Origin of the sequence: Frankia sp. R43 (assembly GCF_001306465.1) — a bacterium.
Lineage (GTDB): Bacteria > Actinomycetota > Actinomycetes > Frankiales > Frankiaceae > Parafrankia > Parafrankia irregularis.
On record NZ_LFCW01000005.1, the window covers coordinates 692,060 to 748,157 of the forward strand.

The 56,098-nt window shown below is 68.2% G+C and carries 57 protein-coding genes and 2 pseudogenes (2 of these 59 cut by a window edge); 34 read left to right on the top strand and 25 right to left on the bottom strand.

Annotated elements, in window-relative coordinates; genetic code table 11:
* Positions 1-447, bottom strand: the start of a protein-coding gene (locus ACG83_RS23730; RefSeq protein ID WP_054568395.1) for a hypothetical protein. It extends 669 nt beyond the left edge of the window; only the first 447 of its 1,116 coding nucleotides appear in the window; its start codon is at positions 445-447; its stop codon lies off the left edge, out of view.
* A 1,078-nt stretch (positions 448-1,525) separates the two neighbouring features.
* Between ACG83_RS23730 and ACG83_RS23735 the strand changes: the two genes are divergently transcribed.
* The 8 genes from ACG83_RS23735 (at position 1,526) to ACG83_RS23770 (ending at position 8,670) form a co-directional block, all read left to right on the top strand.
* Positions 1,526-2,566: an ABC transporter ATP-binding protein gene (locus ACG83_RS23735; RefSeq protein WP_054568396.1), complete on the top strand. Its 1,041-nt coding sequence runs from the start codon at positions 1,526-1,528 to the stop codon at positions 2,564-2,566.
* Positions 2,563-3,540, top strand: a complete 978-nt coding sequence (locus ACG83_RS23740; RefSeq protein WP_054568397.1) for an ABC transporter permease subunit — start codon at positions 2,563-2,565, stop codon at positions 3,538-3,540. Before ACG83_RS23735 ends, ACG83_RS23740 begins: the two co-directional genes overlap by 4 nt.
* A gap of 125 nt (positions 3,541-3,665) precedes the next feature.
* Positions 3,666-5,210 (top strand): sensor histidine kinase, encoded by a 1,545-nt coding sequence (locus ACG83_RS23745; protein ID WP_054568398.1) that lies wholly within the window; start codon positions 3,666-3,668, stop codon positions 5,208-5,210.
* A complete protein-coding gene (locus ACG83_RS23750) occupies positions 5,207-5,938 on the top strand; it encodes a response regulator transcription factor (protein WP_076834114.1) in 732 nt (243 codons plus the stop codon). The genes ACG83_RS23745 and ACG83_RS23750 overlap by 4 nt, the downstream gene beginning before the upstream one ends.
* 53 nt (positions 5,939-5,991) lie before the next feature.
* Complete coding sequence (locus tag ACG83_RS23755; RefSeq protein ID WP_054568399.1) at positions 5,992-6,783, top strand: exodeoxyribonuclease III; 792 nt, start codon at positions 5,992-5,994, stop codon at positions 6,781-6,783.
* Between the two features lie 444 nt (positions 6,784-7,227).
* Positions 7,228-7,407 carry a CopG family transcriptional regulator gene (locus tag ACG83_RS23760; protein WP_054568400.1) on the top strand — a complete coding sequence of 60 codons (180 nt, stop codon included), beginning with the start codon at positions 7,228-7,230 and terminating at the stop codon, positions 7,405-7,407.
* Position 7,408: 1 nt separating this feature from the next.
* On the top strand, positions 7,409-7,777 hold the full coding sequence (locus tag ACG83_RS23765) for a glyoxalase/bleomycin resistance/extradiol dioxygenase family protein (RefSeq protein WP_054568401.1): 369 nt from the start codon (positions 7,409-7,411) through the stop codon (positions 7,775-7,777).
* 95 nt (positions 7,778-7,872) lie between these two features.
* The gene (locus ACG83_RS23770) at positions 7,873-8,670 is read left to right on the top strand and encodes a class I SAM-dependent methyltransferase (RefSeq protein WP_054568616.1); all 798 of its coding nucleotides are present in this window, start codon (positions 7,873-7,875) and stop codon (positions 8,668-8,670) included.
* Between the two features lie 69 nt (positions 8,671-8,739).
* Here ACG83_RS23770 and ACG83_RS23775 read toward each other — a convergent pair whose 3' ends face one another.
* A complete protein-coding gene (locus ACG83_RS23775) occupies positions 8,740-9,324 on the bottom strand; it encodes a TetR/AcrR family transcriptional regulator (RefSeq protein ID WP_054568402.1) in 585 nt (194 codons plus the stop codon).
* Between the two features lie 74 nt (positions 9,325-9,398).
* Between ACG83_RS23775 and ACG83_RS23780 the strand changes: the two genes are divergently transcribed.
* Positions 9,399-9,980 (top strand): dihydrofolate reductase family protein, encoded by a 582-nt coding sequence (locus tag ACG83_RS23780; RefSeq protein WP_054568403.1) that lies wholly within the window; start codon positions 9,399-9,401, stop codon positions 9,978-9,980.
* 344 nt (positions 9,981-10,324) lie between these two features.
* On the opposite strand, the pseudogene ACG83_RS46890 reads toward ACG83_RS23780, so the two are convergent.
* Positions 10,325-10,792, bottom strand: a pseudogene (locus tag ACG83_RS46890) (SDR family oxidoreductase); the annotation flags it as partial.
* A 347-nt stretch (positions 10,793-11,139) separates the two neighbouring features.
* On the opposite strand from ACG83_RS46890, the gene ACG83_RS23795 reads away from it, so the two are divergent.
* The 3 genes from ACG83_RS23795 (at position 11,140) to ACG83_RS23805 (ending at position 14,401) form a co-directional block, all read left to right on the top strand.
* The gene (locus ACG83_RS23795; RefSeq protein ID WP_161934790.1) at positions 11,140-12,090 is read left to right on the top strand and encodes a DUF4232 domain-containing protein; all 951 of its coding nucleotides are present in this window, start codon (positions 11,140-11,142) and stop codon (positions 12,088-12,090) included.
* A 279-nt stretch (positions 12,091-12,369) separates the two neighbouring features.
* Entirely contained in the window at positions 12,370-12,894 is a 525-nt protein-coding gene (locus ACG83_RS23800; RefSeq protein WP_054568407.1) for a cupredoxin family copper-binding protein, read from the top strand.
* A gap of 166 nt (positions 12,895-13,060) precedes the next feature.
* Entirely contained in the window at positions 13,061-14,401 is a 1,341-nt protein-coding gene (locus tag ACG83_RS23805; protein ID WP_054568617.1) for an acyltransferase, read from the top strand.
* An 84-nt stretch (positions 14,402-14,485) separates the two neighbouring features.
* Here the strand turns inward: ACG83_RS23805 and ACG83_RS23810 are convergent, their stop codons facing one another.
* The 3 genes from ACG83_RS23810 to ACG83_RS23820 all read right to left on the bottom strand — a co-directional run bounded on the left by ACG83_RS23810 (position 14,486) and on the right by ACG83_RS23820 (position 17,625).
* Complete coding sequence (locus ACG83_RS23810; protein WP_152991497.1) at positions 14,486-16,456, bottom strand: hypothetical protein; 1,971 nt, start codon at positions 16,454-16,456, stop codon at positions 14,486-14,488.
* A 315-nt stretch (positions 16,457-16,771) separates the two neighbouring features.
* Positions 16,772-17,146, bottom strand: a complete 375-nt coding sequence (locus tag ACG83_RS23815) for a ribbon-helix-helix protein, CopG family (RefSeq protein WP_235498124.1) — start codon at positions 17,144-17,146, stop codon at positions 16,772-16,774.
* Positions 17,143-17,625 carry a MarR family winged helix-turn-helix transcriptional regulator gene (locus tag ACG83_RS23820; RefSeq protein ID WP_054568410.1) on the bottom strand — a complete coding sequence of 161 codons (483 nt, stop codon included), beginning with the start codon at positions 17,623-17,625 and terminating at the stop codon, positions 17,143-17,145. Before ACG83_RS23820 ends, ACG83_RS23815 begins: the two co-directional genes overlap by 4 nt.
* A gap of 179 nt (positions 17,626-17,804) precedes the next feature.
* On the opposite strand from ACG83_RS23820, the gene wrbA reads away from it, so the two are divergent.
* A complete protein-coding gene (gene wrbA / locus ACG83_RS23825) occupies positions 17,805-18,443 on the top strand; it encodes an NAD(P)H:quinone oxidoreductase (RefSeq protein WP_054568411.1) in 639 nt (212 codons plus the stop codon).
* 106 nt (positions 18,444-18,549) lie between these two features.
* Positions 18,550-19,701 carry a serine hydrolase gene (locus ACG83_RS23830; protein WP_054568412.1) on the top strand — a complete coding sequence of 384 codons (1,152 nt, stop codon included), beginning with the start codon at positions 18,550-18,552 and terminating at the stop codon, positions 19,699-19,701.
* A gap of 537 nt (positions 19,702-20,238) precedes the next feature.
* Here ACG83_RS23830 and ACG83_RS23835 read toward each other — a convergent pair.
* The 6 genes from ACG83_RS23835 to ACG83_RS46150 form a co-directional block, all read right to left on the bottom strand.
* A complete protein-coding gene (locus ACG83_RS23835; protein WP_054568413.1) occupies positions 20,239-20,781 on the bottom strand; it encodes a hypothetical protein in 543 nt (180 codons plus the stop codon).
* 921 nt (positions 20,782-21,702) lie between these two features.
* Entirely contained in the window at positions 21,703-22,314 is a 612-nt protein-coding gene (locus ACG83_RS44475; RefSeq protein WP_131831284.1) for a hypothetical protein, read from the bottom strand.
* 689 nt (positions 22,315-23,003) lie between these two features.
* The gene (locus tag ACG83_RS45480) at positions 23,004-23,240 is read right to left on the bottom strand and encodes a hypothetical protein (protein ID WP_158230749.1); all 237 of its coding nucleotides are present in this window, start codon (positions 23,238-23,240) and stop codon (positions 23,004-23,006) included.
* A 173-nt stretch (positions 23,241-23,413) separates the two neighbouring features.
* On the bottom strand, positions 23,414-24,001 hold the full coding sequence (locus ACG83_RS23840) for an HhH-GPD-type base excision DNA repair protein (RefSeq protein WP_054568414.1): 588 nt from the start codon (positions 23,999-24,001) through the stop codon (positions 23,414-23,416).
* 46 nt (positions 24,002-24,047) lie between these two features.
* Complete coding sequence (locus tag ACG83_RS23845) at positions 24,048-24,521, bottom strand: NYN domain-containing protein (protein ID WP_235498125.1); 474 nt, start codon at positions 24,519-24,521, stop codon at positions 24,048-24,050.
* 280 nt (positions 24,522-24,801) lie between these two features.
* Complete coding sequence (locus ACG83_RS46150; protein ID WP_200931361.1) at positions 24,802-24,939, bottom strand: hypothetical protein; 138 nt, start codon at positions 24,937-24,939, stop codon at positions 24,802-24,804.
* A 362-nt stretch (positions 24,940-25,301) separates the two neighbouring features.
* Between ACG83_RS46150 and ACG83_RS23850 the strand changes: the two genes are divergently transcribed.
* A complete protein-coding gene (locus tag ACG83_RS23850; protein ID WP_054568415.1) occupies positions 25,302-25,721 on the top strand; it encodes a nuclear transport factor 2 family protein in 420 nt (139 codons plus the stop codon).
* Positions 25,722-25,901: 180 nt separating this feature from the next.
* On the opposite strand, the gene ACG83_RS23855 is transcribed toward ACG83_RS23850, so the two are convergent.
* The 3 genes and pseudogenes from ACG83_RS23855 to ACG83_RS48050 form a co-directional block, all read right to left on the bottom strand.
* A complete protein-coding gene (locus tag ACG83_RS23855; protein WP_054568416.1) occupies positions 25,902-26,285 on the bottom strand; it encodes a hypothetical protein in 384 nt (127 codons plus the stop codon).
* Complete coding sequence (locus ACG83_RS23860; RefSeq protein WP_054568417.1) at positions 26,282-26,512, bottom strand: hypothetical protein; 231 nt, start codon at positions 26,510-26,512, stop codon at positions 26,282-26,284. The genes ACG83_RS23855 and ACG83_RS23860 overlap by 4 nt, the downstream gene beginning before the upstream one ends.
* 190 nt (positions 26,513-26,702) lie before the next feature.
* Positions 26,703-26,795 (bottom strand): annotated as a pseudogene (locus ACG83_RS48050) (Fe-S cluster assembly protein HesB); the annotation flags it as partial.
* A 136-nt stretch (positions 26,796-26,931) separates the two neighbouring features.
* On the opposite strand from ACG83_RS48050, the gene ACG83_RS23870 reads away from it, so the two are divergent.
* The 4 genes from ACG83_RS23870 (at position 26,932) to ACG83_RS23885 (ending at position 31,371) form a co-directional block, all read left to right on the top strand.
* Positions 26,932-27,912 (top strand): GlxA family transcriptional regulator, encoded by a 981-nt coding sequence (locus ACG83_RS23870; protein WP_054568419.1) that lies wholly within the window; start codon positions 26,932-26,934, stop codon positions 27,910-27,912.
* Positions 27,912-28,547: a DJ-1/PfpI family protein gene (locus ACG83_RS23875; protein ID WP_054568420.1), complete on the top strand. Its 636-nt coding sequence runs from the start codon at positions 27,912-27,914 to the stop codon at positions 28,545-28,547. The genes ACG83_RS23870 and ACG83_RS23875 overlap by 1 nt, the downstream gene beginning before the upstream one ends.
* A gap of 187 nt (positions 28,548-28,734) precedes the next feature.
* Positions 28,735-29,373: a DUF2867 domain-containing protein gene (locus tag ACG83_RS23880; RefSeq protein ID WP_054568421.1), complete on the top strand. Its 639-nt coding sequence runs from the start codon at positions 28,735-28,737 to the stop codon at positions 29,371-29,373.
* A 435-nt stretch (positions 29,374-29,808) separates the two neighbouring features.
* On the top strand, positions 29,809-31,371 hold the full coding sequence (locus ACG83_RS23885) for an FAD-dependent monooxygenase (RefSeq protein ID WP_054568422.1): 1,563 nt from the start codon (positions 29,809-29,811) through the stop codon (positions 31,369-31,371).
* Between the two features lie 49 nt (positions 31,372-31,420).
* Here the strand turns inward: ACG83_RS23885 and ACG83_RS23890 are convergent, their stop codons facing one another.
* Positions 31,421-33,277: a penicillin-binding transpeptidase domain-containing protein gene (locus tag ACG83_RS23890; protein ID WP_054568423.1), complete on the bottom strand. Its 1,857-nt coding sequence runs from the start codon at positions 33,275-33,277 to the stop codon at positions 31,421-31,423.
* A 54-nt stretch (positions 33,278-33,331) separates the two neighbouring features.
* Here ACG83_RS23890 and ACG83_RS46895 point away from each other — a divergent pair, with 54 nt between their 5' ends.
* Entirely contained in the window at positions 33,332-33,625 is a 294-nt protein-coding gene (locus ACG83_RS46895; protein WP_054568424.1) for a hypothetical protein, read from the top strand.
* Here the strand turns inward: ACG83_RS46895 and ACG83_RS23900 are convergent.
* A complete protein-coding gene (locus ACG83_RS23900; RefSeq protein WP_054568425.1) occupies positions 33,588-34,934 on the bottom strand; it encodes an MFS transporter in 1,347 nt (448 codons plus the stop codon). The genes ACG83_RS46895 and ACG83_RS23900 overlap by 38 nt on opposite strands.
* A gap of 138 nt (positions 34,935-35,072) precedes the next feature.
* On the opposite strand from ACG83_RS23900, the gene ACG83_RS23905 reads away from it, so the two are divergent.
* From ACG83_RS23905 to ACG83_RS23915, 3 genes are all read left to right on the top strand, one after another.
* Complete coding sequence (locus tag ACG83_RS23905) at positions 35,073-35,528, top strand: MerR family transcriptional regulator (protein ID WP_158230747.1); 456 nt, start codon at positions 35,073-35,075, stop codon at positions 35,526-35,528.
* Between the two features lie 121 nt (positions 35,529-35,649).
* Complete coding sequence (locus ACG83_RS23910) at positions 35,650-36,273, top strand: hypothetical protein (RefSeq protein WP_054568427.1); 624 nt, start codon at positions 35,650-35,652, stop codon at positions 36,271-36,273.
* A gap of 24 nt (positions 36,274-36,297) precedes the next feature.
* A complete protein-coding gene (locus ACG83_RS23915; RefSeq protein WP_200931362.1) occupies positions 36,298-36,558 on the top strand; it encodes a hypothetical protein in 261 nt (86 codons plus the stop codon).
* 10 nt (positions 36,559-36,568) lie between these two features.
* On the opposite strand, the gene ACG83_RS23920 is transcribed toward ACG83_RS23915, so the two are convergent.
* A complete protein-coding gene (locus ACG83_RS23920) occupies positions 36,569-37,348 on the bottom strand; it encodes an ABC transporter permease (RefSeq protein ID WP_054568429.1) in 780 nt (259 codons plus the stop codon).
* Positions 37,345-38,334 (bottom strand): ATP-binding cassette domain-containing protein, encoded by a 990-nt coding sequence (locus tag ACG83_RS23925; protein WP_054568430.1) that lies wholly within the window; start codon positions 38,332-38,334, stop codon positions 37,345-37,347. The genes ACG83_RS23920 and ACG83_RS23925 overlap by 4 nt, the downstream gene beginning before the upstream one ends.
* 67 nt (positions 38,335-38,401) lie before the next feature.
* Here ACG83_RS23925 and ACG83_RS23930 point away from each other — a divergent pair, with 67 nt between their 5' ends.
* Positions 38,402-39,322, top strand: a complete 921-nt coding sequence (locus ACG83_RS23930; protein ID WP_054568431.1) for a TetR/AcrR family transcriptional regulator — start codon at positions 38,402-38,404, stop codon at positions 39,320-39,322.
* Between the two features lie 141 nt (positions 39,323-39,463).
* The gene (rox, locus tag ACG83_RS23935) at positions 39,464-40,918 is read left to right on the top strand and encodes a rifampin monooxygenase (protein ID WP_054568619.1); all 1,455 of its coding nucleotides are present in this window, start codon (positions 39,464-39,466) and stop codon (positions 40,916-40,918) included.
* A gap of 61 nt (positions 40,919-40,979) precedes the next feature.
* On the opposite strand, the gene ACG83_RS23940 is transcribed toward rox, so the two are convergent.
* The gene (locus ACG83_RS23940) at positions 40,980-41,417 is read right to left on the bottom strand and encodes a MarR family transcriptional regulator (RefSeq protein WP_054568432.1); all 438 of its coding nucleotides are present in this window, start codon (positions 41,415-41,417) and stop codon (positions 40,980-40,982) included.
* Between the two features lie 96 nt (positions 41,418-41,513).
* Between ACG83_RS23940 and ACG83_RS23945 the strand changes: the two genes are divergently transcribed.
* Positions 41,514-42,071: a hypothetical protein gene (locus ACG83_RS23945; RefSeq protein WP_054568433.1), complete on the top strand. Its 558-nt coding sequence runs from the start codon at positions 41,514-41,516 to the stop codon at positions 42,069-42,071.
* A gap of 30 nt (positions 42,072-42,101) precedes the next feature.
* Positions 42,102-42,797 carry a class I SAM-dependent methyltransferase gene (locus ACG83_RS23950; protein WP_054568434.1) on the top strand — a complete coding sequence of 232 codons (696 nt, stop codon included), beginning with the start codon at positions 42,102-42,104 and terminating at the stop codon, positions 42,795-42,797.
* 248 nt (positions 42,798-43,045) lie between these two features.
* Here ACG83_RS23950 and ACG83_RS23955 read toward each other — a convergent pair whose 3' ends face one another.
* Complete coding sequence (locus ACG83_RS23955; RefSeq protein WP_152991499.1) at positions 43,046-44,356, bottom strand: hypothetical protein; 1,311 nt, start codon at positions 44,354-44,356, stop codon at positions 43,046-43,048.
* A gap of 359 nt (positions 44,357-44,715) precedes the next feature.
* Between ACG83_RS23955 and ACG83_RS46900 the strand changes: the two genes are divergently transcribed.
* The gene (locus ACG83_RS46900) at positions 44,716-45,030 is read left to right on the top strand and encodes a winged helix-turn-helix transcriptional regulator (RefSeq protein ID WP_076826207.1); all 315 of its coding nucleotides are present in this window, start codon (positions 44,716-44,718) and stop codon (positions 45,028-45,030) included.
* Between the two features lie 9 nt (positions 45,031-45,039).
* Positions 45,040-45,873 (top strand): PIG-L deacetylase family protein, encoded by an 834-nt coding sequence (locus tag ACG83_RS23965; protein ID WP_054568437.1) that lies wholly within the window; start codon positions 45,040-45,042, stop codon positions 45,871-45,873.
* Positions 45,874-45,952: 79 nt separating this feature from the next.
* Here the strand turns inward: ACG83_RS23965 and ACG83_RS23970 are convergent, their stop codons facing one another.
* Positions 45,953-47,209, bottom strand: a complete 1,257-nt coding sequence (locus ACG83_RS23970; protein ID WP_235498127.1) for a glycosyltransferase family 4 protein — start codon at positions 47,207-47,209, stop codon at positions 45,953-45,955.
* Between the two features lie 609 nt (positions 47,210-47,818).
* On the opposite strand from ACG83_RS23970, the gene ACG83_RS45485 reads away from it, so the two are divergent.
* On the top strand, positions 47,819-48,550 hold the full coding sequence (locus ACG83_RS45485; RefSeq protein WP_054568438.1) for a hypothetical protein: 732 nt from the start codon (positions 47,819-47,821) through the stop codon (positions 48,548-48,550).
* A gap of 164 nt (positions 48,551-48,714) precedes the next feature.
* Here the strand turns inward: ACG83_RS45485 and ACG83_RS23980 are convergent, their stop codons facing one another.
* Positions 48,715-50,229: a DUF11 domain-containing protein gene (locus ACG83_RS23980; RefSeq protein ID WP_083473492.1), complete on the bottom strand. Its 1,515-nt coding sequence runs from the start codon at positions 50,227-50,229 to the stop codon at positions 48,715-48,717.
* Positions 50,230-50,365: 136 nt separating this feature from the next.
* A complete protein-coding gene (locus tag ACG83_RS23985; protein ID WP_054568622.1) occupies positions 50,366-51,205 on the bottom strand; it encodes an NAD(P)H-binding protein in 840 nt (279 codons plus the stop codon).
* 141 nt (positions 51,206-51,346) lie between these two features.
* Between ACG83_RS23985 and ACG83_RS23990 the strand changes: the two genes are divergently transcribed.
* The 4 genes from ACG83_RS23990 (at position 51,347) to ACG83_RS42765 (ending at position 55,212) form a co-directional block, all read left to right on the top strand.
* Positions 51,347-51,736, top strand: coding sequence for a helix-turn-helix domain-containing protein (locus ACG83_RS23990; protein WP_054568439.1), 390 nt, complete (start codon positions 51,347-51,349; stop codon positions 51,734-51,736).
* A gap of 211 nt (positions 51,737-51,947) precedes the next feature.
* A complete protein-coding gene (locus ACG83_RS45490; RefSeq protein ID WP_158230746.1) occupies positions 51,948-52,088 on the top strand; it encodes a hypothetical protein in 141 nt (46 codons plus the stop codon).
* A 285-nt stretch (positions 52,089-52,373) separates the two neighbouring features.
* On the top strand, positions 52,374-53,945 hold the full coding sequence (locus tag ACG83_RS42760; RefSeq protein ID WP_083473493.1) for an effector-associated domain EAD1-containing protein: 1,572 nt from the start codon (positions 52,374-52,376) through the stop codon (positions 53,943-53,945).
* A gap of 7 nt (positions 53,946-53,952) precedes the next feature.
* The gene (locus tag ACG83_RS42765) at positions 53,953-55,212 is read left to right on the top strand and encodes a tetratricopeptide repeat protein (protein ID WP_083473494.1); all 1,260 of its coding nucleotides are present in this window, start codon (positions 53,953-53,955) and stop codon (positions 55,210-55,212) included.
* Positions 55,213-55,473: 261 nt separating this feature from the next.
* On the opposite strand, the gene ACG83_RS24010 is transcribed toward ACG83_RS42765, so the two are convergent.
* Positions 55,474-56,098, bottom strand: the 3' portion of a protein-coding gene (locus ACG83_RS24010; protein ID WP_054568443.1) for a S9 family peptidase. The gene runs 230 nt beyond the window's last position; the window shows 625 of its 855 coding nt (coding positions 231-855); its start codon lies beyond the right edge, outside the window; it ends in the stop codon at positions 55,474-55,476.

The window sequence follows — 56,098 nt, forward strand, 5'->3', positions numbered from 1 at the left end:
CGTGCCGCCCGGATCCAGGCACATCGCATACGGAGTCGACCCGAAGGCGGCATCGAAACCGCCTCCCGAACCACCCGTGGCACCGACCGCTCGCGCCTGGGTCGCGTTGGTGCCGACGACCCCGTCCGAGTAGGAGTTCGGGAGGGTGTACTCACTGGTCCCGTTGAAGGGGACGATTCCCTTGACGTGCAGATTGCTCTGCGCTGCCGCGGTGCCGATGGTCTGGAGAATGCCGACTCCGGAGACCACGTCGTCGGTGTCGCCGCCGCTCCGGCAGTTCGCGTCGCTCGTGTTCTCCGTGTTGGCTGTGCCCGGCCCGGACGCGGGGGTCGCGGTACGTACTGTGATGGTGGTTGCCGCGTAAGCGGTTCCGGGCAGCGTGACGGCCAGCGCGGTACCCAGAACGAGTGCCGCGACCAAGGGGGATCGCAGGGACTTCTTCGCCATCGCCTTCTTCCTCAATACCCGAATGGACAGGTTCACCAGCCACGACGGGAAAGACATCACGAACTGCTCACGGCGATTTCAAGGTGGGCCGAAGAATCGAAGAACCCCGGACGGGACCACCCCTCGGCGCTTCTCACCGAAAACGCTGTGGCACGTGAGACACCAGGCGAGTACCAGCCGGACGACCGCTTGGCTGGTACTCCACGTCCGGGGTGACGTCACCCGTCGCCGGACTCTCGCCGCACACCTCTCAGGTGACCGACCCGAACGATGACGACGAGCGCAACAGATCTTTCCCGCGGCGCAGACCGCGTCAGGAGCAGATCCTCCGGGACGGAAACATACCCGGCCAGCACCGTGTCCGCGACGCGATTACCGAAATTTCTCCGCATCTGCGTCGCCGATCCCGTCGCGCAAGGCTGGACCAGGCGTCAGTGCGCGTGGCCATAGCCGGCGGCCCTCATCGACACCTCATCGGCGGGGTGGGGGTGCGGTGCCGAGGACCCGTACGTCCTTTTGCATTGTCCCGGTTTCGCGCACAGGTACCCCCTGTAACCGAAACCGGGACGGCGCGACCGCATGTGGTTCCCATTTCGATCTTGCGGCTCTGCGCCCGCTGGACTGGGGGCCAGCATCGAGCCAAGGGAGTCGATCGTGAGCGTCGAGGCCTCCGAGTTGGTCACCATCCCCCGGGCAGAGCTGGAGTCGCTACGGGCTGAGGTGCGACGCCTACGGCGCCTCGATACCTGACAGGCTCGACCCGCCCTCGCAGCCGCAGCCCTCGCGCAGCGTCGTGATCAGCGCCCAGCGGGCGACGATCGCCCTGCGGCTGTGCCCCGTCGCCGCACGGACTCACTGCGGCGTCCTCCGCTGGCCTATCCGGCCTGCGACGTCCGCGCTCTGCTCGTGGGCACGCGGGTGGGTGTACCTCTCAGGACGTAGGAGCCGTGACCTGAGAGGTACGTGGCGGTCGCCGAAGATCGGTCTCGCGGTGGTCGGCGGCGGCCCCGAAGATCCCTAGCGTTCTGGGACGTCAGCCGGCAGCCGGCCGGACGTCGACGACGGACGCGGGGTACACATGATCGAGGCGCGCGGGCTCACCAAACGCTACGGGGAGAAGGTCGCGGTCGAGGATCTCTCCTTCACCGTCAGGCCGGGGGTCGTCACCGGCTTCCTCGGGCCGAACGGTGCCGGCAAGTCAACCACCATGCGGATGATCCTGGGCCTGGACCGGCCGACCGGCGGCACCGCGCTCATCGACGGCCGGCCCTACCGCGAGCTGGCCGCACCGATGCGCCACGTCGGGGCCCTGCTGGAGGCGCGGGCGATCCACACCGGGCGCAGCGCCGCCAACCACCTGCTCGCGCTCGCCCAGACGCACGGCATCGCCCGGCGGCGGATCGACGAGGTGATCGAGCTGGTGGGCCTGCGCGACGTCGCCCACAAACGGGCCGGCGGCTTCTCCCTCGGGATGGGCCAGCGGCTCGGCATCGCCTCCGCCCTGCTCGGCGACCCGTCGACGCTGATCCTCGACGAGCCGGTGAACGGGCTGGACCCGGAGGGCATCCGCTGGATCCGCGACCTGCTCCGCGGGTTCGCCGCACAGGGTCGCGCCGTGCTCGTCTCGTCGCATCTGATGAGCGAGATGGCGCTGACCGCCACCGAGCTGATCGTGATCGGGCGGGGCCGGCTGATCCAGGAGACGTCGGTCGCCGACTTCGTCCGCGCCGCCTCCGGGAACCGGGTGTTCGTCCGTTCGCCACATGCCGCGGCACTCGCCGAAATGCTGGTCCGGGAGGGCGCGACGGTCACCGCGACGCCCGACCCGGCGGCGTCCCTGCTGCCCGCCGGTGCCCCGGGCCACCAACCCGCCGACCCACTCGGCCACCGGCCCGGCCCGACGCCCGATCAGGTGTCCACGGCGATCGGGACCGCCGAGACGATCGAGGTTGCGGGCCTGGCCAGCGCGCGGATCGGCGAGCTGGCCCGCGCCGGCGGGATCGCCCTGCACGAGCTCACCCCCCGCCTCGTCTCCCTCGAGGACGCGTTCATGAACATCACCCGCGACGCCGTCGAGTTCACGAACGCGGCACCGGCCGGTATCGGAGCGAACCGATGAACACCCAGTTCACAGATCCCCGGGACGGTCGGACGATCACGGCCCCCGCCGGCGGCAGGGACGTCGCGGACCCGGCGAACGCGACCCGTTCAGCGAACGCGACCCGTTCAGCGAAGGCGACCCGTTCAGCGAAGGCGACCCGTTCAACGAACGGGACCGGCACCGTCGGCGCGAGCGGAGCGGCGAACGCCGCGGGCCCGGCGGGGGACGTCGTCTTTCTCGGCCTGCTCCGATCCGAGTGGACGAAGTTCCGGTCGTTGCGGTCCACCTGGTGGACCCTGGCCCTCACCGTTGTCGCGATGATCGGCCTCGCGGTCCTGCTCTGCGCGATAGCCACCGACGGGACCACGCTCGACCCGGAGAACGCCGACTTCGACGCGACCGCCCCCAGCCTCGGCGGCGCGCTGCTGGCCCAGATCACCATCGGCGTCCTCGGTGTGCTGATGATCACGGGCGAGTACACCACCGGGATGATCCGCGCGACGCTGACCCTGGTTCCCCGGCGGCTACCGGTGCTCTGGGCCAAGGCCGTCGTGTTCGCCGGTGTCGCGTTCGCCCTCACGCTGGTCACGGGTCTGCTCTCGTTCACCGTCGGCCAGGCCATCCTCGCCGGCGATGATCTCAGCGTCTCGATCGGCTCGCCGGGCGCGGCGCGGGCGATCGTCGGCTGCGCGTTCTTCCTGACCGCGGTGGGGCTGCTCGGCCTCGCCATCGGCGCGCTGCTGCGCAGCACCGCCGGCGCCGTGTCGGCGCTGCTCGCCGTCCTGCTCGGGCTGCCGATGGTGGTGGGCCTGCTGCCCGCGAGCATGCAGTCGATCAACCGGTATCTGCCTGCCTCGATCGGCGAGGTCCTCATCTCCACCCAGGGCTCCGGCGACGCGTTCTCCCCCGGCACCGCCGCGGTGATGATGACCGTCTACCTGGTGGTGACGCTGGTCGCCGCCGCCGTCGTCCTGGGCCGCCGGGACGTCTGAGCACGGCCGCCTCCGAGCACACCCGCGGGGCCAGCGGTCGGCGGTCGGCGGTCGGCAAGCGGCAATCGGAAAGCGGAAAGCGAGCGGTGGGCGGCGAGGGTGTGGGCGAGAGGAGGATGAGCGGCATGAGCACGGCGGAGCCGCCGGATGTCCCCGGTGTGGTCTTCGGACGGATGCGGCACGGGCGGGTAGGCCGCGCCCTGCGGGCCCATCCGGTCTTCGTCGACTCCGCCCTGGCCTCGATGCTGGGTCTCGTCGCACTGCCGCCCACTGTCGATCTGGCGGGTCCGTCTGTCGTGGCGCTGCTGCTCATCGTCGCATCGGTCGCGCCGCTGTGCCTCCGGCGGCGCCATCCGATCGCGGTCTTCGCGGCCTGTTCGGCAGCCGCGGTCCTCCAGCTTCTTCTGTGGGTTCAGAACTTCGGCACCATGTCGCTGCTGATCGCGTTCTACACGGTCGCCGCGCGGCGGCCGCGGCGGATGGCGGCAGCCGCGGCCGTGGCCCTCACCGCGCTGGTCGCATGGTTCTGCGTCGGCCTGCCCGACGCCCGCTTCTACGACCGGATCGCTGTCGCGGTCTTCCTCGGCGCGCTCGGGATCACCGCCGGTGTGCTCGGCGTCAACATGAACACCCGGCGGGCCTACCTCACCGCCCTGGCCGACCGCGCGGCCAGGCTCGAACGGGAGCGGGACCAGCAGGCCAGACTCGCCGCGGCCCGGGAACGGGCCAGGATCGCCCGCGAGATGCACGACATCGTGGCGCACAACCTCTCTGTCATGATCGCGCTGGCGGACGGGGCCACCTTCGCCCTGCGCGGCCCGGCAGCGCCTCCCCCTGCCGCGCTCTCCGATCCGTCCCGTGCGTCCAGCCCGGCGGCCAGCCCGGCCACAGCCGCAGGCCCAGCCACGAACGTGGACGAGGGGCTGGCGCGGGCGACGCGGGCGGTCGAGCAGGTCTCGGCCACCGGCCGTGAGGCGCTCGCGCAGATGCGCGGGCTGCTCGGCGTCCTGCGCGACGAGCGGACCGAGATCGAACCGCCGCCCTCCGCGGCGTCCGCGGCCGGGGTGAGAGCAGGAGCCGGGGTACGAGCGGGAGCTGGGCACACCGCTGGCATCGCAGAACTGACCGCGGCCGCGATCGGGACCGGGACCGGGACCGCCATCACCGATCCGACCGGCCTCGCCGAGACCGCACCACAACCGGGAATCGGCGACCTCGACGACCTGATCGACCAGATCCGGCAGGCTGGACTGGCCGTGCGACTCACCAGTGCGGGAAGGCGCCGAACGCTCACCGCCGACGCGGAGCTCACCGTGTTCCGCATAGTCCAGGAGTCGCTCACCAATGTTCTCAAGCACAGCGGGCCAGGCACGCGGGCACGGATTCTGCTGCGGTACGACGCCGTCGGTGTGGAGATCGAAATCGTGGACGACGGCCGCGGCGTGCCCGCCACCGGTCCGGCGCCGACCGGCGGACGCGGAGTTCAGGGCATGCGGGAACGCGCCGCTCTGCATGGCGGGACACTGACCGCGGGGCCGGTCACCGGCCGGCACGACGGATGGCGGGTCACCGCTCGGATCAGAGCCGCGGACAGTTCCAGCCCGACCAGCCCGACCAGCCCGCACCATCCGGACACGGCGCAGGAAACGCTGGAGGCGGGGAAATCGTGACGACGACCGTGCTCCTGGTCGACGACCAGCCACTGCTGCGGATGGGCTTCCGCATGGTGCTGGACTCGCAGCCGGACCTCAGGGTGGTCGGCGAAGCCGGGGACGGTGCCACCGCCGTTCGGCTCACCGCCGAGCTGGCCCCGGACGTCGTCCTGATGGACGTGCGGATGCCGGGTGTCGACGGCATCGAGGCAACCCGGCAGATCGTCGCCTCCGGCGGCGCCTCGAAGGTGCTCATCCTGACCACGTTCGACCTCGACCGATACGCCTTCGCCGGGTTGCGGGCCGGCGCCAGCGGATTCCTGCTCAAGGACGTCCCGCCGGACGACCTGCTCGCCGGCATCCGCACGGTCGCCGCCGGGGACGCCGTCGTCGCGCCGAGCACCACCCGGCGGCTGCTCGACGGTTTCGCGCACCGCCTGCCCGACCTGGACGACACCGGGTCGGGTCCCGGTCACCGCCCGTTCGGGGCAGGACCCGGCCGGGACGGAGCGGACAGGCTCGCCCGGCTCACCGACCGCGAGCGCGACGTCCTCGGTGAGGTCGCGGCCGGCCTGTCGAACGCGGAGATCGCCACCCGGCTCGTCCTCGCCGAAGGCACCGTGAAAACCCACGTCGGCCGCATCCTCGGCAAACTCGAGCTTCGCGACCGGGTACAGGCCGTCGTCTTCGCCTACGAGATCGGCCTCGTCCGGCCGTCGGCCAACCCACCCCGCCACCCGGACTGACCGCCCGCCCTGCTTCCATGGTGGAAAGGTGCTGATGAGGAGGCCGGGGCGCGGTGCTCAGAGTGGCGACGGTCAATGTGAACGGCATTCGCGCGGCCAGGCGGCGGGGAATGGGCACGTGGCTGGAGGACCGGCGCCCGGACATCCTGTGCGTGCAGGAGGTGCGCGCCGACGACGCGATCCTGGCGGACGCGGTCGGGCCGGGCTGGCACATCGTCCATGAGGCGTCGGCGGCGAAGGGCCGGGCCGGGGTCGCGATCCTCGCCCGGATGGCGCCGGTGGACGTCCGTCTGGGGCTCGGTGACTTCACCGGTACGGGTCGATGGGTGGAGGCGGATTTCTCGCTCGACGGCGATCCCGGGTTGCTGACGGTGGTGTCCGTCTACGCACACACCGGCGAGGCGGACACACCCCTGCAGGAGGAGAAGTACCGTTTCCTCGCCGCGATCCGGGAACGCATGGCGAAGCTGGCCGCGGACGGTCGGCACGTGCTGGTCTGCGGTGACCTCAACATATGCCACCGCGAGATCGACCTGAAGAACTGGAAGGGCAATCTCAAGAAGGCCGGATTCCTGCCCCAGGAACGAGCCTGGCTCGACCAGTTGTTCACCGAGGACGGCTTCGTGGACGTCGTGCGGAATTTCGCGGGAGAGCGGCCGGGCCCATACACGTGGTGGTCGTGGCGAGGCCGCGCCTACGACACCGACGCCGGCTGGCGCATCGACTACCTGATCTCAACCGGCCAACTCGCCGAGCGGGTCCTGGCCGCCGCCGTCGACCGGGCACCGACATACGCTCAGCGCTGGAGCGACCACGCACCGGTATACACCGACTTCGACGTGTAGGAGTTTCGACGTGTAGGAGTGTGGCCGTGCTTCGGCACGGTGCCACGACTCGAAGAGTCCAGGATTTTTGTCGTCCCAGAGCATGCGGCAAAATCCCGAGCTTCGAATTTTTGGCTGCTGCCGAGCAAGAGCTGAGGATTTTGGTCGTTCCGACAGCCAAAATCCTCAGCTCTTGCGAATTACCAAACGACTCTGCGCCCCTTTTATCTTCTGTGCGGTGAATTGTCGATGCGGCGCGCCGCCACCTTCTACCCACCTGCGGATTGGCTGCGCTCCACAGGCCGGCTGGCGGGCCCGCGCTCCGCCGGCACGGGATGGCGGAGCGCGACCGCAGCTCGGATCAGCCGGCGCCCCGCCACGACACCGACGACTCGGCGGCACCGAGTCGTCGACCGGGGACCATCGGACTCGCATCTAGATTGCTAGCATGCTAGCGTCCTGACTGTGGGCGACGAGGACGTCAAGCAGTTCAACGTGTACCTGCCGATCGGGCTGATCAAGCAGGTCAAACACCATGCCATCGAGTCGGGGCTGTCCCTCTCGGCGCTCGTCGCCGAGGCACTGCGCGCCTACCTCGACAACGCCCACGGGCAACGATCGCATTCATCAGGATCGGAGACCTGACATGACGACCGAAGGAATCGAAGCCGTCTTCCTGGAGACCCACAACTGGGGCAGGGCGGCAGGATTCTTCCAGGCGCTGGGTTTCAGGCTGGAGTTCGACACCGGCCACAACTCCGGCCAGCTTCGCAACGGCGACGGTCCCTACGTCTTCATCGCGGAGATTCCCGAGTCCCGGGAACTCCAGGCGCCGCGCATCGTGCTGAAGGTGCCTGACGCGGACGCATTCCAGCCCGACCCCGCCGTCGAGGTCGTCACCCCGTTCGAGGACACCCACTGGGGCACCAGGGAGATGACCGTTCGTGATCCCGACGGGCGGCTCTGGAGTCTTCAGGCCCCCGGCGGAGCTGACCTGGGAGACGTGAAGGCGTGACCGGCACCGGCCCGCGCAGCACCGCGCCGGAGAACACTGCACCGGACAGCACCACGCCGGACAGCACCGCCGTTCGCGTCGCCCTCTGGCGGGCGATGCACGTCCAGGTCGACTCGCCACCGCACGTCCTCACCGATGAGATCGGCCTGCATCTGGCCGCCCCCGACGGCGACTGGCGCGCCCGGCCGGACATGGACCCGCAGGCCACCAGCGGCTTCCGCGCGTCGATCGTGGCCCGCGCGCGTCTCATCCAGGACCTCGTCACCGAGAAGGCAGCCCAGGGCGTCGACCAGTACGTCATCCTGGGCGCCGGTCTCGACACGTTCGTCCAGCGCGAGCCGGAGATCGCCGCCCGCCTGACCGTGTTCGAGGTCGACCAGCCCGGCCCCCAGGCGTGGAAGCGCCAGCGCCTGATCGACCTGGGCTATGGCATCCCGGACGGGCTGCGCATGGTCCCCGTCGACCTTGAGACGGACGGGGGCTGGCCCGCGCACCTGACCGCCGCCGGTTTCGACGCCACGCGGCCTGCTGTCGTCGCCTCGACCGGCGTGACCATGTATCTGTCCAAGGAGGCCACCGCCGCCACTCTTCGCCAGATCGCCGGGCTCGCCCCCGGCTCGACGGTCGCGATGACGTTCCTGCTGCCGCCCGAGCTGCTCACCGACGACGCCGACCGTGCCGGGCTCGACGTGTCCAGGAGAGGCGCACGGGCCTCGAACACCCCGTTCATCAGTTTCTACCCACCCGACGAAATGCTCGCGATGGCCCGCGAGGCGGGTTTCAAGGATGTCCGCCACATACCTGGAACGGCGCTCGCGGAACGCTACTTCACCGGCCGGCCCGACGGCCTGCGCCCGTCAAGCGGCGAGGACGTCCTGGTAGCCACTACCTGAACCCGCCTTCACCTCAGGCCTCGCGCGCCCTTGGCAGCGGCTTCGTCTGCCTCCGCCCCTGCTCACGCTCTACGAAGCGCAGTCCGCCTCGGGGAGCAGGCGGTCGACGAGATCCCGCGCGACAGCGTCCGCGGCGGAACCGGGGTCGATCGAGACGGTGAGGCGGTCGAGCATCAGGCCGTCGATCGCGTAGTGGAACAGCGCGATGTCAGCGGCGTCGCCGGGCAGTCCGGCCGCGGTGTTGAAGGCGACGTCCGCGGCGAAGGCGTCCCGGAACCAGGGGGTGAGGCGCTGCGCGACCTCGGGGCGGCGGGCTGCCTCCAAGCGCAGCTCGAACAGGGCGATGGTCAGGTCGCGGTGGGTGGTCATCCGTCGAACGATGTCGCTGATGTAGTCGGCGAACAGCTCTCGCGAGGGCTCGCGCCTGCCCAGGCGTTCCAGGACCGCCGGCTCCGGCGCCAGCCGTTCACCGATCCGGCGGACGATCCCGTCGAACAGGTCGGCGCGCGAGCGGAAGTAGTTGGACGAGGTGCCGATCGGGACGCCGGCCTCCCGGTCAACCGCTCGATGGGTGAGACCTCTGGCGCCTTCCCGTGCCAGGACGGCGAGTCCGGCGTCAGCAAGTTCCGTGCGTCGTTCGTTGTTGCGGGCCACGACAAGGAGGGTAGCGCCAACCACGACACCTGCCGTACATTGCAACCACGACAGGTGCAGTGGAAAGAGGTTTCATGCGTGAGCTCGTCTACTACGTCGCGGTCTCGCTCGACGGTCGAATCGCGGCGCCAGACGGCGACTTCTCGGCGTTCCCGACCTCCGGCGACCACATGGACTGGATCTTCCGGGAGTATGCGGACACACTGCCGGCGCCCGCGCTGACAGCTCTCGGACTGACAGCCGACAACTCCCGCTTCACGACCGTGCTGATGGGCTGGGAGACCTACGACGTAGGCCGCCGGGTCGGCCTGATCGACCCCTACCCACACCTGGAGCAGGTCGTCTTCACCCGTCGCCACGCGAACGAGCGGATTCCGGCGAACGTCCGCCTGGTCTCGTCCGACCCGGTAGCAGAGGTGGAACGGCTACGCAGGCGAGATGGGGAGAGCATCTGGCTCTGCGGGGGTGGCACGCTCGCGAGCGCACTGGCCGAGCAGATCGACCGGCTGGTGCTGAAGGTGAACCCGGTCGTTCTCGGCGCGGGAATCTCGCTGTTCGAGGGCGACTGCCGGCCGCGTCCGGCGCGGCTGGTCGCATCCACCACCTTCGGCTCCGGGGTCGTCGCCAACGAGTACGACCTGCGCCATTCGGCGTAGACGAACCGGCGACGACGACACCCGGGCGGTGTCCGACGGCGGCCAAGCGGCGTCGGTCGTGAGGCGCCGAGGGCCTGCCGGCACCTCAGGACCCAGGACTGAAAACTGGCGGGAGGACGGCCCAGGACAGCGGCCACATCGCCGGTCAGGATGGCGTTGTGGCCGGCGCGGACCCAGGCGGCGCCGATAATGATCATGTCGACGGCGGATCTGTCCATCCCGGCTGCGAGCATCTCGTCGGCTGCCTGCTCAAGACTCACTGCGACGGTGTCGATCCGGCGTACCACCGCCTGCGACAGGCAGGCCACCTGTTCGGTCATGGTCAGCAGCTCCGGTCCCGTCAGTGTGTAGATCCTACCGATGTACGTCGACGACAGGAGTGCCTCGACCGCGACGGCGGCGACATCATGGGGATCGACGACTCCCTGCCGGCCCGGTCCGGTGAGATCGAGCACGGGCTGCCCCTGGTCGGCTGCCTCGACCCAGCGCAGGGCATTCGAAGCGAAGCTGGACGGGCGCAGAATCGTCCAGCTCATCCCGCTGTCGCGCACCGCTCGCTCGGCCGCCAGGTGCGATGCCCCGACCACATCGGCGCCGATCTTTTCACCTGTGCCGATCGCGGACAGTTTCACCACCTTGCGCACTCCCGCCGATCGTGCCGCGTCGATCAGGGCCAGGTCGTGGCGCGTGGTTGGTGAGGCCGGTGCGGTGAGCAGGAACATCGTCCGGACCGTGGCCACCGCCTGGCGCAGCGACGCGGGTTCGTCGAAATCCGCCCGGACGACCTCCACTCCCGAACGCGTCGATATCACCGTGGCTGGCCTTCGCGACCGTGCTGTCCCACTGAGCGAACTGTGGGGCGAGCCGGGCGCCCGGCTCGGGATGGACGACAGGTCCCTTGGCGGCGCTTCGAGCAGCGCGGGGAGCCGTTACGCCGCGCTTATGAGTACGTGTACTCATGACCGATGTCGAGGTGGCGGATGCACTCGACCGTATGAGGCATATCAGGGCACATACCGCACCGGTCACCATGGCGGCGGCTATAACGGCGTGCGGTCTGGTCGCCGGATGTGACCGCGCCCCGGACACGAGGGCCGCTCCGCTGCCGCCGAGGGTGTCCGCACCGGCCACCCTCGCGGCCGACGGCACGGTTCCGTGGGTGGACGAGCCGGCGGCCGACTCCGAGTTCACCCGGCCGGCACGCCTGCGCTGGACCATCACGACGGACCGTCACTGCCAGGCCTCCGACCTTGCCGCCGTCCTCCCCGCCTGGCAGGACCTGACCCCACACGTCGACCCGAGCGCCGACGACCAGGAGTCACGCGCCATCCGACGGGCCGGTCCGTACGGCCTGATGGGCACGGTTGAGGCCACGAACATCTCGACGCAGCCCTGCACGCTGTCCGGGCGCAGCGACGCCCAACTGCTGGTCGACGACCAGCCGGCCCGAGTCGAGGTGAGCAACGCCATCGACGAGCAGGGTGAACTGCGGATCACCCAGGTCAACCCGGGCGAGCGTGCCGGGCTGCGCCTCGACTGGTCGGCCCCCTACTGCGGCTCCCACGGCCGGCAGGCCCTACGGCTCACCCTGCCGCACGGCGGCGGAACGCTGACGGCATCCGTCACAGCGGCCTCCACACCGCCGTGTTCCTCCAACGAGATCCACCCCGAACTGCGCACGTTCCTGTCGGTCGGGGCATGGGACGAGCTCCATCCAGCCACCGTTCCCCACTACGCGCTCACCGGGCTAACCGCGACCCTGGTGAGCCCCGCGGCGATGACGGCTCCGGCCGGCGCGACGATCGACTACGTGATCAGGCTGACGAACCCGGCCGACGCGCCGATGGACCTCCACGGCGTCGTCTACGGCCAGGAACTCTTCTCCCTGGGCGACGCCACCCGGGACGCGGTGAACACCAGGTCCACCTACCGCCTCAACACTCGGCCCGTGCCCGTCCTGGCAGCGAAATCCAGCCAGGACTTCCGTTTCCAGGTCACCCTGCCCGCGGCCATCACCCAGGGCCGCGAACTCAGCGTCTCCTGGCGGCCGGGCGGTCCCGAGGTGGAGCCCGCCGGAACATACGTGTCCTTCACCGTCACCGCCCGGTGAACGCCCACCTCACGAGGACGCCCGAGGCCCGAGGCCCGCGCCAACCGACTCGCCCACCTCGGCGCACTCGAACGGCGGTCAGCCGTCTCCCGCACCGGCCGCCTCGGACCCACCCCCTTCATGACTGCGCGCTCCCCGACACCACATCAGTGACGGTCGCGAGAATGACAGAGCGCACCCGAGTGGTGCGCCGGGCAGCAGCATGGTCCCCGGCCGATCCGCCGGCGGTGTCGGGCCATGACACCGAAAAAGGTGGGTCACGACCTGCGAGGAGCTGCCGTGAACCTGGTACGCGTGACTGGAGGACGCCGAGCGGGAATGGTGGGCGCGTCCTGCCGGGTCGCCGTCGCCGGCTCCGCACTGGCCTTCCTGCTGGGCGCCTGCGGGGGGTCCGACGACACGGGCACGGATGTCGCCGTCACGCCCAGTCCGTCAGCTTCGGTGACCGCGACGGCGGCCGGCGCGGACCACTCGTCGTCCTACGGATCGCACCCGTCGACCACGACGGCCCCGGCCGCGGATTCGGGGAGCGCGACGGCGGGCGGCGCGCCGAACGCCACGACCGTGACCATCGAGAACTTCGCGTTCAGCCCGAAGACCCCGACGTTCAAAGTGGGGCAGACGATAACCGTCGTCAACAACGACGACGCGCCACACACATGGACATCCGAAGCCGGTGGCTTCGACACCGGCGAGCTCGAGAAGGGCCAGCGCGCCACGGTCACCCTGAGCAAGGCGGGAACCTTCACGGTGATCTGCAGGATCCACCCGTCGATGACCGGAACGGTGACAGTCACAGCCTGACCAGGAAGCCGACCACAGCGCGATGGCGGAGCGGCGAAGGTTACCCGGCCCTGCTGGTGCGATCCTTCGGGTCGAGGTCCTGTCGTAGGTCCGATGTCATCAGGGCGTGGCGGTGGTGAAGGCGGGACACGGGCGCCTGCGGACCATCCCGTGGAAGGCTGCCTCTGTGCCGGCTCTGCGCGAACTGGCCGAGCAGACGCCGCCATCCCGGGAGCGGTACGTCGATCTGCTGCGCGCCATCTCGATCCTGCTGGTCGTCCTCGGCCACTGGCTGGTCAGCGTGATCACCCACGACAGGAACGGGCAGCTGACCGGGCACTCGGCGCTCGAGTCGATGACGTGGATGTACCCGTTCACCTGGCTGGTCCAGGTGATGCCGCTCTTCTTCATCGCCGGCGGGTACGCCAACGCCGCGTCGCTGGCCGCGCACCGCGGCCGCGGCGGCGGCACGGCCACCTGGCTGCGCGACCGCGGAAGCCGCCTCCTGCGGCCCACCACCGCCTTCCTGGTGGTGCTCGCCGTCCTCGCACTGTTCGCCCAGCCGTTGGGCGCCGACAGCAGTCTCACCCGGCTGGCCATCTGGTTCGCCACGATCCAGCTGTGGTTCCTGTCCGCGTACCTCGTCGTGGTGCTGCTGACCCCGGCGATGTACCGGCTGCACCAGCGGTTCGGCTGGGCCGTGGTGGTGGTGCTGGTCGTCCTCGTCGCCCTCGGAGACCTCGCCCGGATCAACGGCCATCCCGCGCTGGCGGACGGTGGCTACGTCTACGGCTGGCTGGTGATGCACCAGATCGGATTCTTCTGGTGGGACGGCCGGCTGCCCTTCCGGCCGCGGGTGTGGGCACCGCTGTTGTTCGGTGGCCTGGCCACGGTGATGGCGCTGACGCTGGCCGGGCCCTATCCCGTCAGCATGGTGGACGTCTCCGGGCAGGAGCCGCACAACGCCTCACCGCCGACCCTGGCCCTGATCGCCGCCACCGCGTTCCAGCTGGGCCTGGTGATGATGCTGCGCGGCCCCGCCGAGCGCTGGCTGCGCCGCCGACGACCCTGGCAGGCCGTGATCGGGGTGAACATGGTCGTTTTCACCCTCTACCTGTGGCACATGTGCGCCGTGCTGCTACTCGTCGGCCTGCTCGACGCCCTGGACGCGCTGCCGACGCCGACGGCGGGCACCTTCTCCTGGTGGCTCTGGCGGCTTCCCTGGTTCCTCATGCTCACGGTGATGATGACCGGGTTGGTGGCGGTGTTCGGCCGCATCGAGATTCGCGCCCGGCGTCCGGCGCCCGGCCGGCTGGCGGCGCCCGGCCGGCTTCCGCGGTGGCCGGCACGCCGGCCCACGAGCCCGGTCCGCTGCCTCGTGCTCACCGTGGCCGCCTACGCCGGGGCCCTCGCCGGGCTGATCAGCAACAACGTGGCTCCTTCCAGAGCCCACTACCTCGTCGGCATGCCGCTGGGCGGCCTGCTCGCCTACCTTGCCGGGGCAGCCCTGCTCTGGCTGGCGCGATAGGCGGCGCTGGACGTCCCGGAGGCGCCTCACGCGTGTTGTCCCAGCGAGCACTGGCGGCCTGCGCTCGTGCAGGCCAGCAGGTCGTCAGTCGGAGGTCCCCTTGATCACAAGGTCGAAGTCCGGCAGCTCAGCTGGCACAGTGGACTGCTTGGCGGCGGCCCGGGCAGCGGATTCCAGCTCGGGAGTTCGCTCGACGGGAAGCTCGATATGCAGGGTGACGCGGTCGGGAGTCTCTTTGTACATCCGGTAGAACGTGTCAGGGTGTACGGGGTCGGGATCGAGGGAGGGCTTTCTCAACGACGGGTTGTGGGCTTCGTTGTACATGTCGTTCAAGGCGGCGTTAACCGTTTTCCGGACGTTCTCGGGGTTGGCGTCATTGGGTGACAGGATCGACTTGATGCTGATCCACCGTCCGCCCTTGATCTTCTGGTTGACCACTGTGATGCGCTTGGCCTTGGGCCCCTCCGTCGTCAGCGTCTCGGTTGCGACGCCGCCCTCCACACCGTCGTAGGCCCGGAACTTGGGCGGCGCGCTCCTGGCATTGGGGTAGTACCGTCGCAGGATGGGCCCCTCCGCGAGCTCCCCGAGGCTGGTGGCGTAGCCGGACCCGGGTTGATGGGGCATCCTGCCCCGGACAACCTGCGCACCCTTCATCCAGCGTTCGCTGAGTGACGCCCCTCGCAATGCCGCCAGCGAACGGATGGCGAAGCCATGCGCGACCGGCGAGACAACATCGAGGAAGTACTGGACGACGAGAATACCGTCGCGCAGCACGTCATCGAAGAGAATCCGCTCCTGCTGCTCCCGGACGCGCTGCTTCGCCTGCCACAGGACGGGAAGGGTGCTGCGGTTGAGGACGGCGGGCCACAGGAAGCCGCCCGGACCTGGCGTCGCCTCGTGGAACTGCTTGTCCGCCGCCTCCTCACTCATCTGCTCGTCCGAAATCTTGTTGATGTCGATCTCGACCTCGAACATGTTCCCGAAACGTATGATTCGCGACAGGTCCTGAGGGTGCTCGACTCGGTACTTGGGCTGCCAGGAGTAGCTCTGAACCACTGCGTCCACGTAGAGGCTCGCCGCCGACGAGGTCGTAGCCCGTTCCAGCAGGTAGCGCACGCGGACCGGATCGGCGATGCCATTGGCCGCCTGCAGGTTGTCGCGGATGCTGGGGACGACGCCCTGCGAACCGCGCAGGAACCGCAGCTGGTCGAACTCCTGCATGCCGTTGAACTCCGTGAAGAACCGCACCCACGCACCGCCCTCGACGAGGTCGATCAGGTGCTGCTCGCTGCGCGTCGGACCGCCCCGGCCCCGCCTACGCTCGATCGCCGCCATCGCTTCGCTGGCGCCGCGGATATTGCGCGCCTGGTCACGCCGATCAATGAGGGCGTCCATTGCGTCCCGGTTCAAGGCGGCGACCAGGCCCGCGAGCTGTCCGGACGTCGCTTCACCGAGGATGTGGAATGCTCCGTCCGGCGGGGTCGTGAAGTTCTCGCTGCGGATAGCCCAAAGGAGCCTCTCGCTGAGCTCGCGGAACGCCGAGCTCGCCGCTGGCGCCGATGCGTTGACCAGGGCGAGATGTATACGTGGCCGGTCCGAGCCGCCGCCATGTTCTTCGAGGTTGTTGGCCAGCTGCTCGCGTTCCGACGATGTCAGCCCGCGCAGCAGGCGCACCATATCGTCCAGCGACAGCCCATTGAGAACGTAATAGGCCCCCGGGGGATCGGCGGTCTCCCAGTTCCCGGCCCGAATCGCGTTTCGTACCCAGGCGACACGATCCCCGATCCACGACCGTTGCACGGTCACCGCCCGGTGCAGCGGTCGAAGACTGCCCAAGGTGGCCGACGCCGCCACCGCCCGCCGGTTCGATGTGCCGTTGGGCGACGCGAGCAGGCGGCCGACCGCCCGGTTTCCGGCCGAGCCTTGAAGACGCCACAGGACGGCGTCATCCTGGCCAGCCGAACCCTGACCGGCCGCTCGACGCACGCCCCCGGACGCAGGACGCACGCCGGCCGGTGCCGTCGGGACGGCCCGAATCTCCCGCGCTTCACCCACAGGTTCCCCCAGGCCGTCGCGTGTCCGGCCCATATTTTAGGACCGCCCCGCGAAAGCCGGTAGTCGCCGAAGGGCATACCTTCGGGCACCCTTCACGTCCACGATATCCGCGATGCCCGCGATGCCCGCGACGGAGCGGAAGCCGCCAGCAGCGCCGTGAACGCTCGCCTCAAGGGGATCTGCTAGTCCCCACCGATCATCGGAAGGATGGAGTCGGCGCGAACCGTCAGCGCCGCCGCCAAGGAGCCGGCACACCGACCCCAGCGGGCAAGCGGACACGGTCAGCGGCCTGTGTATCCGTTTGCGGACCGCGAATCAAGCTGATTCGCGAAGGACCCTGCGCACAATCTCTTCGACCTGCTCCACGCTGACGACAGGAGCATCAGGGCTCTGGACCGCCCGAGCGAGGATGCGCCGGACCAACACCGAGGTCGGCAGGTGCTCGGCCGCCGCGCGGGCCTTGAGGGCCTCGGCCAACGAGGCGGGCACTCTCACAGACACGACAGCCTGCTCCGCTTCGACAGCCTCAGCCTCAGCGGCTTCGGCCTCCTCGGCCGCGTACTCGGCTCGAATCGCGTCACGCCGGCCACGCCTGGACGCATCAGTCACCGCCGCTCTCCCCCTCCAGATAGTCCCGAAGATCGCTTCCGCGGGTCTTCCACGCGGTGATCCCAGCCTCGTATCGCTCACAAACCTGCACCCACGGAGTCGCCGTCGTTACCTTCGGCCCGTTGTTGCCGGGTGATCTGCGCGAATGCGCGCTTGAACTCGGCGTAGGCGTCGGCGCCGAGGACCTCGCTGTGGCGGTCCTCGATGGCTGCCACGATCGAATCGGAACGGCTCATCTCGTCGAGCCCCAGTTCCGTCGGGACGACGAGCTTGGCTCGGCGGTCCGCGGGATCGGGGCGGCGTTCGACGTAGCCGAGCGCCTCCAACTCGTCGACGAGCTTGCCTATGACCTGTTTGTGCTGGCCGGAGTGGCGGGCCAGGTCGGTGGCGCGACTGCCGTCGACGTCCAGGTAGGCCAGCACCGCTCCATGCTGGGGCCGCAGGTGTGGGTGCCCCTGCTGGGCCAGGGTGCGGAACAGCTCCTCCTGCACGGCAAACAGGAGCCGACTGGCGAGAATCCCAAGATCGGGATCAACCTGCTTGCGTTCACTCCGACGCATCGCCCTCCCCCCAACTAGTCACCTAAGTTGATAGTCACCGATATTGACTATCGCGAGTTCTCGCCATACCGTCGTTACCAGCCCACGCCGCAACGAGCGAGGTCGGCGGCCGTCAAGCACGCCCGACCCCAGCGCGGCTTCCCTTCTGTCCTGCCCGTCCACTGTCAGGAGCCCGTCCGATGGGTGCCCTCGTCAAGGTATCGATCATCTACTACTCGGCCACCGGCCACGTCGCGGAGATCGCCCGCGAGATGGCCGAGAGCGCCACGAAGGCCGGAGCGGACGTTCGCCTGCGCCGGGTCGGCGAGCTCGCGCCGCAGGCGGCCGTCGAGACCAGACCCGAACGGGCTTTCGACGCCGAGATGACCGCCGACGTCCGGGTCGCCAAAGCCGACGACGTCGCCACGGCCGACGACCTGATCTGGGCGGACGCGGTACTCATGGGCTCGCCGACCCGATTCGGCAACGTCTCCGCACAGCTCAAGCATTTCCTCGACACCCTGGGTGGCGCGTGGCAGCGGGGCCTGCTGGCCGACAAGGTCTACAGCGGTTTCACATCCACCGGCACCCTGCACGGCGGCCACGAGTCGACGTTGTTGGCACTGGCCACCACCTTCCATCACTTCGGCGGCATCGTCGTGGCCCCCGGCTACACCCATCCCGCCAAGTTCACCGACGGCAACCCCTACGGAACCTCCCACCACGACGCCGGCGGTGCCCAACCGGTCGACGACGTCACCCGCGCCGCGGCCCGGATCCAGGCCGAGCGGGTGGTAGGGGTCGCCCGCTCGATCGGAGCCGCACGCGCCGCGGCGTGACCCTCACCCCCGCTGGCGCCAACCACCCCAGGCCCGACTCCCGATGTCGACGCGAGCCGAGAACGGGCCGACACGTCGACGAACCGACATCCAGAGCTGAGGGGCGATGACATTGCGCGAGGTCGGTGTGCACGGCACCGTCGCAGCGGGCTACGAGCACGTGCGGGAGGAGTTCGCCGCCGTCGCCGCCGAAGACGATGATCCGGGGGCCCAGCTCGCGGCCTACCACGACGGACGGCAAGTGGTCGACCTGTGGGCCGGAGACGGGCTGACGGGCGACTCGTTACTCGCCCTGTACTCGTCAGCCAAGGGTGCGGTCTACCTGGTCGTAGCGCTGCTGGTACAGGACGGCGTGATCGATCTCGACCGCCCGGTCGCGGCGTACTGGCCAGAGTTCGCCGCCGAAGGCAAGGCCGACATCACGGTGCGAGCCCTGCTCTCGCACCAGTCCGGTCTGATCGGGGTGGACGGCGGGTTCAGCACCTCGGAACTGGCCGACGATCGCATCCTCGCCCGGCGACTGGCCGGGCAGCGGCCCTACTGGCCGCCTGGGACCGGGTACGGCTATCACGCTTTCGTGATCGGCGCGCTCGTCGGCGAGGTGGTCCGGCGGGTCGCCGCGGTGTCCGTCCAGGAGCTGTACGAGCACCGCATCCGGCGGCCGTACGGGCTCGACTTCTACTTCGGGCTACCCGAGAGGCTGGAATCACGATACGTACCCGTCAGGCCGCTGCCGCCCGCGCGGCTCGAAGCCGCAGCAGCGAACGCGCCGGCTCCGGACAGCCTGACGGGAATCGCCTTCAACCTCAACGCCAGCCCGCCGACCGACCTCGTCGAGTTCGCCAACACCCGGTCGGTACGGGCACTCGGCCCCGCTTCCTCGGGTGGCTTCGGTAACGCCCGCGGCCTCGCCGGAATGTACGCCGCCGCGATCAGCGGGCGGCGTGGCCGGGACCCACTACTTGAACCCGGCATCCTCGCCGAGTTCACCACGGCCCATGTGAGCGGCCTCGACCTGGTCACCGGCGAGCCCGACCACTTTCTGCTGGGCTTCGAGGCACAGTGCGTCCGATACCCGTTCCTCGGTCCGGATGCCTTCGGTCACAGCGGAGCGGTCGGCGCCCAGACCTTCGCCGATCCACGCAGCCGGGTCACCTACAGCTACACCCGACGCCGCTTTGCCTTCGGCGGGGGTGGCGGGGCCCCCGAGAACCACCGTCTGGCGACCGCCGTGATGAACGCGGCCACCCGACAATGAGCGCGCCATGAGCCCGGCCCGGCCAGCGCCTTGGGTCATCGCACCGACCAGTCCACACGGCGAGTCCTGTACAAGCGCCCAGGAGCTTGTGTCCGGGCGAGGCAACGTCCCGACCCCGGTACGGCAGTCCTCCAACCAGGGCCAGGAGCACGCCACGGAGGCCGACGTTCCTGGCCTCCGGCTCCCCGACCGACGTGCCGAGCAACGCCGCCAGCTCAGGCGGATCCTGCCTTGGCGGCGACCTTCATCTGCTTCGTGCCACGGCGTAGTCCTCCGACCTGCACCTATCCGCCTGGCAGGCCGCCTGACCTGCGGTTCTCGCTTTCAGTAGTTGCCACTGGTGTGGACCGTTTTCCACCCTCCTGCGGACTGTTTGCGGACCGCTGAAGCGCCTCGGGGGCTCGCGGCCCGGCGGCTACAAGATGGCGGAGTGTGACGCTCTGGCGTCGCGGCCTGCCGATCAGGAGGACGGAGTGCCTCGCTCGCTGCTGCCCGAGAGGCACGACGGACATGCCACTCGACGTCGGCCGACAGCGGCTATGCGCCATCGTCAACCGCACGCCGCCACTGAGCTTCGAATTCCTCGGAGTTGATCTCCCAAGCGGCGGCCTCCGGGGCGTAGAGGTCGACCACAGGAGGGTTGAAGGCCCAGTCGTCCGGCCCGGACCTCACAGACGTCCCGTCGTCGCGCACCTCCACCTGGCGCAGGCGGCGCCCGTCCGGCCCGACCTCCAGGTAGTACGAAGCGGGGTCAACCCCATCCTCGCCTTCCCACCGGCGACACAGATGTACGAGAGCCCTCCCGGCGCAAGCCGCGAAGTCCGGATGCCCCCGCTGCGCGTCACGCTGTTTCCGCAGTTCCTTCAAGGGCGACGGCAAATGTGGCGCGTCAAGGGCCACCTCGGTCAGGTCCCACGTCGCGGCCCGCTGAACGGCCTCAGGCTGCGTCACGACCTCGACCTCGGCGATCCGCTCGACGATCTCCTGCGCCGACCGCGCCCGGACCCACCACCACAGTTCGCTCATCCCGTAGTCGTGCAGGACGAGGAACCGCTGACCATCCGCATCGCCATCGATCATCCGCCCGACGGTAGACCCGCCGGGCTTCAGCCTTGGGACACACCGTTGCTACCGAAACGACGGGACGTGCCTACGTGGACAGCCGACCGACCCCAAGCACAACAGCGGCGGTCTTGAAAACTACGCGGGGCGCCGCTCGGCCCGACGCCATGTGGTCCTCCTGACCTCGGTGAATCCTGCCTGACCTGGTCAGACACTTCGCCATGATCGTCGGGGCGTGGTCCCGGTGAGTCTCACGGAATCCCACTGCTGACCGTGGTTATCGATTGCCAGGATCGGGTATCACCGAAGGTCTCGGGTCGACTACCTAGTGCGAGTTCGGGCGCCGTCCGACTCTGGTCACGATCGGCAATGATGCGCCGCCCATGGTGGGGTCCAGCTTGCTGGCTTCAGCGCCAAGTGGATGATGCCCTCCACGCGGGTCAACGGGGGAATCATGCGCATGTATGGGCCTGGTATGTCGATCGGTCTCAGTGGGCTCAACTTTCGAGCACCAGGGATGTCGTTCGGTGGCCGAGGCAGCCGGTCCGGCGGAGGTGCTATCGACCGAGGCATCGCGGGACTTGTCGCCCTGACTGTCGAGATGACCGTTCTCTGCTTCAAGTTGATGTTGTAGTTCTCGCTGGTGTCACTGCTCTTCGGTGTGTGGTGCTGCCAGTACATGTTCTTCGTGCCGGCCGTGGCTGCGATCCGCCGAACCCAGGGACAACAGCCCCTCGTGCTGCCCGCACATACGCGCCCGTGGTTCCTCCGCCGCCACTGACGGACGAACTCCCGGACGAGAACTACCGAGCGTGACCATGTCTGAGTGTGATCATTGGTCACGTTCGGTATGGGTACCTTTAAAGATCGGTTATCAAGGCGCGGGTGCCAGGCATCTCGTGTATCGGCCGGGTAAACACGACGGGACAGTGCCAGAGCTCAGGCTTTGCCGAATGGCTTGTTTTGCCCATCTTCTTCCTCTCCCTGAGTAAAGGCATCGGCAGCCGCCGAGCCCATCAGGGAGCTTTCAGAAATTTCGCGCATCTTTGCCGCGGCGATCTCGCGGAGGGGTTCTATCCTTTCAAAGAAATATCTAAAATGGACGGCTTCGCCGTCCTCTTCGTCGCCCCCTTGAGAGGATCTAGCTCGGTCATCCCTATTCTCTTCACTGCCTTCTTGGGTGGGTTCATCGTCAGTCATAATGTCTTCACTGCCTTTTTGGGTGGATTCATCGTCATCCCTATGTTCTTCACCGTCTTCTTGGTCGGATTCATCGTCGGCCATAATGTCTTCTCCGGTCCCCTGATTGGCATCCGCGTGTCCCTTGTAGCCTGTGGCGGTCGCTCGGATTTGTTTGTCGAATTCTTCGGCCATATAGCGCTTTACAAGGGCATACTCATGGGGCTTCGCAAGCTGCAGGAAACTCTCGATCAAAGTTGCAAGCGAGGCAAGGCCGGCAATGAGCCACTTAGAGGTAGCAACTTTTCCCTCGGGGGTCTGGTTCGCAAGCGTAATGATGGGTATTGCGGCGACCGCGGTGAGGCTTACCATGCGAAGAGATCTGAAGGTCCACGCACTCGCACTCGATGTTCGATGGGCGCTACGACATTCCTTCTGGACGTCCTCAACGTACCGCCGTCGCTCATCTCTGCGAGCAGCGCTGTTTCCAAGGATTGCCCTTGTGCTGTTTCCAAGGATTGCCTTTGTGGAATTGGTGAACGGCCCCGCTCGCTGACGGTCTCCACCCTCTCCCCTTCTCGCGTTACCTTGATTTGTGGATTCAAAATGTTCCATGGGCGAATCCCTTGTAATTGGCGAAGCTGTATGGCTTGAAGCCGTATGGCTTTCTGTGGCCATACCCGGGTAGCGGCCGATATCACCTCGGTCGGACGTACCCGTATGCACGCCGCCTACATTCGACCGCAGCATATCAGGATGGACCGCCTGCTACTGGACATATTCCCTCGGGCTTGACGCTGCCGGTTCAGGCGACATGAAAGTGGGGTATCAGCCTATGTATGGCTCGGCTCGGTTCTCAAAGTAATGATCGACGCGAAGTCGTATCGAAGGGTGCATGTCGTATGAGCCCAGCTCGTTCACGGGTACGAATCGGACCTGTGACGACTCGCTGCTCGTTCGGGTTTCGCCTCCGATCATCTTCGTCCGGAAGAGAATCGAGAACTGCTGTCCCCGAAGGCAAACAGCATCGTGCCCGCTGTGAGCGCGATTGTCCCTGACGATCAGGGATGGCGGTAGTGCTCCTTCAGCCGTCCCGCGGCATCCTTCAGCCGGACAGTTCCGAGCCACGGGAGCGCGTACGTCGCCAGAACGTAGCGGTACCGGCTCGGACCACGGCTCTTCTCGCGTCGCCTGCGACCATCCGGCGAGAGCGCCGCCGGAATGCTGATCTGGTAGGACCAGCGCTTGTGCTGCTTATCGCAATAGGCGTCGCCTGTTACGCGACCTTCCGCCAACATCTACTCCCGTGACAATGTGCTGCATTCAACATGAAGAACGCGCACGCGAGGACAAGGATTCCCCGATGTCACGAGAATGAGAACAATTTTAAATGCTCCCGTGACACCGAATTTGGTGCCGGAACTGGTGCCACGGGGAGAGCTGCTGACGGCTAGACGACGGGTTTATGCTGCTACATCTGGGTTCCCACCTGGCTAGCCCTAGTCTGCGCTTTCATCTGCTTCTTGAAGTCCCGGACCTTGAGCAGGGTGTCGGGGCCGGTGATGTCGGCGACCGAGCGGAAGCTGCCGTCGTCGCCGTAGGGAGTGGAGACCTCGCGCCAGCCTGGCGGGGTGACGTCGAGTTGCTTGCCCAGCAACGCCACGAAGATCTTCGCCTTCTGAGCGCCGAAGCCGGGCAGGGCACCGACCCGCTTGAAGAGCTCCTTGCCGTCGGCCGCGGTGGTCCAGATCGAGGCTGGGTCGCCCCCGTACTGGTCGACGATCACCTGGCAGACCGCCTGCACCCGCTTCGCCATCGAGCCCGGGAAGCGGTGCAGCGCCGGCGGCGTCGCGAAGACCGAACCGAGCGCGTCCGGATCAAAGGCCGCCAGTTCGCCGACGTCGAGCGGCCGCCCGAGCCGCCTGGTCAACTCGTATGGCGCGGCGAACGCACGCTCCAGCGGGAACTGCTGGTCCAGCACCATCCCGATCAGCAGTGCCAGCGGGTCGTTCGTCAGCAGCTCGTCCGCCTCGGCGATCTGGCTCAGGTGCAGTCCCACGCCCTCACCGTAGCCGACCGCGTTGGCCGGCTGCCGCGGCCGGCGGTCAGATCACGGTGTAGTCGGTGTGGTCCCGGCAGGCTGCGTAGTCGTCGGCGTCCAGGTAGTGGCACCACGGAAGCTGTGAGTCGGGAAAGCGGAGCCGGCTCGTGCCCTTCCAGCTCGCGACCTCCACATGAGCACCGAGATCACGGACAGTCTCCAGCGCAGGGACAAGGTCCGTGTCGCGGCTGAACAGGATGCCCACGTCGTACGCACCCTCGCAGGCAAGACGCACATAGTCGACCGCGAGAGCGACGTCGATGCCCTTCTCCTGCGCGGGTTCTGAAGGCCACGCCTTCGGGTAGCGGAGCTGCCGACGGACAACGACCACCCGAGGATCACGGACCCAGCGGTCGGCCTGCCGGTCGCTGGCCCTCGCGGCCTCCGGCTGGTGATCAGGGCTGGGACGGCCGCGGTAGACACGGACGGCCGCAAGCTCACCACCGAGCCGTCGCCCGCCGACGATCCGCTGCGCCACGCGCGATCCACATGTCCACGCTGGCCAGGCGTGCCGGAAGGCAGGAATCTGCTGCGCGCCGAGAGGTGAACGTTCTGATAGTCGACGAAGACAGCGACTCGCGGGAGCATGACGTAGCCGATCTAGAAAAAAGCCCCGCCAGTCCCGGAGGACGGCGGGGAGAAAGTGACTGACACGCTACCGACGCAGAGTCCTGGGCGTCAAACGCTGACACCGTCACCCGCCGTGGTCTTTCGCTCCGCCCCTGCGGGCCCGAAGATCGAATTCGGACGCCACATGGTCAAGTGAGTACGGATTGCCCCGTCCCACTCCATCTTTCCGAAACCCGCTGGTCCAGCACCATCCCGATCAGCAGCGCCAACGGGCCGTTCGTCAGCAGCCCGTCCGCCTCGTCGATCTGGCTCAGGTGAAGTCCCACGCCAGTCACGGTGGCCTTACCGGTCAAGCTGCCACACCCTCAGGTGGTCGAACCGGCGGGTGCACCGGCATCGAACCGGCTGACGGTCGCGCTCCGGCAAGCCGGGGGCCAGTGGGCCGACGGACAGTGAAGCGATCAAGGGTAAATGGCCACCTGTCGCAATGGTTGACCGGTACGCCACCAACAGTCGGGATATTTGGCCAGTCTGCGGGATCGCCGGAAGGCGCCGACAGCAGGCCGACGAGGGAGTTGACCTCAAGCGGAGTTGAACTCCTAGCCTGACCGTCGCGGGGCCAGGCGGTCTTGTCGGCTCCGCAGCTCATCAACGACGGCCGTTCGGCGCAGGAGCGTGAAGGAGCACCGTGCCTCATCTCAGCGACATCACCGATCGAGCGGAACTTGCCGCCCTGGTCAGTCAGCTTGGGCGCTGGCTGGACACCGGCGACGACAAGGAGGGGCGCGCGATCTTCCACGAGGACGCCGTCATCCACAGCGCTCGCGGCGGCGCCACGGGAATCGACGACATACTCGAGTATTCGCGGCGCACCCGCGACGACAACGAAAATTCTCAGCATCTGATCACCGACGTGCTCGTCGAGCTTGACGGGGACCGCGCCACCATGACGGCGAACGAGCTTGTCGCGTACTTCCCGTCGGGACAGCTCCTCCCCCCGCTCTTGAGGCTTGTTGGCCTGCGTTTCGCGTTCCAGGCGCTCCGCACCCAAGACAGGTGGCGGCTCACCCGCGCTGAGGTCACGCCGCTCTGGCGGCAGGAGACATGACCGCGCTCCCGAGCGTCCACCTGGCCGGGCTCACGGCCTCCGACGTCCGCGGGCAGGGGATGGCCGGGAGAAAGTGACTGTCGCTCCCGCGTCGTCGATCTGGCTCAGATGCAGTCCCACGGCACGTCGAACAGCAGTATCCCGATCGGCTTCACCGGGCCATCCTGCCCGGTGAAGTTACTAGCAGGGCACCACCACCACTGGTATGCCACCCGCCTGAACGAGGCGGGTGATGTCCTTGGGATCGCTGGTCAGGATGCGGTCGCCCGGACGGGCGAGCAGGGTGACCGTCGCGTCAACCACATCGGACGTACGGGCTCGACCAAGGAGCACACCGGCGTCGCGGCCGGTCCGCTCATCGACGGCGCACACCTCCACCGCGCGGAGCAGGCGGGCCAGCGCGGCCTGCCGCCCGGAGTGATCCCGCCAGACCTGGGCAACCACGACAGCGTTGCTCCGTAGCCCGATGTCGTGCTGCTGCGCGACCCGGAGCCGGGCAACCATCTCCCGATCGCCGCGCTCGACAGCCAGCAGTGCGCCCGCGTCGAGAACGAGGGCACTCACGCTGCCGACGGATCCGCGCGTAGGCCCAGCTCGCGTTCGGCCCGCGCCAGTTCCTCTGGTGTCAACGCCGGGTTTGCCGTCTCCCACGAATCGAGGAACTCGGCGAGGGCATCGGCTCGAAGCTTCGCCGCAGCGGCGACCGCGAGCCAGGCCGACAGTCCGACGCCGGCCCGACGGGCTGCGTCCCGAACCGCATCGCCCAGTTCGCCATCGAACGAGACACTCATCTTGTCAACCTTCACCGCCCCAGAATACCGGAGTAGCAACTACCACGGTATGTCGTCTCGGTGTGGCTCGTCCACCGTGTTCTCCGGGCGGGATCCTGATCATTCCCCGACGCGATCGGCAATCGCAGGGTCCCGGCCCCGCGCGAAAAACCCCAGTTCAGCGGCCTGTGCCGCTCCACCTTTCCGAACATTGCCGGTCCAGCGCCATTCCGATCAGCAGCGCCAGCCGATCGTTCGTCAGCAGCTCGTCGACCTCGTCGATCTGACTCAGATGCAGTTCCACGGCACATCCGTAGCCGGGTAGGACCGAAGCCCGGCGCCGCGCGCCGCGGCCCTGCCCGCGATGGCGGGACGCGATGGCGGGAAAGGTGGGAACCGCGTCCTTGCCGCCATACTCGCGCCCTGCCAGCCTGATCCGCATGAGGCCGCGCAGCGTGGTCATCGTGCTTTACGACGACGTCCAGAGCCTGGACGTGACCGGCCCGCTGGAGGTGTTCGCCGGGGCGGACGCCGCCACGGAACGGCCAGGTGCGTACCGGATCACGACCGCCGGGCCTGGTGGCCGCCCGGTGCGCACATGCAGTGGGCTGCGGCTGCTGCCCGACGCCGACATCGACCACGTCGGACCAGCTCACACACTGCTGGTGCCCGGCGGGCCGGGCACGGCCGCCCCCGACCCGGAGCTGGTGCGCCGCATCGGCGAGCTGGCGGCCGAGGCCGATCGTGTGGTCTCCGTCTGCACCGGGGCCTTCCTGCTCGCCGAGGCCGGCCTGCTGGCCGGACGTCGCGCCACAACGCACTGGGCGCATTGCGGTGCGCTCGCTCGGCGCTTTCCCGACATCCAGGTCGACGCCGAGCCGATCTACGTCCGAGACGAGAACATCGCCACCTCGGCCGGCGTCACCGCAGGTATCGACCTGGCGTTGGCGCTGGTCGAGGAAGACCTCGGGCGGGACGTCGCGCTGCTGATAGCCCGACACCTGGTGATGTTCCTGCGCAGGCCGGGCGGGCAGGCACAGCTCAGCGCGCAGCTCGCTGCTCAGCTCGCCGAACGGCCGCAGCTGCGCGAGGTCCAGCACTGGATCGACGAGCACCCCGAAGGCGATCTTTCCATCAATTCTCTCGCCCGCCGCGTGACGCTGTCACCCCGTCACTTCACCCGCGCCTTCGCCGCTGAGGTCGGAGTGACGCCAGGGCGGTACGTGGACGGGGTCCGGCTGGAGACGGCCCGCCGACGGCTGGAGGACACCGACGAGGGAATCGAACAGATCGCCCGGTCGTGCGGATACGGCACCGCTGAGGCGATGCGGCGCGCGTTCGTTCGGGTCCTGGGTGTGCCGCCGATGGAATACCGCCGCCAGTTCCGACCTCATCCAAATCCAACCTCCGGAGGGTACTGATGCAGATCGCGATCATGCTGTATGACCGCTTCACCGGCCTGGACGCCGTCGGCCCGTACGAGATCCTCTCCCGCATTCCCGGGGCCGAGGTGATCTTCACAGCCGCCCGGCCCGGCCCGGTCCGGGCCGACACGGCCAGCCTGGCGGTCGTCGCCGATGCCGCGCTCTCCGAGGTAACCGCCCCCGACGTACTCCTGGTGCCAGGTGGTCCCGGAGCCGCCGACCTCCTGGCTGACCAGCCGACCCTCGACTGGCTGCGCGGCGTCGACGCGGCGGCCACCTGGACGACCTCGGTCTGCTCCGGCTCGCTCCTCCTGGCCGCCGCAGGCCTGCTCACCGGTCGCCGCGCCACCTCACACTGGATCTGCCTTGATCACCTAACGACGTTCGGTGCCATCGCCACCGCCGAACGGGTCGTCATCGACGGGAAGTACGCCACCGCGGCCGGCGTCTCGGCCGGTATCGATCTCGCCCTGCACCTGACCGGACGCATGATGGGCGACGACATCGCCGAATCCATCCAGCTCGTTGTCGAATACGATCCCCAACCGCCGTATGCGGCCGGATCGATCGCCACCGCGCCCGCGGCTCGAGTCGCCGCCCTGCGCGCGAGCGGCCTCGCCGTCGGCGCCTGATCTGTACAGGTCGCTTCACTGCCGCTGTTCACCGACACCACTGTTCACCGACACGGCCAACGTTCCACCTGCACGGCAGCGGACGTCCCGTCGGGCGCGAGGTGGAGGAGAAATACTGTTTCTCGCGGCCCGCGCCGTCGCGGACGTGCTCGGGCTTCCCGCGCCCCCAAGGACCCGGAGGACGAGAATGACAAAGACGAGGACGAAAAGGAAGCTCCCGGAGACCGCGCACACATCCCGGCCCTGGCGAATTCACGACATCACGCCTGACTTCCGCATCGAGGACGTCTGGGCCCTGCCCACACCGGGCACCGCGCAGGACTTCCCGAGGCTGGTGCGGCTGATCGCCGAGGGCGACACGGGGGACAACCCGTCATGGGTCGCCCGGCTGCTGTTCAGGATCCGCTGGCGCCTCGGAGCCTGGCTCGGCTGGGACGATCCCGCCTCGGACATCGCCACCCGGGTGCCGACGCTGTGCGAGCGCCTACCAGCCGACCTGCGCGACGCACCAGCCGGACCCGCGTTCGCGACCCTCCCGTTCCGGTCAGTCTTTCTGACGGACAACGAGTGGGCCGCGGAGATAGTCAACCGCACGGTTCACGGAGTACTGCACATCGGCTGGATCCCGGACGACGACGCCGGCCGTCAGCCGGCTGGCCACCGAGGCCAGATGACCGTGCTGGTGAAACCGAACGGCCTGTTCGGACGGGTCTACATGGCAGCGATCACGCCGTTTCGCCTGCTGATCGTCTACCCGCCGCTGCTGCGAGGCATCGGAAAGGACTGGCACGAGAGCACCCCCCGCAACCCGCCCACCGACGCCTGAAGGACCCTCTCCACTCCATCTTTCCGATGCTGACTGGTCCAGCGCCCATTCCGATCAGCAGGGCTCATCGACCTTGTCGACGTCTCCTGGGACCGCTGGGCCGATGTCTCCACCCGACCATCGCCGGCAGAGTTCCCGCGGGGCGGAGCCAGGTCGAAGGCATGCATCGCCCGGAGACCATCCAGGGGATCGCCTGCTCTTCACCCCACGCGAGGGTTGACCGTCCGCAGCTGGACGTCGAGGAACAGCATATCAGCTATTCCTTCCATTTCTAAGATATAGCACAGCGGGGGGCTTGCGGCAAGACCCCGTTCATGCCGCAGAATCCGTGGCCGAGGCAGGAACCCACGGAATGAGGAGCCGCGAAATGTGTGCGTTGTTGTCAATGGCCGGATCGAACGGGAACGCGGCGAAATACTGCGCGGGGAGCAACTCATGACGGACGCCGAGGTGATCATCGTGGGTGCCGGTCCGACCGGCCTGATGCTGGCCGCCGAGCTACGCCTGGCCGGAGTCCGGCCGCTGGTACTGGAGCGGCAGCCGCTACCGCAGGAGACGCCGAAGGCGAACGGTTTCAGCGGGCAGGTCCTGGAGCTGATGCGCTACCGGGGCCTGCTGGAACGGGTCGAAGCGGCCAGCGTCGGTCCGATCCACACGGCTCCTCGGATCCAGTTCGGCGGTGTGCACCTGGACCTCTCACACCTGGCGGTTTCCCCGATCTGGGGCGTGCATCTCCCGCAACCGCGACTCGAACGCCTGCTCGACGAGCACGCTCGCGGACTCGACGCTGAGATCCGCCGCGGCCACGAGGTCGTGGGGATCAGCCAGGAGGAGGCCACAGTGACCGCGGACGTGCGCGGCCCCCAGGGGCTGTACCGGACGAGCGCCCGGTACCTGGTGGGCTGCGACGGCCCGCGTAGCCAGGTGCGCGACCTCGCCGGCATCGACTTCGCCGGCACGACCTATCCAGAGGTCAACCGGCTGGGCCAGGTCACTCTGCCCGATTCCGTGACGCGTCTCGACAACGGCGACCTCGACCTCCCCGGATTCGGCCGGGTCCGTGCGGCCTCCTTCACCCGGACAGACCGCGGCGTGTTCGGATTCGGGTGGCTCACCCCAGAGATGCTGCTCGTCCAGACGACCGAGGACGAACCCGCCGACGTCGACGGGGACGCACCCATGACCCTGGCCGAGTTCCAGGACAGCATCCGCCGGGTGCTCGGCGTGGACCTTCCCGTCAAAGAAGTGATCCGGCTGTCACGCTACGGATTCGAGGCCCGGCAGGCCGAAAGATACCGCGACAGACGTTTCCTGCTGGCCGGCGACGCGGCTCACCAGTTTCCCGCCACGGGCATCGGCATCAATGTCGGCATGCTCGACGCGGTCAACCTCGCCTGGAAGCTGGCCGCCGACATCCACGGCTGGGCACCGGCCGGCCTGCTGGACACCTACCACGGCGAGCGCCACTTCGCCGGCGCCCGCGCCATGTACCAGACCCAGGCACAGGTGGCACTGCGCCGAGGCCAGGACCCAGCCGCCGACGCCCTCCGGGACCTCTTCCTGGAACTGTGCGCCGACGAACAGCCCCTGCGCCGCATCGCAGCCATGATCGCCGGCTCGGACGTCCGCCACCCGCTGCCCAACCCCGATCAGCACGCCCTGACCGGCACCTTCGCGCCCAACCTCACCCTCTACACCGACCAGGGCACCACCAGCGTCGCGGACCTCACGCCCACTGCACGGCCCCTCCTCCTCGACCTCGCCGACCGCCCCGAACTCCGCGCAGCTGCCCAGGGCTGGCAGCACCGCATCGATATCCACGCCGCCAAAACCGATCACCGACCCGCCGACGCGCTGCTCATCCGCCCGGACGCCCACATCGCCTGGGCCGCATCCATCGCCGAGCCCACCGACACAGCCGCACTCACGCTGCGAGACGCTCTCTCCCGCTGGTTCGGCGCCCCTGCGACAACGCTCCCGGCCGCTCAGATCTCCTGATCGGTCACCGACACCGCGTGGTCACCCGCCTCGCCTGCTTGCTCAGTACCTAAAAGCTGGACAGGAAGTGCAGAACTTCCGGGGCGGCGAACTGGGCGCCGTATCCGGCGTTGAGGACGAGGCAGGCGACGGCGACGTCCCGGGCTGGGTCGAAGGCCACGAACCAGCTGTTGGGCTGTTCCTGGTTGTCGACGTCCGAGGTCCCTGTCTTGGCGTGGACGGTCGGGCCGAAACCGAGCCCGGCGGCCGTGCCCTCGGCGACCACCTCGCGCATCATGGTTTTCAGCTGCGAGTCGACGCCGGCGGGCAGGGGTGTCGCGGCGATCTGCGAGGCTCCGGGCAGCAGGATGGGCTGCTTGAAGGTCCCGTCCGCGACGGTGGCCGCCACTGAGGCCATCGCGAGCGGAGACGCGGTGATGTGGCCCTGGCCGAACATGTTCTGGGCCAGTTCGGAGCCGCTGGCGGTCGCCGGCTGGTTGTAGTAGGTCGCGGGCCGGCCGAGACCGATGTCCCAGGGTTGGTTGAGGCCGAAGTACTCCTTGGCGACCGAGGCGAGGCGGCCGTTGCTCTCCTGCTGCCACCACTGGCTGAACGCGTTGTTGCAGGACTGGGCGAAGTTGCGGGAGAAAGTCGTCGACGCCGGCTGGGACTCGCCCTTGTCGTTGTGGTAGCTGATGCCCTGCACCGTGTAGACGGCTGGGCAGGCGACCGGGGTGTTCGCGGTGACGACCCCGTGGCTGATCAGCGCCGCCGCAGAGATGATCTTTCCGGTCGAGCCTGGTGCCACCGCCGCGGTGAGCGCGAAGTCGTTGTAGCCGGCGTTGTTGGCGATGGCCAGGATGTGGCCGGTCGACGGCTGGATGGCGACGAGGGAACTGTCCGGATGCTCCGCGACGGCACCACGCGCGGCCTGCTCCGCCCCGGCGCTGATGGTGGTGGCAAGGGTGGCGGCCACCGGCGCGGAGATCACTGTCTGGGTGCCCCTGACCGGTGTACCGGCGGCGGACTGGATCTCGACGGCGAGTCCCGGTTGCCCCAGGTCCTCGGGTGGGCTGGACTTCAGGATTCCCGCGATCGTGTTCAGGCCCGCGTCCTGATATGAGGTGAGGCTGTTGCCGCTGGAGTCGACGACGGACGTGGCCGTCGGAGCCAGCGGGACGGCGGCGGGGTGTGTGGCAGCGGTGAGGTTCGGCGCGAGGACGTCTGGTGCCCACGCGATGGACCACGCCGGCGAGTCCGGCTTCTGGTAGGCGACCAGCGACGAGTGGTAGCTCCAGGTACCGCTGATCATCCCGGTGCCTACCGGGGCTGCGACCAGGGCGTTCACCGCGAAGGCGACCTTGACCCGCGGCGTCGGCGTGGCCTCGGACGTCGCGTTTCCGGCCAGCCTGGTGGCGCCGGCGGACGAGCCGCTCAATGTCCTGAGATGGAGGCCCTCGCGGTAGGCGGCGAAGGCCTCCTCGGCGGCCTGCGGGCTGTCGGTGTAGCTGGCTGCCTGCTCGAGCCTGCCGGCCGCCCACGCACTCAGGAACGCGGTGGTGATCTGCTCACCGTCCTGCTCAGGGGAGGCCCCCGTCGGCACGAACCCGATGACGGGATGGCTCTTCCTGCCTGGCGCGACCACGTCCACGATGGTCGCGGTGACGCCGACCGCGAGGACCGCGGCCACGGTCGTCACGAGCGCGACGAACTTCCACGGCCTTCGGCGCCCGTGGCGCCCGGCCGGGCCAGCTGCCTCCTCCCGCCCACGCCCTGTGTTCGAGGGGGGACGGTCCTGCCACTCGTTCGCCGTGTCGTACTCCGCCGCCGTGTCGTACTCCGCGTCCGAGTGGGCCGAGTTCTCCGACTCGTATCCCGTGTCTGCCCCTGAAAGGTCTTCGACCGGATCCGAAGTCCACGGGTCCATGCTGCGCAACGTTACGGGTAGCGATACATACCGTCAAAGGTCGACACGAGCCCGATGTGCCTGACCTGGCCCCGCGGGGGGCGTGCCGCCGGGAAGGGCGGCGCTCAGCCGGCGGCGGCCAGGTCGGTCGTGCGGGCGACGTCGTGGACTACCTGGCGCAGGGCGTCGAAGGCCGGTGGGGGCGGCGCGATCGTCGCCGCCCTCGACGCGCCGGCCGCGCCGATGCATCTTGCCCTGGGCACGGATGCGGTCGAGTCGATTCGGGCCGCCCAGGACCGGCGCCGGGCCGACCTCGACGTCTGGGAAGCCGTCAGCCACTCGACCGATGTCGACGCGGCGCCCGACTGACCGGCCGGCCGCTGCCCGTGCGGTAGCCGGCCATGCGGGCCTCCGCAGGGTCCTGTTTCTGCTGGCGGAAACCTGGGAGCGCCTGCACAAGCGCCATTGTGCCGGCCAGGCAGAGGACACCACCGAGGACAACCGACCCGGTGGCGCCGACGACGCCCGCCACCGCACCGGATTCGAGATCACCCAGCCGCGGTCCGCCCGTGACCACGGCGATCTGCAAACCTGCGAGGCGACCGCGCAGGACCGCAGGCGCGGACAGCTGGACAATGGTGCCGCGCAGAACGGCGGACACCACATCAGCACAGCCTGCGATCGCCAGCAGGAGCAGTGCGGCGGGAAGCAGCCGAACGAGACCGAACCCGGTGATTGCCAGCCCCCACGCGAGAACGGCGAGGATAACGGCGCGCCCCTGGCGTTCGATCCGGCCAACCCATCCGCTCGACAGCGCACCCGCCAGAGCACCCAGTCCTGGCGCGGCGTAAAGCAGCCCGAGGGTCGTGGCGCCGCCACCGAAAACGCCGGTGGCAAGTGCGGGAAACAGCGCGCGAGGCAGGCCGAACACGGTGGCGTTCAGATCGATGAGAAAGACTCCCTGAAGGTCCTCGCGGCCACGGACGAAACGCAGCCCCTCCGCAATCGAGCGAAACCCTGGCGGACGGCTGCCACTCGCGGGTTTCTGCGGGGTGATCAGGAGAGTGGCCACCGCCGCGACAAGGAAGGTCGCCGCGTCGATCAGGAAAACTGCGCCAGGCCCCGCCGTGGCCAGCAGCAGGCCCGCCCCAGCCGGCCCCACCACCAGTCCGAACTGGAAGACGGCCTGCAGCAAGGCGTTGGCGGCAGCCACCTCCGTGCGGTGCACCACGGCGGGTAGCACCGCACTCAGCGCCGCGTCCTCACTCGTGCCCAGGCCGCCGATCAGCGCCGGGCCGACGAACAGCGGCCACAGCGCCGGCCCGGCCCAGGCATTGACAGCGAGACCGATGCTGATTAGCGCCATCAGAAGTTCCAGGCCGACCAGAAGCCGTCGACGGTCCACGCTGTCGACCACCGACCCGCCGAGCAACGATCCCGCGAGCAGTGGCCCGAGCACTGCCAGCGAGACCAGGCCGACGTCCAGCGAGGAATGGGCCAGTTGGTAGACCTGGTAGGGAACTGCCACCGCAGTCAGCTGGCTTCCCACGACCGACGCCGTCTGCCCGATGACCAGCGCTCGAAGGTCGGACGAGCCGCGTAGCGGTGTGAGGTCGACCATGAGACGCCGTGCCAGCCCGGACTGGCGCTGGCGCGGCTCCTGGGGGGTCGGATCCATGCGCTCGTCACGTCCTTTCGCCCGCACCGTCGGCAGCGGCATCGGTAGGACCCGGACCGCGTGCGACGATGGCAGCTGTTGATCCTGTCGGTTCAAGCCGGCTTGAACGCAAGACCACGCAGGCGCAGGAGTTCGACCGTGAGTAGAGCAACCTTGCATCCGACGGGCGCTCCCCAGCCGGACCTGATCCCCATCGACGCGGTGGCTCGCCTGCTCGGGATACGGGCGTCAACCATCCGCTACTACGAGGAAAGAAAGCTGATCGCGCCCCGATCTCGCCATGCCGGCCGGCGCTGGTACGGGCCAGGCGAGATCCGCCAACTCGCGATCATTCGCTACTGGCAACGGTCCGGCCTGCTGAGCCTCGAAGAAATCGGCGACATTCTCGCCGGCCCGGCGGCCACCCGCGACTGGTCCCAGCTTGTCGCAGGCCGCATCGATCAGCTACGCACACAGGCCGAGAAGCTGCTCGGTGCCAGCGAACTGCTGGAACATATCCTGTCCCACCACAGCGATGCCCCGCCCGATGGTTGTCGCCATTTCGAGGCCCTCGTCCTCGGCGAGGCCGCGCCTGACCCGCCGACGAGGCAGTAAAGGTCAGGCGGGCCAAGCGGACGCACTACGGCCGTGACGTCGCGGAGAACAACTCCGGTCTCGTGATGACGCGTCCCCGGGTCAGGGCCGAAGGGCGGCGGCGACTCCGGCGGAGTCCTGGATGTCCTGGAGCCTGGTGACGAGGCCGTCCGAGCCGAACGTCCAGATGTGGACGAGGTCCTCGGCGAACGATCGGCCCGTCGAGCGGGTCGTCAACGCCCGCCTCGACATCCTGGCGTGGAACCGGCTCGCCGCGGCGCTGATCTGTGACTTCGCGGTACTGCCGCCCGAGCACCGCAACACCGTCTGGTTGCTGTTCGTCGATCCGGCGACCAGACGGCTCTACCTCGACTGGCCGCGAGTCGCCGGCGACGCCGTGGCTATTCTCCGCGTGGCCAGCGCCGCGAACGCCGACCGCGCGACGACCGAGCTGGTCGACAATCTGTCACGGACGAGTTCGGAGTTCCGCGCGTTCTGGGCCCAGCACGAGGTCCACGCAAAGGCGCACGGCATCAAGGCGTTCCGCCACCCCGTCGTCGGCCCACTGACGCTGCGCTTCGAGACGCTCGGACTCTCCGGCGACCAGCAGAACATGATCAAATATCTGCCCGCCGATGCCGAGTCCGCCGCGACATTGCGCCTGCTGGCGGCCTGGGAGGAAGGGCGCCCGGCTCACGACAACGCGTATACCTCCGATACCGGCTCGTCAATCGATACGCTGATGCGCTCACCGACATCCTGCTAGCACCCTGACCTGGCAACCCAACGCGTGCGCGTCCGAAAGGGAGAGGCATGGCCGAGGCGCCAGACCAGCTGGTGCCGGTACGAGCTGTGGCGTGACGGCCGCCTGGTGCAGGCCGAGCTGGAGCCGTTCACCCTCCAGATCTGGGACCTCGACGAGTTCGACGATCTCCTCCAGGAGGCTGGCCTCACCACGGTCGCCGTGCATGCCGACTACAAGGTGGGCCAGTCCCCCACCGCGGGCACCGGGGTCTGGACCTTCGAGGCAACCAACCGCGCAGGTCGATGACGGCTGGGCGTCACGCCGCGGTGCGGTGGCGGAACAGCCAGGACGCGCAGGCGTAGGAGACTACGAGGATGCCCAGGCAGTAGGCGATCGCGACCCACGCCTCGTGGCCGAGCTCCACGCCGGTCGAGGTCTGCCCCATCCACAGCCCGCGCATCGTCTCGATGATCGGCGTGAACGGCTGGTGCTCCGCGAAGCCGCGAAGCACGGTCGGCATTGTGCCGGCTGGGACGAAAGCCGTGCTGACATACGGGATGAACATCAGCACGAAGGTGAACGAGTTCGCCGCCTCGGGCCCGCCGGCGAGCAGACCGACCGCGGCGGCCAGCCACGACAGCGCGAAGACAAAGAAAATGATCATCGCGACGGCCGCGAGCCATCTCAGCCCGGACGTGGTGGGGCGCCAGCCGATCCCGAGCCCGACCCCGATCACCAGAGCGGTCGCGATCAGGTTCCGGGCCAGGCTGGCCACGATCTGGCCGATGAGGATTGACGGCCCACTGATCGGCATCGAACGGAACCGGTCCACGATGCCGTTGGTCATGTCGGTGGCCAGGGACACCGCCGTCGTCCCCGCCCCGAACCCGGCGCACAGCACAATCAGGCCGGGTACGACGTAGTCGACGTACCTGCCGCCGGTGTTCAGCGCACCGCCGAACACATAGACGAACAACAGCATCAGCACGATCGGCAGCATCAGGGCGGTGAAGAACGCCTCCGGGTCGCGCAGCGACCGCCGCAGGCAGCGAGCGACCATGATTCGCGAGTCGGTCACGGCGTAGGCGAGGCTCATCGAACGATCTCCGATCGGGGCTGCGGCGCGGACGGCGCATCGTCGGCGGTCAGGGACATGAAGACGTCATCGAGACTCGGGCGATGGGTGGACACCCGGGCCGCGGGGACCCCGACGGCGGCGATGCCGCCGAGCAGCGCGTGGACCTGGGCCGCCGAGCCGTCCGTGACGACGTCGATGACGCGCAGCGCCTCGTCCGCGCGGGCCACCTCCGCGCGGGCCCCTTCCGAGTGGGTCGATTCCAGGTGGCCGAGCGCGACGCGGTAGTCAGCCGGGTCGGCGAAGTGCAGTCGGGCGACCTCCGCGCCCAGGCTCGACTTGAGCTCTTCCGGGGTGCCCTGGGCCACGATCCGGCCGGCGGTGAGCAGGGCGACCGTGTCGGCGAGCCGGTCGGCCTCCTCGAGGTACTGGGTGGTGAGCAGGATGGTGACGCCCTCGTCGACCAGGCGGCGGACCGTCTCCCAGAGCTGCTCGCGGCTGCGGGGGTCGAGCCCGGTCGTCGGCTCGTCGAGGAACGCCAGGACGGGCCGCCTGACCATGCCTGCCGCCAGGTCGAGGCGCCGGCGCATCCCGCCGGAGTATGTCTTCACCCGGCGGTCTTGGGCGTCGACCAGGTCGAACTCCGCCAGCAGCTCGTCGACCCGGGGCCGGACCTCGCGCCTCGGCAGGTGGCGCAGCCGCGCCATCATCTCGAGGTTCTCCCGGCCGGTCAGCAGATCGTCGATCGCGGCGTACTGACCGGTCAGGCTGATCGCGCTCTTGACTCCGATCGGGTCGCGGAGCAGATCACAGCCGGCGATCACGGCCGTTCCCGCGTCGGGGGCGACGAGGGTGGCCAGGATCCGCACCATCGTCGTCTTGCCGGCCCCGTTCGGACCGAGAAGCGCGAAGACGGAACCCTGCTCGATGGCCAGGTCGACGCCGTCGAGCACGACCCGGCCGCCATAGGACTTGCGGATCCCGTCCGCAGCTACTGTGTATGGCATACACAAAAGGTATGCGTGATACACAGTTCACGTCAAGTCGTATCCTCGCGATCGAGGAGGGAGGCCGATGGCCAGCGAGAAGTCACCGCCGCTACCGCCGGGCCTCGACCTGCTCTGGGGCCGCCGCGAACGTGGTCAGCGCGGGCCGCGACCGGGGCTATCGGTAGACGCGATCGTGGCGACGGCGACCCGGATCGCCGACGCCGAGGGCCTGGCCGCGGTGTCGATGGCCCGCGTCGCGAAGGAGCTCGGCTACACGACGATGTCGCTGTACCGGCACGTGGCCACCAAGGACGAACTGCTCCAGATGATGTGGAACGCCAGCGCCCTGGGCGCCGAAGGCCTCGTCCTGGAGGGCGACGATTGGCGGACCCGGCTGCGGGCCTGGGCGATCTTCCAGCGCCAGATGATCGACCTCCATCCCTGGATCACCCAGATGCCGATGGCCGCGCCCCCGGTTGCACCGAACTCGCTGACCTTCGTCGAAAAGGGGTTGGAGACCCTCGACGACACCGGCCTGTCCGACACCGACAAGCTCCGCGTGATCGGCCTGCTCAGTTCGTACACGCTCAGCGAGGCCCGAATGGCCCACGACGCCGCCCGGGCGGCCGTCGCACCCGGCGCTGGGGCTGGAGCTGCGGCTGCGGCCGGCGCTGGAGCTGGGGCTGCGGCTGGGCCTGGTGCCGGGGCCGACGCGGCGGCGGGGTCGGACAGGGGCGGCCCGCCGCCTGTCTGGGGCTTCGAGGCGTTGCTGCGCGAGCTCGTCGACGCGCAGACCTATCCGCGGCTGCACCGCATCGCCTGGGCGGGTGAGATCGGCGGCGACCCGGCGGGTTTCGAGGAGACCGAGGAGTTCCTCTTCGGCGTGGACCGGATCCTCGACGGCATCGCCGCTCTCATCGACCGAACCCACGACAACCGGCCCCATCGGACATCCGGTGGCACGGGGACGCCCGGCGCCCGACACTCCGACGGCCCGACGCCCTGACGATCCGGTGCGGGTGTCAGATCGACACGGATAGTCCCATCCCACTCGTACTTTCCGATACTCGCCGGTCCAGCACCATCCCGATCAGCAGCGCCAGCGGGTCATTCGCCAACAGGGAGTCGGCACACGGTGGGGGTGTACATGTTTGATGTGATCATCGTCGGCGGCGGGCCGACCGGAATGATGCTGGCGAGCGAACTGCGCCTGCAGGGCGTCAAGGTGCTCGTGCTGGAGAAGGATGCCGAGCCACCGCCGTTCGTCCGGTCGCTCGGCCTGCACGCGCGCAGTATCGAGGTGCTGGACCAGCGGGGGCTGTTGGAGCGGTTCCTCGAGAACGGCACGCAGTACCCGATGATTCCCGGCGGCGTCCGGGGATTCTTCGCGGGCATCGAAAAGCCCGCTCCCACCGGACTGGACACCGCACACGGATACGTGCTCGGCATTCCGCAGACGCTCACCGACCGGCTGCTCGCCGAGCACGCGGCCGAAGTCGGAGCCGAGATCCGGCGCGGGTGTTCAGTGGTCGGGCTGGAGCAGGACGACGACGGCGTGGCCGTCCACCTTGAAAAGGGGACTGCAATGCCGTTGCGGGCACGGTTTGCCGTCGGCTGCGACGGCGGGCGCAGCACGGTTCGGAAACTGCTCGGGGTCGGGTTCCCCGGCGAGCCGTCGAGAATCGACACGCTGCTGGGCGAGATGGAGGTGACAGCGTCCCCGGATGACATCGCCGCAGTGATGACCGAGGTGCGCAGGACCGAGAAGCGGTTCGGGATCGGGCCGTCGGGCAAGCCGGGGGTGTTCCGCGCGGTCGTGCCGGCGCAGGGCGTGGCCGAAGACCGTTCGGTGCCGCCGACGTTCGAGGAGTTCAGGCAACAGCTGCGCAGGTACGCCGGCACCGACTTCGGCGTGCACTCCCCCCGCTCGCTGTCGCGCTTCGGCGACGCGACCCGCCAGGCCGAGCGCTACCGGGTCGGACGGGTGTTTCTGGCCGGGGACGCCGCGCACATCCACCCGCCGATGGGTGGGCAGGGGCTCAATCTCGGGATCCAGGACTCGTTCAATCTGGGTTGGAAGCTGGCGGCGGAAATCAATGGATGGGCGGCGGACGACCTGCTCGACAGCTACGAGTCCGAGCGGCACCCGGTGGCCGCCGACGTGCTGAACAACACCCGTGCACAGATGCAGCTGACGATCAACGAACCCGGGCCGCAGGCGGTTCGGCGGTTGGTGGCGCAGCTGATGGACTTCGACGACGTCAACCGTTTCCTGATCGAGAAGATCACGGCTATCAGCATCCGATACGACTTTGGTGCGGGCCACGCCCTGCTCGGGCGGCGACTGCGCGACGTCCAGCTCAGGCATGGGCGCCTGTTCGAGCTGATGCGCACCGGCAGCGGGCTGCTGCTCGATCAGACGGGGCGGCTTTCGGTGGGCGGCTGGGCCGACCGGGTCGACCACGTCGTCGACATCAGCGAAGAGCTGGACGTGCCGGCGGTGCTGCTTCGGCCGGACGGGCACGTCGCGTGGGTCGGCGAGGATCAGCGGATGCTCGGGGTCGCGCTGGCCAGGTGGTTCGGCGCCGACGCGGGTTCCTAGCAGAATCCCGAGCGACTTCACCGGGCCATCCCACCCGGCGAAGTCGCTCGCGGGCTCCCGCTCAGGGCTGGGCGAGGCGGGTGACGAAGTCGGCCACGATCGCCAGCTCGGCGTCGTCGTAGCGGCCGAGCAGCCCCATCAGACCGGCACCCTTGGAACCGTAGAACGCACCCATGTCCGTGGCGATCCGCTCCTCGACGCGGGACACGATGACCTTCCGCCGGTCCTCGGTGGAACGCTCCCGGCGGACGTAGCCGGCACGCTCGAGGCGGTCGAGCACTCCGGTGACCGTGCCGGTCCGCAGGCCGCTCAGGTCGGCCAAGCGCCCTGGCGTCAGCGGTCCGTGCACCTCGAGGAGGGTCAGGAACTGCGTGTCGCTCGGGCCGAGCCCGATCTTCTCCGCCACCTCGTGGCTGTAGAGGACCGCCCCCGCGATCATGCGGACGACCGCGGCGAGGACGTCGGCCTCCATCCGGGCGCGGCCATCGTCGTTCGACAAACTCTCTCGCCCCTCCTAGTATCTCGTTTAACCGAGATACTCGTTCAACCGAGATGCTCGGCCAGCGACCACTGCCTTCACCCTAGGGGGTCCACGATGGCAAACCTCACCGTCGACGCGGTCAACGCGGTCGACGCACCGGTCCGCGTCCAGGCGTTCGAGGCCACCGTGCGCAGGCTTGGCCACTGGACCACCGCCCGGATCTTCGAGGTCCGCGCCCGCCGGGGCGGCGCCCTGCTCGACCTGCGCTCCCCCGGCATCCCCGCCGGTGATGTCGAGGTCCGGGTCGATCTGGACCGCTCGGTGCTCAAGCTGCTGGTGCCCGACGACGCCCTCGTCGACCAGTGGGGTCTGCGTTTCACCCATCGAGGCCGGGTCAAGGACGCCTGTGGCCGCGGCGCGCTCGCCGGGCGGACGATCCGCCTCACCGGCCGGGTCGACCGGGGAGAGATCCGGGTCCGCCGAAGCGGAGCCGCCGTCCTGTCAGCGATGTTCACCCGCGAGTTCCTGGCCGATGCGCGGGCCTCGCGGCGAGCCGGGCACCAGCCGACGGTCGCCGATCCCGCCGCCAGCTTCTCCACCGCCGCCACAGCCACCGCCTCCACCACTTCCACCAACACCACCGACACCGCCAACACCGACCCGCGCCGGTAACTCAGGCCGACCGATACAGGAGACGACCTGATGAAGGACAGCCGACGGGAGAGATTCGGCGGGCTGACCATGGAGGGCCCGATTGCGCGCTGGTACACGCGCCTGCGCGGGACCGGGCCCCAGCGTGACGCCTACCGGAAGCAGGCCGCCGCGCTCACCGAAGGCCTGGTCGACGGTGCGGCCGTTCTGGAGCTCGCCCCCGGGCCCGGCTTCCTGGCCATCGAGATCGCGCGCCTGGGCCGGTACTCGGTGAGCGCGCTCGACATCAGCCGGACGTTCGTGGGCATCGTCACCGAGCAGGCCGCCGCGGCGGGTGTCCGCGTCGACGTCCGGCACGGCGACGCGGCCGAGATACCCTTCCCGGCGGACAGCTTCGACCTGATCGTCTGCCAGGCCGCGTTCAAGAACTTCACCCGCCCCGGGAAGGCGCTCGACGAGATCCACCGCGTCCTGCGCCCCGACGGCACGGCGGTCATCGAGGACATGAACCATCTGGCCACGGCGACCGACATCAACCGCGAGGTGGCGTCGATGCGCCTGAACCGGATCAGCGGGGCCATGACGAGACGGACGCTGCGCGGGCTGCGGCGCCGCGCCTACACGCCGGACCGGTTCGAGGAGCTGGCCACGGCCAGCGTGTTCGGCGGCGCGACGATCCGCGCCGAGGGCATCAGCCTCGAGGTAGTCCTGCGTAAGGCCGATGCCAGCCGGTCACTTCCGGCATAGCCCGGGTCCGGATCGCCGGACGGAGTCCGCGCCGACACGGCCCGCGTGCCGCCGAGCCCGGCTGCGGACACTCGCGCGCCGCCAGCCGGGCGCAAGCCTGCCCGCGGAGGCACCCCTTGCGTCCGCGGGCAGTTCGCGTCTCCCTGATCGTGATTCGCCGACGTCTCATCCAGGCGAAGCTGGGTACTCGCTCGTTCGCCCTGTTCCGATCCGCCAGCGAGGAGATCATCTGGCGCGGTGGCTCGATGTCACCGAGTACCCAGGAAGGTGAAGTTGCCCATCGGGACGGTCAGCGGCCGACCCAGGATGTGGTCTTCGACGCGACCCACCAGGTTCGCGGCGTCAAGGTGCCGATCATGGTTCTTCGAGATGATCCAGCCCTGCCGCACGTCGATCGCGGAACCTTCGGGAAGGAGCCCGTTATCAGGGGTCTTATAGCGGATGTTCAGCGTACCGGCGAAGTTCGGCGGCAGCTCCGTTTCAACCTTCACGACCTGATACTCCGCCGTGATCTCAACGAATCCACTGGAGGCCGGGCTGATCAGACCGCTGTCGGACGACTCCAGCGACAGGCGAGTACCGACCGGCAACCGAGTGCAGTGGGCTTCGAACACGAACCGCTCAGGCCGCGAGTCCTGATTGTAGAACTTGAGTGTCTCGTGACTCGAGACCGTCTTGTCCACATTGTGCCAGCCCGCGGCACCGTTATACTGAATCCATTCAGCGGACGACCAGTTGCCCGTCTGCTCGAGCGGGCTGTTCGCGAAGAACTCACTGCCGACCACAGTGATCAGGCAGTAGTGACCGGAACCCGGCGGCTCGAAAGCGAAAGCGGAGCTGGCGGCGACACGAGTACCCGGCTCAGCCTTCGTCCCTCCGTCCGCGGTCTTCATCTCGGAGGTGCCACTCGTGCCGTCGTAGGTGAACATCTGAACCCAGGTCGAGGGCGGCGGCGTGAAACCGGCATCGCTGTAGTACATTCTCAGGATCGGCTTCGCGATGGGTACCAAGAAGTTCTGACTCTGAGCCCGACCATAGGTGTAGTTCTTGTACCCGACCTCGGGTGTCCACACGAAAGTGTCCCACCGCTTGATGATCTCTTTCACCGACAAATCGACCTGGCCGTTTATGACCACGTCCGGGCTGGCGGTGAGTGAGCCAGCCTTCGGAATGCTGGTGTCGTCGCTCAGGTTGGCCCGGACGAACAAGCCACGCCATTTCTGAAAGGCGCGCCGCGCCGCCGCGTCGCAGTCCGGCTGGCTCACACCAGTAGCGGCCCTCAGATCAGTGGCCAGTTTTGAAATGTCAAACCGCGTGCCCGCCCAGTACGTGTCGGCGTAGATCGCTCCGATGGCCGTGGCCACCGGCACGATGTCGCCGGGCGGGGGTGCTTCGCTCCAGACCTCCCGGATCGCGGCAGCGCTGCCGTAACCGTCGTCGAAACACGACAGTGCCGCGTTCCAGGTTTTCTGATCGGGGTGCGCCTGTAGCATTTCGCGCTCCCCGCCGGGAGTGGGGCGCGGTGCATCGAATCTGTTTCGCGTACCCATCGTGGTCATTGATCATTCCTATCGAACGAAGGTATCAGATCTGTTGTCGTGTACCGGGAGCTCTACCCTGATCTCCAGATGAAGACTCGGCACGCGGTACCGTCGGGGGTAACCATAGATAATCCAACCCACTTCGACGACCCGACCATGTCGCGGCGCCTGCCGAGACTTCCTGCACTTCGGCCACCAAACCAACGACGTAGGATCCCAGGATCCCACGCGTCACTGACTGACCGATTGACTGGAAACCTAGCCGGCGTCGAGCGCCACGCCAACCCGGTCGGGGTGCGGACGATTTCGGTTGATTCACCGTCCGAACCGGACACCCGACTCCCCGCGAATTTGACACACTGGCCATAATCACCTGAGTGTCCGGAATTCGACACGATCAGTTTCCGACACCGCCAGCATGCTTCGCTCGGATCCGTCGCCTGATACCCGACACGACCGGGAAGATGCCAACTCAACGGATGCGGGAGTTGGAACGCGTCGGGATCGCCGAACCCACGCCTCCGCACGTGGAGTACAGGCTCTCCGAGTCGGGCCGCTCCCTCCTGCGGTGGGCGTTCGTCCGGGTCCGCCTGCCCCTCCGCAACCACCCGCACCACCGGACCCACCCGGAACGCCATAGCACCTCCGGCCCGGTGCGTCGGCTCCCGCTGACGGGCGAAAGCCGCGGGTAGGGTGACGCCGTGGCGGATGCGGCGACCTTTCTGGGCCGGGACGAGTTGCTGCTGCCGTTCCGTCGCGGCTTCCGGTGGGCCTGGGCACGCCGCGGTGTGGATCTCACGGCCCGGATGGCCCGGACATCGGCCCTGGTCGTCGCCCCGCATCCCGATGACGAGACGCTCGGCTGCGGGGTGTCGATCCTGCGCAAGCGGGACGCCGGCAGGCCGGTGCACATAGCCATGGTGAGTGACGGCGCGGCGGCGCCTCGCTCGGGTGTCAGCTCGGCGGAGCTCGCGGCGATCAGGCGGGAGGAGGCCCGCCAGGCCGGCGGGCGGCTCGGCGTCGACGCGGAGCAGCTGCACTTCCTGGATTTTCCCGACGGCGGAGTCTCCGACCGGGTCGACGAGGTGAGCGCGCGGCTCGCCGAGCTGCTGGAGGCATGCCAGCCGGAGCAGATGCTCATCCCGGTTTCCTGCGAGGGGCACCCCGACCACAACGCCAGCGGCGCGGCCGCTCGCCGGGCCGCTGCCATGACCGGCTACACCGGTCAGGTTCTGGAGTACGGGGTGTGGCTGTGGACCCACTGGCCCTGGACCCGGGGCTACGGCACCGAGGGCTGGTCACCGCGGCGGGTGTTCGGCGACCCCGTTGACCGGGTTCGCGAGGTCAGGCCACTGCTGGTCGACGCTCGCGGCTACCGGGAGCGCCAGCTCGCCGCGCTCGCCGAGCACGTCAGCCAGACGACGCCGGACGAGGCAGGTAACGCCCCCACGTTGCCTGCCTCCCTGCTTGCGGCCAGCACCCGCTCCCCCGTCGAGATCTACCTGGAAGTCGGCGCTCTCGACCATCTGGCCTGACCCGCCGGAAACTCGGCGCGGGCGGCGGGCCGTTCACATCTCCGCCGGTGAGCGGACTCATCGCGGGCTTGTCACGGATTTATCGCGAGCTTGTTCCGCGGCGGGTCTCGAAACGGGAGATGGCCTGGCGATAGACCCGCTCGCGGCGCATCGCGACGGCTCGCGGCTCGAAGTCGGCCACCGCCGCGCGGCCGCGGGCACCCACCGTCACGGCGAGTTCCGGATCGACCAGCAGCGGACGCAGCGCGGCGGCCAGTGCCTCGGGGTCGTCCGGCGGCACGACCGCGCCCGCGCCGTGACGTTCCAGATAGGGGGCGATCCCGGTCCGGGCGGTGGCGACGACCGGGCGACCGCTGGCCATCGCCTCGATCGCAGCCATGGACATGCTCTCGAAGCGGCTCGGAACCGCGACGACCCGTGCCCTGCCATAGATCTCGGCCAGGTCGGAGAGCGGGACGTGTCCGGCGAACGTGCACGGTACGTCGAGCTGCTCGGCCCGGCGGGCCAGCCATGCACGGGTCGGGACGCCACCGATCAACCCCGCGGACGTTCCGGCGAGCACGATCTGAGCCTCCAGACCGTCCGCGCGCAGCTTGGCGACGGCGTCGAGCAGGATGTTGACGCCCTTCTCCCGTTCGATGCGCCCGACGACGGCGATGACCGGTTCGGTGTCCCGCGGCGGAGCGACCGAGCGCCAGCAGGTCGCGTCAAAGGGATTCGGGATGATCTCCACCGGCCGGTCCGTGAGCCAGCCGAGCTCCCGCAGCGTGGTGACCATCAGCTCCGACGGGGCCGTGACGGCGTCGGCCCACGCCACGACAGCCCGGTCGACGCGATCGGCGACCCGTCCCTTCCAGGACAGCTTCTCGCCCGACAGTCGGGGCGGCAGCATCGTCGGGCAGTGCAGGTGGATCACCAGCGGATGGCTGTGGCCCAGGATGCGGATCAGCCCGCGGCTGTCGCCGTCCTGAGTCTCGATGACGTCGGGCCGCAGACCCAGCCGGCGCAGCCAGAACGCGTAGGACGCGGCGAGGCTCGCGCGCAGGCTGAGCGAGTCCCGAGGGTGGTGACGGCCCGCGATCACCCGGCCGTAGCGGCCCAGCATGCGCGTGACGGGAACGCGCAGTAGCGGACGGCGATGAACCCGCACCCCGTCGTGAATCTCGTCCACGATCCGGTGTCCCTGCGCGCACAGAACATGCACCTCGTGGCCGAGCGCGGCAAGCGCCCCCGCAATTACAGCGGTGTAGATGCCGGCGCCGTCCCATACGATCGGCGGGTACTGTTCACACAGAAACAAGACCTTCAGGCTACCGCCGGTCACAGGCGCCGTCACCGTCAACACCCCCATTACACGTGAGAATTCCGTGTATATCAGACGGCTTTCGGCGAGTCGGACAACAGTGCCGGTACCCTTACGAGAGAGTCGAGTCGAAAAGCGCGTTTCCGCATCCACACAAACCCGTCGGGTAGCCATCCGCCCGGGATTTCCATGAAAAAAGGATCACCTGGCACGGTCGCTGAATGGACTTCCTGGGGCCGGTCCCCGCTCGCGTCTGGCCGACGCCTCGACCGCGCCACCGTCAGCTTCGGCGATCCGACTCCATCGGCTGGGCGCGCCAGCACCCGCTGCTGGTGGCACCACCGGCCTCGCCGGCTCTGAGCAGGCACTTCCGCAGGTCGGCACCCGCCCGTTCCACAGCTCGCCGAGGTCGCCTGGTCGACCGCGTGCATCCCGGCTGTCCACCGGAAAGGATGGACAGGCGCTGCCGGAACGAAAGGGGACTCAGACGATCTCCCTCTGCGCGGTCCAGGCCGAATGCTGTGGGCCGGAATCACTCATGGAAAGCCGACGGCACCGCGCGGCGCGCGCTGTCAACGACCACGCGCGCACCGCGGCTCTGCCCGAGCCGGGTGGGACCCGACCGACCGGACAGAGGAGAGCGTGAATCTAAGCCTCGGCGTCTTCGATATCTTCGCCTACTCCGTTCCCGGCTCGCTGTACCTGGTGCTGCTGCTGTACGTCCTGGACCGGGCGTCGTGGATCGATCTCGGGCAGGTCGGCGACCTCAACTCCACCGTGCTGATCGCGGGCGGGATCATCGCCAGCTACCTGCTCGGCCATCTGACATACGCCCCGCGCCGGTTCCTGGGGCGGCGGATGCCGCGGTGGCTGGGCCAGGGGCGCGATGCTCGCGCCGAGTTTCTCGATCGCTTTCCCGCCGCCCGGTCGATGGCGTTCGTCCGGGTCGACCAGGCGCTCGTCTTCGCGGCCATCGAGGTCAAAGCGGCCGACTCGGCGGTGGAAATAAGCCGGCTGCGAGCCAGCGGAATAGCGTTGCGCAACGCCGGGATCGCAATGCTCCTGTCAGCGGGCGTCGCCGTGGTCGAGCTGGTTGCCAGCCACGAACGGGGTTTGGCGGCGTTCGCCGTGGCGGCTTTCCTCGCGGGATTCGTCGGCGCGACGCGGGCCGGGCATGAACTGTCCCGCTGGGCTGCCCTCAAAACTCTCGAAGTGGCGTTCTGGCTGCCCGGCATCGAAGCCGAGCTGGCCACGAGATCGCCGGCCCCTCCGCAACCACCCGCGCCACCCGCACCACCAGCCCCGCCCGCACCACCGACCCCGCCCGCACCACCGACCCCGCCCGCACCACCGACCCCGCCCGGAACGCCCTAGCGCCTCCGGCCCGATGCCGCTGCCTGGCTCCGGGCGGCATCGCCACCAGGCTCATCAAGTCGACGTTGGCCGGATGCGTCCGATCACGGTTCCAGGTTCGCGGCTGCCCTGATGCCGGTGCCCGGCAGGCCGGTATCGCGGCCCGCCGGGCATAGGCGGGTCCGTCAGCCGCCGCTGTTGGTGGTGCCGAAATAGAGACTGCCGACAGCCGCCGCGTAGTTGGCGGTGGGGCCGGGGTCGTACATCACCTGAATGTTGTACTCGTCGACGGCGAAGTCATTGACGGTGAACGTCAGCACGAGGGTATTCGCCGTTTCCACGGCCGTTGCGGACGGGCACGGATTGAAGCTGGCCGTGGAGCACGTCCAGCTGAGCGACCCTTCGGTCGGCGCCGGCGCGGCCGGGTTGAAGTTGTTGACCACCCCGAACGTCCAGCTGGCCGTGCCGGGAGCGCTGATGTCCAGGAACGGGGGGTTGTTCGGGTCCGGTGCGACGACGACGGTGGCCGGCAGCTGCTGGGAGGTCGCGGTCGCCGAGGCGGTGTTGTTGGCCGTCTCCGGATCCGGTGTGGTGGCCGAGACGGTGGCGGTCAGGGTCTGGGCGCCGAGTGCGACGTCACCGGCGGACCCGGACACGGTGAGGGTGGCCTGCGCGCCCGGCGCCAGGTCGCCGATGGTCCAGACGCCGGTCGACGAGGCGAACGTGGTCGTCCCGGACGGGCTGGCCGACGGGGCGACAAGCCAGGCCGGGACCGCGACCGCGGCGGTCACGCCATGTGCCGTCGTCGTGGCACTGCCGTTCGTCACCGTCGTCGTGAAGATCACGTCGTCGTAGTAGACCGGCGAGGTGACATTGACCGACTCGGTGACGGCGAGGTCGGCCTCGGCCGGGGCCGCGCCCACGGTGAGGATCGCCGTCGTGGCGAGGCCCTTGTTCTTCACGGTTACGGTGTGCGTCCCCGGGGTGGTCGCGGTGCAGGCAGCGCCTGTGCAGCTTCCGTTCGGGCTGATGCTGAACCTTGATCCGTCCGGGTCGAGGGACACCTCGTTACCGAAGGCGTCGAATCCCCGCACCGTGTAGGCCTGAGTCGCACCGGGGATGATCGTCGACGTGGCTGGGCTGATCGTCAGGCTGGCCGGCGCCCCGGCGGAAACGGTGACGGTGCCGGGGTCGGCGAAGGGAATCGCCGTCGCGCCGGTCGGAATGAAGGTGGCGGGGAAGGCGAAGGTGCCTGGTGTGGTCGGCACGGTGACGTTCCCGTAGGAGAGGGTCGCGGTCTGCCCGTCGGCGCAGTTCGCCGCGACCGCGATCACGTTCGATCCATCAGGTTGGGCGGTGGTCCCGACCACCTGGAACTGGGCGCACCCCGAGATGGCGCTGAGGTAGCCCGGCGCTGACTGCGCGGTCGACTGCGGCGCGGAGAAACCGGCTGGGACCGCGATGGTGATCGTGCCGGGAGCCGTCGGCTTCTGGGCTCGGTAGGTCCAGCCGAGCGCGACGCCCTGAGCTCCGGCGACGGCTTTCTTGTTGATCTGCTTGAGGCTTCCCGGGTTGACCGTCGCCGCCTGGGCGGTGCCGGTGGTCAGCAGCGGCCCAACCAACGCCGCGGCCGTCAGCGCGACTCCCAGTCTGGCTCGGCCGGGCCGCCCCAACCGACCGAGCGCAGCACGTATCCCCACAGCTTTCCCCCCATGGTGTAACGGAAAGATCCGGAGTCGGATCGCACCCGAATCTAACCGCACCCGAATCTGACTGAGTCGAGAATGACTCAGCACCAGGCAGGGTGGGCCGGGGGCATGGCTGGACGCGCGCCGTTTATCTGAAGGCGGCGACGTGGCGCTCGATCCAGTCGGCGAAGGTGCGGGGCGCACGACCGAGGACCAGCTCGATGTCAGGGCTCACCCGTCGCTCCTGCGGGGTCGGTTCACCGAGGATGGCGAGGGTGCCGTCGACCACAGGCTCGGGCATGAATCCCAGCATCAGCCCACGGGCCTCGTCACGGCTCTGCTCGATGAAACGCACCGGCTCGTCAAGCACAGCGCCGATCGCCTCGGCCCGCTGCCGGGGCGTGCTGAGTTCGGGCCCGGTCAGCACATAGGTCCGACCGGCGTGGTCGGCGTCCCGCAGGCAGGCCGCGGCGACCGCCGCGATGTCGTCCGGGTCGACGATCGGAAGAGCGACGTCACCGAATGGCGCCGCGACGGTCCGGTGCAGGCGAACCGATTCAGCCCACGCATAGGCGTTGGAGGCGAACCCGCCCGGTCGAAGGATCGTCCAGTCCGTGCCCGACTCGCGGACGGCGTTCTCGAGCACGCGCAGAGGCGCATGGGACGGTGATTCCGGTCGGGTTGCGGCAGCCTGCGAGGAAAGCAGCACGGTTCGGGTGACTCCACTGGCCGTCGCGACGTCGAGGATGCCCCGCGGGCTGAGGTGCGCGCCGGCCCCGGACACCAGAAGGAACAGCGCGGTGGCGCCGTCGAGCGCGGGCCGCAGGCTCTCCGGAACCGCGAGATCCGCGCGCTCGTATCGCACCCCGTCAACTGTGTGCCCGGCGGAGACGCCGCGGGAAACGGCCGTCACCTTCTCACCGGCGGCGACGAGTTCATGTACGAGCGTGCGGCCCACGTTACCGGTCGCCCCCATAATCACGATCACGTAATTCTCCAAGGTGGGGTCGGTTGCATTGTTCACGCCCCAGGCGACGCGAACATCGCGGCCGATCAGCCGCACGTCGAACGCTAACAGCACCGGTACAGTAGGTACCTAGAAGAAAGTGACTACCCAGAGGGGAACCAGATGCTCAGGACCCTGTCGGCGGACTCCACGACCGACCCCGAGAGCGCCTGTGCCATCAGCCCGGTGGTGGAGATCGTGTTCAGCCGGTGGACCACGCCGATCCTCTGGACGCTCCACCAGCATGGCCGGCAACGATTCGTCGAGCTGGAACGGCGCATAACCTCGATCACGCCGAAGGTGCTGACCCAGCGGCTCCGCCAGCTTGAGCGCGACGGGATGGTCATCCGCACATATCACCCCGAGGTCCCCCCTCGGGTCGAGTACGAGATCAGCGACCTCGGGCTCAGCCTCGCCCCGCTGTTCGCACATCTCGCCGAATGGGCGAACGCCAACCTCGACGGGGTCGAGCTTTCCCGCCGTGACTATGACGCCCGATCGGCGTCGTCCTGACAGTTGAACCGTCGCCGAGTTCCCCGGATGGCGTTCACAGGTCGGCCGAACGCCGAAGTCCCACTTGTTCTTCCGGCACCTTCCGTTCCAGCATCATCCCGATCAGCAACGTTGATCAGACCGGAGGCCGCGGATCGCGCTGAACGCCGCGTCGCATCTGTATCGCCCGTTCGATGCCGTGTAGGCGCGCTACGAGGTGCGAAGCCAGTCGATGCCCGTGCTCGTACCAGCCGAGGTGGACGACGTCGCCGTCGTGGACAAAACGGTCGTCGCTGTGGATGTCCGCCGTCGGGTCGAGATCGCGCAGCAGGTCAAGCGATCCCAGTCGCGTTCGGCGCCGAGCTCCAGGTGAGCGAAGCAGGGTCCGTGTTCTTGGGCAAGGCGCCACTGCAAACCCGCTGGCCCGCACCACTCCGATCCGCAGCGCCACCCATCCCAGCCAGCCGGCTCCGGACGCCGCACCGCACCCACGCGATTCCGCGCGATGGATCCTTGACCGACACGCGGACCAGGGTTCAAAATCAACATCGGATGTGATCACGGTGGTTGGCGTGATCCCGATCAACTGCAGATCATCGTCGCGCGACGGGGTACCTGATCGAAGCACCCGTGCAGGGGGAAGCGTTTCGTGACTGCCATGCATGTTCCGGATCCCGGCAAGCGGTCACCCTTAGCGCTGAACGATTCCGAGCGCCGCAATCTGGTTAACGAACTCGCAGATACCTATCGGAGCGACCAGTCCGCCCGCATACTCCTGGGTCGAATCGGTATGGCGAGGCGCGACCTTCCATTTCCGGGCGAGATGACCCGCATCGAGTGGTGGTCGTCCGTCATGAATGATCTGGCGAACGGAAAAGTGTTCGACCCTTTTCGCTCGCTCCTGACCGAACTCCTGCACGACTATCCCGCGAACGCCTGTTTCCGGACCCTCGCAGAGACCCACGACGTCGATCGCGGTCCGGTTGCGGGTCCTACCCGTCCAGCACAGGTCGAGGTTCCGGCCGGTCAGGCGCGGAACAACTTCGCTGCGTCTGCCGAGCCATACTCCGAGCTCTCACTTTTCCGTCCGCCCCAGGAGAGCTTGAGACTGCACTACTCTATATGTCAGGTTCCGCCAGCAGTCGCCGATTTCACCGGTCGCGCCGAGATGCTGAACGAGGTAAATACAACCTTGCGACAACGCACGGACGGCCATTCCCTGACCGCATGCTGCCTGTCAGGGAAGGGTGGTGTCGGAAAAACATCCATCGCGGTTCGAGCAGCTCACGACCTGGAGGATTTCTTCGACGACGGCCAGCTCTACATGGACCTTCAGGGTTTCTCAGGCCGCCCCCTGGACCCGGCCGCAGCGCTTGCCAATATGTTGCTGGCATTGAAGTTTCCGAGCGCGCTCATCCCGGAGAGCTTCGAGGATCGCGCACGGTCGTACAACACGGCAATTCGCGGACAAAGAGTGCTCGTGATCCTCGACAACGCCGTGAACGAGGAGCAGATTCGCCGACTTCTACCGCCCGGCGGCGCCACCCGAGCGCTGGTGACCAGCCGTACACCACTTGTTGGAATCGAAGGTTCTGTGCACGCCGAGGTGGACCTATTTGATCACAACGAAGCCCTGCAGCTGCTAACCAAGATCCTTGGCCGAGACAGGGTCCTGCAGGACACCAATGCGGCCAACCTCCTCGTGGACCTTTGTGGACGCCTCCCGCTTGCTGTGCGAATAGCGGGCGCGCGTCTCGTCCTCAAGCGCCATTGGCGGCTGAGGACGCTCACTTCCAGGCTCCAGCACGAGATGCAGAGACTCGACGAGCTCTCCGTTGGAGACCTAGAAGTCCGGGCCGCGTTCTACGTCAGCTACAAAATGCTCCACAGCTCGGATAGGCGGGCGTTTCGCCTCCTCGCCCAAATTCAGGCGGAAACCTTCTCGCTAAGCACTGCGAGCGCAGCCCTGGGCTCCCCCGAAGGGCATGTCGAGCATCAGATAGAGAGACTTGTCGACGCCCAGTTGATGGACTTTGCAGGGTATGACGCGTTTGAATCCCCGTCCTACAGGTTCCACGATCTCATTCGGATATTCGCGCGCGAAAGAGCTCGAGACGAGGAACCGGAAGATGCGCTCGAATCACTTCACGAACGTCTGAGCAGCTTCTACCTTGAGCAGGCCAGAACGGCGTCCAGCAGCCTTCGAAAAGACGCGACAAGGAAGCGGTGAGGATAACGTGGGGAACACCTCCTCCCTGACGGTCGAAGCACTGGACGACAATCAGGCCCTGATGTGGTTCGCGGACAACTGGCCGATACTTCTCAGCCTTGCAGTACATAGTACAGAACAGGAGGATCTGGAATCAGTGTCCGATTTTCTGGATGCCATGGAACAGCCGGCGGCACTTCTCGGAAACCTGGATGACTGGGTCCGCTTCAACCAGGCCTCCAGGACTCTGGCGATACGCCTTGGGGACACCTGGCTCGCAAATCGCTGCCTTTACCAAATCGGCCAGGCGCTGCATCTCAAGGAGGACTACGCCGCGGCAGCGGAGATACTGCGCACCGCCCTCGATGTCTCGGTGGATCAAGATGACAGAGCTACGGAGGTACGCTGCCTACGAGACCTGGGAAATGTGGCAAGAGCGCTTGGAAATCCCGAGGAGGCGGTCGACCTCTATTGCGATGCCCTGGCGGGCTGCCGTGTTATGGGGTACGACCATCTCGAGGCGCGTGTCCTGGCTGATCTCGGCCAGGGCATGAGCGCCCTGGGGGATCTTCCGACGAGCAGAGCGCTGGTCGAACGCAGCGTGGCCGTAGCACTCAGCACAAACGACCGGCGTCTTGCTGGTCACAACCTACGGTGGCTTGCATCTATCCTGCATGGTGAGGGACGTTACAATGAGGCGTTGGGCCTCTACCGTCAGGCCCTCGACAGTTTTGGACTATCGGACGATCCCCGAGGCGTGTCGTACGTTCTGAGCAACCTGGGCAACACACTGCGCGAGCTGGGGCGGCTTGAAGAATCCGTCGCGTCGTACGAGAAGGCAGCACTTCTCCTGCGAAGATACGGCGAGCGCCGCTGGGAGGGTTTCACGATCTGCGGCCAGGCCGAAACGTACCTGCAACTGGGAGATCTATCGAGATCAGACGATCTTTATCGCCAGGCAGAACTGATCTTCAAGGCGTGTGGAGATCGAAGATGGTCTGCCTATACTCTGGGCAAACGCGGCGTGTGCGCGCGGGAGCAAGGCGCATACGAGGAGGCCGCCTCACTCCTGATCCTGGCTCGAGACCAGTTGCATGAACTGGGTGAGACCGTCTGGGAGACACAGGTACTGGTCGAGTTCGGCGAGGCGCAGCGACTTCTCGGCAATTTTGCCCAGGCCAGGGAGAATCTGGCTGCGGCAGAAGTCGAGGCCGATCTCCTGGGAATGGAGAAATGGCGAAAACTGGCGGCGCGACGCAGGATTCTGGCCGAAGAATTTTCTCCATGAGTCTCGATCATCGTGGTGCGCGGTACGCGAGAGGCGTGCACCGTTTCACTTCGTGATTTTACCCGCAGGTTCGGGAGCACCACACCCGTGGCCAGTCGCGGCACGCACCCCGATCAGCGCGCCCGACCCATCTGGCAGCGGCGGCATCCACACACGTGGACATCGAGGCACTAATTCGTGCTCGCGGCCGGGTGGTCCGGGATGGGTGCGGCAGTCCCTCGTCAAGGGCGTCACGCGGGCATCGAAGGTGCTGCGGGCAGCTCATCGTGCCGGGCGCAGGTGTTCCTCGAACCACGAGCTGGCCATGCGATCGACGACCCTGGCGAGCGGAGTCTGCGGCGCCGGTTCCAGGCCCGGGCGTTCGGCGAGCGGATGCTCCAGACCGGCGACTGTGCTCAGCCTGACCCGGTCGGCATCCGGATAAGCGGCCTGGAGCGCCACCACCATATCGAGGGCGTCGGCACGGCTTGCCGGGTAGTCGAGTTCACCGCTGACCACGAGCACGGCTGGCTGTGGATTCCGGCCGCTGATGAGCGCTGCGTGCGTCACGAAGTCAAGGTGCGCGGCAGCCGCCTGCTCCTGCTCGTTCCAGAAGCAGGATGTGCCGGTCGACGAGGTGAAGACGTCCACTGCCGTCCGAGCCCGGACCGCGGGATTTATCAGCACCGCCACTGAGACCCGGACCGGCAGACGGGCGAGAATGTTCAACGCGACGGTGCCGCCGAGTGAGCCGCCCACGACACCGATCGGCCCGCCGCACAGCGGAAGCTGCGCACGCAACGCGTCGAGCGCCGCCGGGAACTCGTCGGTGGCCTGCCGGACCACCGGATCGACATATCCCAGCATCGGGTCGGCCACCGCCGCCTCATAGGCCCCGTCCACCGGG

What these genes read in the sequence shown, in the direction of transcription:
- ACG83_RS23735 (WP_054568396.1), top strand. Translation starts at nt 1,526, where the DNA reads ATGATCGAGGCGCGCGGGCTCACCAAACGCTACGGGGAGAAGGTCGCG.
- ACG83_RS23740 (WP_054568397.1), top strand. Translation starts at nt 2,563, where the DNA reads ATGAACACCCAGTTCACAGATCCCCGGGACGGTCGGACGATCACGGCC.
- ACG83_RS23745 (WP_054568398.1), top strand. Translation starts at nt 3,666, where the DNA reads ATGAGCACGGCGGAGCCGCCGGATGTCCCCGGTGTGGTCTTCGGACGG.
- ACG83_RS23765 (WP_054568401.1), top strand. Translation starts at nt 7,409, where the DNA reads ATGACGACCGAAGGAATCGAAGCCGTCTTCCTGGAGACCCACAACTGG.
- ACG83_RS23770 (WP_054568616.1), top strand. Translation starts at nt 7,873, where the DNA reads ATGCACGTCCAGGTCGACTCGCCACCGCACGTCCTCACCGATGAGATC.
- ACG83_RS23780 (WP_054568403.1), top strand. Translation starts at nt 9,399, where the DNA reads ATGCGTGAGCTCGTCTACTACGTCGCGGTCTCGCTCGACGGTCGAATC.
- ACG83_RS23820 (WP_054568410.1), bottom strand. Translation starts at nt 17,625, where the DNA reads ATGCGTCGGAGTGAACGCAAGCAGGTTGATCCCGATCTTGGGATTCTC.
- wrbA (WP_054568411.1), top strand. Translation starts at nt 17,805, where the DNA reads ATGGGTGCCCTCGTCAAGGTATCGATCATCTACTACTCGGCCACCGGC.
- ACG83_RS23830 (WP_054568412.1), top strand. Translation starts at nt 18,550, where the DNA reads ATGACATTGCGCGAGGTCGGTGTGCACGGCACCGTCGCAGCGGGCTAC.
- ACG83_RS23835 (WP_054568413.1), bottom strand. Translation starts at nt 20,781, where the DNA reads ATGATCGATGGCGATGCGGATGGTCAGCGGTTCCTCGTCCTGCACGAC.
- ACG83_RS44475 (WP_131831284.1), bottom strand. Translation starts at nt 22,314, where the DNA reads ATGGTAAGCCTCACCGCGGTCGCCGCAATACCCATCATTACGCTTGCG.
- ACG83_RS45480 (WP_158230749.1), bottom strand. Translation starts at nt 23,240, where the DNA reads ATGTTGGCGGAAGGTCGCGTAACAGGCGACGCCTATTGCGATAAGCAG.
- ACG83_RS23860 (WP_054568417.1), bottom strand. Translation starts at nt 26,512, where the DNA reads ATGAGTGTCTCGTTCGATGGCGAACTGGGCGATGCGGTTCGGGACGCA.
- ACG83_RS23870 (WP_054568419.1), top strand. Translation starts at nt 26,932, where the DNA reads ATGAGGCCGCGCAGCGTGGTCATCGTGCTTTACGACGACGTCCAGAGC.
- ACG83_RS23875 (WP_054568420.1), top strand. Translation starts at nt 27,912, where the DNA reads ATGCAGATCGCGATCATGCTGTATGACCGCTTCACCGGCCTGGACGCC.
- ACG83_RS23880 (WP_054568421.1), top strand. Translation starts at nt 28,735, where the DNA reads ATGACAAAGACGAGGACGAAAAGGAAGCTCCCGGAGACCGCGCACACA.
- ACG83_RS23885 (WP_054568422.1), top strand. Translation starts at nt 29,809, where the DNA reads ATGACGGACGCCGAGGTGATCATCGTGGGTGCCGGTCCGACCGGCCTG.
- ACG83_RS23890 (WP_054568423.1), bottom strand. Translation starts at nt 33,277, where the DNA reads ATGGACCCGTGGACTTCGGATCCGGTCGAAGACCTTTCAGGGGCAGAC.
- ACG83_RS46895 (WP_054568424.1), top strand. Translation starts at nt 33,332, where the DNA reads ATGTGCCTGACCTGGCCCCGCGGGGGGCGTGCCGCCGGGAAGGGCGGC.
- ACG83_RS23900 (WP_054568425.1), bottom strand. Translation starts at nt 34,934, where the DNA reads ATGGATCCGACCCCCCAGGAGCCGCGCCAGCGCCAGTCCGGGCTGGCA.
- ACG83_RS23910 (WP_054568427.1), top strand. Translation starts at nt 35,650, where the DNA reads ATGTCCTGGAGCCTGGTGACGAGGCCGTCCGAGCCGAACGTCCAGATG.
- ACG83_RS23920 (WP_054568429.1), bottom strand. Translation starts at nt 37,348, where the DNA reads ATGAGCCTCGCCTACGCCGTGACCGACTCGCGAATCATGGTCGCTCGC.
- ACG83_RS23925 (WP_054568430.1), bottom strand. Translation starts at nt 38,334, where the DNA reads ATGCCATACACAGTAGCTGCGGACGGGATCCGCAAGTCCTATGGCGGC.
- ACG83_RS23930 (WP_054568431.1), top strand. Translation starts at nt 38,402, where the DNA reads ATGGCCAGCGAGAAGTCACCGCCGCTACCGCCGGGCCTCGACCTGCTC.
- rox (WP_054568619.1), top strand. Translation starts at nt 39,464, where the DNA reads ATGTTTGATGTGATCATCGTCGGCGGCGGGCCGACCGGAATGATGCTG.
- ACG83_RS23945 (WP_054568433.1), top strand. Translation starts at nt 41,514, where the DNA reads ATGGCAAACCTCACCGTCGACGCGGTCAACGCGGTCGACGCACCGGTC.
- ACG83_RS23950 (WP_054568434.1), top strand. Translation starts at nt 42,102, where the DNA reads ATGAAGGACAGCCGACGGGAGAGATTCGGCGGGCTGACCATGGAGGGC.
- ACG83_RS23955 (WP_152991499.1), bottom strand. Translation starts at nt 44,356, where the DNA reads ATGACCACGATGGGTACGCGAAACAGATTCGATGCACCGCGCCCCACT.
- ACG83_RS23990 (WP_054568439.1), top strand. Translation starts at nt 51,347, where the DNA reads ATGCTCAGGACCCTGTCGGCGGACTCCACGACCGACCCCGAGAGCGCC.
- ACG83_RS45490 (WP_158230746.1), top strand. Translation starts at nt 51,948, where the DNA reads ATGCCCGTGCTCGTACCAGCCGAGGTGGACGACGTCGCCGTCGTGGAC.
- ACG83_RS42760 (WP_083473493.1), top strand. Translation starts at nt 52,374, where the DNA reads ATGCATGTTCCGGATCCCGGCAAGCGGTCACCCTTAGCGCTGAACGAT.